At 70.2% G+C, this 54,164-nt stretch carries 51 protein-coding genes (1 of these 51 cut by a window edge); 33 read left to right on the top strand and 18 right to left on the bottom strand.

Features of this window, described 5'->3' with window-relative positions; translation table 11 throughout:
- Both ABD658_RS08445 and ABD658_RS08450 read left to right on the top strand, forming a co-directional pair.
- Positions 1–641, top strand: partial view of a type II secretion system F family protein gene (locus tag ABD658_RS08445; RefSeq protein ID WP_344685792.1) — the 3' portion only. Its footprint begins 295 nt before the window's first position; the window shows 641 of its 936 coding nt (coding positions 296–936); the start codon falls outside the window, past its left edge; it ends in the stop codon at positions 639–641.
- On the top strand, positions 634–1,230 hold the full coding sequence (locus tag ABD658_RS08450) for a type II secretion system F family protein (protein WP_344685790.1): 597 nt from the start codon (positions 634–636) through the stop codon (positions 1,228–1,230). Before ABD658_RS08445 ends, ABD658_RS08450 begins: the two co-directional genes overlap by 8 nt.
- Positions 1,231–1,284: 54 nt before the next feature.
- Here the strand turns inward: ABD658_RS08450 and thpR are convergent, their stop codons facing one another.
- Positions 1,285–1,932, bottom strand: coding sequence for an RNA 2',3'-cyclic phosphodiesterase (gene thpR / locus ABD658_RS08455; protein ID WP_344685788.1), 648 nt, complete (start codon positions 1,930–1,932; stop codon positions 1,285–1,287).
- A 60-nt stretch (positions 1,933–1,992) separates the two neighbouring features.
- Positions 1,993–2,844, bottom strand: a complete 852-nt coding sequence (locus ABD658_RS08460; RefSeq protein ID WP_344744281.1) for an NAD(P)H-dependent oxidoreductase — start codon at positions 2,842–2,844, stop codon at positions 1,993–1,995.
- A gap of 55 nt (positions 2,845–2,899) precedes the next feature.
- On the opposite strand from ABD658_RS08460, the gene ABD658_RS08465 reads away from it, so the two are divergent.
- Positions 2,900–3,271, top strand: a complete 372-nt coding sequence (locus ABD658_RS08465; protein ID WP_344685783.1) for a winged helix-turn-helix transcriptional regulator — start codon at positions 2,900–2,902, stop codon at positions 3,269–3,271.
- Between the two features lie 37 nt (positions 3,272–3,308).
- On the opposite strand, the gene ABD658_RS08470 is transcribed toward ABD658_RS08465, so the two are convergent.
- The 3 genes from ABD658_RS08470 to ABD658_RS08480 all read right to left on the bottom strand — a co-directional run bounded on the left by ABD658_RS08470 (position 3,309) and on the right by ABD658_RS08480 (position 5,644).
- Complete coding sequence (locus ABD658_RS08470) at positions 3,309–3,980, bottom strand: YqeB family protein (RefSeq protein WP_344685782.1); 672 nt, start codon at positions 3,978–3,980, stop codon at positions 3,309–3,311.
- Positions 3,981–4,105: 125 nt separating this feature from the next.
- Positions 4,106–4,951, bottom strand: a complete 846-nt coding sequence (locus tag ABD658_RS08475) for a phosphotransferase (RefSeq protein ID WP_344685781.1) — start codon at positions 4,949–4,951, stop codon at positions 4,106–4,108.
- A 108-nt stretch (positions 4,952–5,059) separates the two neighbouring features.
- Positions 5,060–5,644, bottom strand: a complete 585-nt coding sequence (locus ABD658_RS08480) for a TetR/AcrR family transcriptional regulator (protein WP_344685779.1) — start codon at positions 5,642–5,644, stop codon at positions 5,060–5,062.
- Between the two features lie 88 nt (positions 5,645–5,732).
- On the opposite strand from ABD658_RS08480, the gene ABD658_RS08485 reads away from it, so the two are divergent.
- A complete protein-coding gene (locus ABD658_RS08485) occupies positions 5,733–6,353 on the top strand; it encodes a hypothetical protein (RefSeq protein WP_344685777.1) in 621 nt (206 codons plus the stop codon).
- Here ABD658_RS08485 and ABD658_RS08490 read toward each other — a convergent pair.
- Positions 6,331–7,077, bottom strand: coding sequence for a PIG-L deacetylase family protein (locus tag ABD658_RS08490; protein ID WP_344685775.1), 747 nt, complete (start codon positions 7,075–7,077; stop codon positions 6,331–6,333). The genes ABD658_RS08485 and ABD658_RS08490 overlap by 23 nt on opposite strands.
- Before the next feature lie 95 nt (positions 7,078–7,172).
- A complete protein-coding gene (locus tag ABD658_RS08495) occupies positions 7,173–7,583 on the bottom strand; it encodes a hypothetical protein (RefSeq protein WP_344685773.1) in 411 nt (136 codons plus the stop codon).
- 111 nt (positions 7,584–7,694) lie between these two features.
- Between ABD658_RS08495 and ABD658_RS08500 the strand changes: the two genes are divergently transcribed.
- The gene (locus tag ABD658_RS08500) at positions 7,695–8,306 is read left to right on the top strand and encodes a TetR/AcrR family transcriptional regulator (protein WP_344685771.1); all 612 of its coding nucleotides are present in this window, start codon (positions 7,695–7,697) and stop codon (positions 8,304–8,306) included.
- Here ABD658_RS08500 and ABD658_RS08505 read toward each other — a convergent pair.
- Genes ABD658_RS08505 through ABD658_RS08515 form a run of 3 tightly spaced genes read right to left on the bottom strand, consistent with a single transcriptional unit; the run spans position 8,261 to position 10,614 of the window.
- A complete protein-coding gene (locus ABD658_RS08505) occupies positions 8,261–8,722 on the bottom strand; it encodes a DUF6069 family protein (RefSeq protein ID WP_344685769.1) in 462 nt (153 codons plus the stop codon). The two genes, ABD658_RS08500 and ABD658_RS08505, sit on opposite strands and share 46 nt — an antisense overlap.
- A gap of 43 nt (positions 8,723–8,765) precedes the next feature.
- Positions 8,766–9,767 (bottom strand): RNA polymerase sigma-70 factor, encoded by a 1,002-nt coding sequence (locus tag ABD658_RS08510; protein WP_344685767.1) that lies wholly within the window; start codon positions 9,765–9,767, stop codon positions 8,766–8,768.
- 25 nt (positions 9,768–9,792) lie between these two features.
- Positions 9,793–10,614, bottom strand: a complete 822-nt coding sequence (locus ABD658_RS08515) for a class I SAM-dependent methyltransferase (protein ID WP_344685764.1) — start codon at positions 10,612–10,614, stop codon at positions 9,793–9,795.
- Between the two features lie 195 nt (positions 10,615–10,809).
- On the opposite strand from ABD658_RS08515, the gene ABD658_RS08520 reads away from it, so the two are divergent.
- Both ABD658_RS08520 and ABD658_RS08525 read left to right on the top strand, forming a co-directional pair.
- The gene (locus tag ABD658_RS08520; protein ID WP_344685762.1) at positions 10,810–11,460 is read left to right on the top strand and encodes an NADPH-dependent FMN reductase; all 651 of its coding nucleotides are present in this window, start codon (positions 10,810–10,812) and stop codon (positions 11,458–11,460) included.
- Positions 11,457–13,109 (top strand): MFS transporter, encoded by a 1,653-nt coding sequence (locus ABD658_RS08525; RefSeq protein WP_344685760.1) that lies wholly within the window; start codon positions 11,457–11,459, stop codon positions 13,107–13,109. Before ABD658_RS08520 ends, ABD658_RS08525 begins: the two co-directional genes overlap by 4 nt.
- Here ABD658_RS08525 and ABD658_RS08530 read toward each other — a convergent pair.
- From ABD658_RS08530 to ABD658_RS08545, 4 genes are read right to left on the bottom strand one after another with little or no spacing between them, the layout of a single operon-like run.
- A complete protein-coding gene (locus ABD658_RS08530) occupies positions 13,044–16,025 on the bottom strand; it encodes an AfsR/SARP family transcriptional regulator (protein ID WP_344685758.1) in 2,982 nt (993 codons plus the stop codon). The genes ABD658_RS08525 and ABD658_RS08530 overlap by 66 nt on opposite strands.
- Before the next feature lie 58 nt (positions 16,026–16,083).
- Positions 16,084–16,494 (bottom strand): Rv3654c family TadE-like protein, encoded by a 411-nt coding sequence (locus ABD658_RS08535; protein WP_344685756.1) that lies wholly within the window; start codon positions 16,492–16,494, stop codon positions 16,084–16,086.
- Positions 16,491–16,925 (bottom strand): TadE family type IV pilus minor pilin, encoded by a 435-nt coding sequence (locus ABD658_RS08540; protein WP_344685754.1) that lies wholly within the window; start codon positions 16,923–16,925, stop codon positions 16,491–16,493. The genes ABD658_RS08535 and ABD658_RS08540 overlap by 4 nt, the downstream gene beginning before the upstream one ends.
- Positions 16,926–16,948: 23 nt before the next feature.
- The gene (locus ABD658_RS08545) at positions 16,949–17,185 is read right to left on the bottom strand and encodes a DUF4244 domain-containing protein (protein ID WP_083277212.1); all 237 of its coding nucleotides are present in this window, start codon (positions 17,183–17,185) and stop codon (positions 16,949–16,951) included.
- A gap of 635 nt (positions 17,186–17,820) precedes the next feature.
- On the opposite strand from ABD658_RS08545, the gene ABD658_RS08550 reads away from it, so the two are divergent.
- The 7 genes from ABD658_RS08550 (at position 17,821) to ABD658_RS08580 (ending at position 26,312) form a co-directional block, all read left to right on the top strand.
- Positions 17,821–18,876 (top strand): methionine ABC transporter ATP-binding protein, encoded by a 1,056-nt coding sequence (locus ABD658_RS08550; protein WP_344685751.1) that lies wholly within the window; start codon positions 17,821–17,823, stop codon positions 18,874–18,876.
- Positions 18,877–18,878: 2 nt separating this feature from the next.
- The gene (locus tag ABD658_RS08555; protein ID WP_425574499.1) at positions 18,879–19,586 is read left to right on the top strand and encodes a methionine ABC transporter permease; all 708 of its coding nucleotides are present in this window, start codon (positions 18,879–18,881) and stop codon (positions 19,584–19,586) included.
- 41 nt (positions 19,587–19,627) lie between these two features.
- Positions 19,628–20,488 carry a MetQ/NlpA family ABC transporter substrate-binding protein gene (locus ABD658_RS08560; protein ID WP_070158485.1) on the top strand — a complete coding sequence of 287 codons (861 nt, stop codon included), beginning with the start codon at positions 19,628–19,630 and terminating at the stop codon, positions 20,486–20,488.
- A 569-nt stretch (positions 20,489–21,057) separates the two neighbouring features.
- Positions 21,058–22,026, top strand: a complete 969-nt coding sequence (locus ABD658_RS08565) for a MetQ/NlpA family ABC transporter substrate-binding protein (RefSeq protein WP_344685722.1) — start codon at positions 21,058–21,060, stop codon at positions 22,024–22,026.
- Positions 22,023–23,066: a methionine ABC transporter ATP-binding protein gene (locus ABD658_RS08570; protein WP_344685720.1), complete on the top strand. Its 1,044-nt coding sequence runs from the start codon at positions 22,023–22,025 to the stop codon at positions 23,064–23,066. Before ABD658_RS08565 ends, ABD658_RS08570 begins: the two co-directional genes overlap by 4 nt.
- Positions 23,067–23,140: 74 nt before the next feature.
- A complete protein-coding gene (locus tag ABD658_RS08575) occupies positions 23,141–23,740 on the top strand; it encodes a methionine ABC transporter permease (RefSeq protein WP_083277214.1) in 600 nt (199 codons plus the stop codon).
- A gap of 328 nt (positions 23,741–24,068) precedes the next feature.
- On the top strand, positions 24,069–26,312 hold the full coding sequence (locus ABD658_RS08580; RefSeq protein ID WP_344685717.1) for a fibronectin type III domain-containing protein: 2,244 nt from the start codon (positions 24,069–24,071) through the stop codon (positions 26,310–26,312).
- 125 nt (positions 26,313–26,437) lie between these two features.
- Here ABD658_RS08580 and ABD658_RS08585 read toward each other — a convergent pair whose 3' ends face one another.
- The 3 genes from ABD658_RS08585 to ABD658_RS08595 all read right to left on the bottom strand — a co-directional run bounded on the left by ABD658_RS08585 (position 26,438) and on the right by ABD658_RS08595 (position 30,959).
- Positions 26,438–28,837: a DEAD/DEAH box helicase gene (locus ABD658_RS08585; protein ID WP_344685715.1), complete on the bottom strand. Its 2,400-nt coding sequence runs from the start codon at positions 28,835–28,837 to the stop codon at positions 26,438–26,440.
- Between the two features lie 78 nt (positions 28,838–28,915).
- Positions 28,916–29,965, bottom strand: a complete 1,050-nt coding sequence (locus tag ABD658_RS08590) for a homocysteine S-methyltransferase family protein (protein ID WP_070162220.1) — start codon at positions 29,963–29,965, stop codon at positions 28,916–28,918.
- A 289-nt stretch (positions 29,966–30,254) separates the two neighbouring features.
- On the bottom strand, positions 30,255–30,959 hold the full coding sequence (locus ABD658_RS08595) for a GNAT family N-acetyltransferase (protein ID WP_344685713.1): 705 nt from the start codon (positions 30,957–30,959) through the stop codon (positions 30,255–30,257).
- Positions 30,960–31,122: 163 nt separating this feature from the next.
- On the opposite strand from ABD658_RS08595, the gene trhO reads away from it, so the two are divergent.
- The 14 genes from trhO to ABD658_RS08665 all read left to right on the top strand — a co-directional run bounded on the left by trhO (position 31,123) and on the right by ABD658_RS08665 (position 46,746).
- The gene (gene trhO, locus ABD658_RS08600; protein ID WP_344685711.1) at positions 31,123–32,073 is read left to right on the top strand and encodes an oxygen-dependent tRNA uridine(34) hydroxylase TrhO; all 951 of its coding nucleotides are present in this window, start codon (positions 31,123–31,125) and stop codon (positions 32,071–32,073) included.
- The gene (locus ABD658_RS08605; RefSeq protein ID WP_344685709.1) at positions 32,070–33,692 is read left to right on the top strand and encodes a DUF7059 domain-containing protein; all 1,623 of its coding nucleotides are present in this window, start codon (positions 32,070–32,072) and stop codon (positions 33,690–33,692) included. Before trhO ends, ABD658_RS08605 begins: the two co-directional genes overlap by 4 nt.
- 71 nt (positions 33,693–33,763) lie before the next feature.
- Positions 33,764–34,498 carry a helix-turn-helix domain-containing protein gene (locus ABD658_RS08610; RefSeq protein WP_344685707.1) on the top strand — a complete coding sequence of 245 codons (735 nt, stop codon included), beginning with the start codon at positions 33,764–33,766 and terminating at the stop codon, positions 34,496–34,498.
- 54 nt (positions 34,499–34,552) lie between these two features.
- A complete protein-coding gene (topA, locus tag ABD658_RS08615) occupies positions 34,553–37,399 on the top strand; it encodes a type I DNA topoisomerase (protein ID WP_344685705.1) in 2,847 nt (948 codons plus the stop codon).
- Between the two features lie 7 nt (positions 37,400–37,406).
- A complete protein-coding gene (locus tag ABD658_RS08620; protein ID WP_311023432.1) occupies positions 37,407–38,459 on the top strand; it encodes a Ppx/GppA family phosphatase in 1,053 nt (350 codons plus the stop codon).
- Positions 38,446–39,330 (top strand): sugar phosphate isomerase/epimerase family protein, encoded by an 885-nt coding sequence (locus tag ABD658_RS08625; protein WP_344685701.1) that lies wholly within the window; start codon positions 38,446–38,448, stop codon positions 39,328–39,330. The genes ABD658_RS08620 and ABD658_RS08625 overlap by 14 nt, the downstream gene beginning before the upstream one ends.
- Entirely contained in the window at positions 39,330–40,175 is an 846-nt protein-coding gene (gene proC / locus ABD658_RS08630; protein ID WP_344685698.1) for a pyrroline-5-carboxylate reductase, read from the top strand. Before ABD658_RS08625 ends, proC begins: the two co-directional genes overlap by 1 nt.
- Before the next feature lie 10 nt (positions 40,176–40,185).
- Positions 40,186–41,577, top strand: a complete 1,392-nt coding sequence (locus ABD658_RS08635; protein WP_344685696.1) for a TrkH family potassium uptake protein — start codon at positions 40,186–40,188, stop codon at positions 41,575–41,577.
- Complete coding sequence (locus tag ABD658_RS08640; RefSeq protein ID WP_083277765.1) at positions 41,570–42,241, top strand: potassium channel family protein; 672 nt, start codon at positions 41,570–41,572, stop codon at positions 42,239–42,241. Before ABD658_RS08635 ends, ABD658_RS08640 begins: the two co-directional genes overlap by 8 nt.
- 94 nt (positions 42,242–42,335) lie before the next feature.
- A complete protein-coding gene (locus tag ABD658_RS08645) occupies positions 42,336–43,496 on the top strand; it encodes an acetoin utilization protein AcuC (protein WP_425574500.1) in 1,161 nt (386 codons plus the stop codon).
- Between the two features lie 502 nt (positions 43,497–43,998).
- A complete protein-coding gene (gene mgtE / locus ABD658_RS08650) occupies positions 43,999–45,366 on the top strand; it encodes a magnesium transporter (protein ID WP_344685692.1) in 1,368 nt (455 codons plus the stop codon).
- A 6-nt stretch (positions 45,367–45,372) separates the two neighbouring features.
- The gene (locus ABD658_RS08655) at positions 45,373–46,107 is read left to right on the top strand and encodes an MgtC/SapB family protein (RefSeq protein WP_344685690.1); all 735 of its coding nucleotides are present in this window, start codon (positions 45,373–45,375) and stop codon (positions 46,105–46,107) included.
- Positions 46,108–46,233: 126 nt separating this feature from the next.
- On the top strand, positions 46,234–46,332 hold the full coding sequence (locus tag ABD658_RS08660; protein ID WP_081652675.1) for a 30S ribosomal protein bS22: 99 nt from the start codon (positions 46,234–46,236) through the stop codon (positions 46,330–46,332).
- A 111-nt stretch (positions 46,333–46,443) separates the two neighbouring features.
- Positions 46,444–46,746, top strand: coding sequence for a glutaredoxin family protein (locus ABD658_RS08665; protein WP_344685687.1), 303 nt, complete (start codon positions 46,444–46,446; stop codon positions 46,744–46,746).
- 118 nt (positions 46,747–46,864) lie between these two features.
- On the opposite strand, the gene ABD658_RS08670 is transcribed toward ABD658_RS08665, so the two are convergent.
- On the bottom strand, positions 46,865–47,425 hold the full coding sequence (locus tag ABD658_RS08670) for a hypothetical protein (RefSeq protein ID WP_344685685.1): 561 nt from the start codon (positions 47,423–47,425) through the stop codon (positions 46,865–46,867).
- Between the two features lie 319 nt (positions 47,426–47,744).
- Between ABD658_RS08670 and ABD658_RS08675 the strand changes: the two genes are divergently transcribed.
- From ABD658_RS08675 to ABD658_RS08695, 5 genes are all read left to right on the top strand, one after another.
- Positions 47,745–48,269, top strand: a complete 525-nt coding sequence (locus ABD658_RS08675) for a CarD family transcriptional regulator (RefSeq protein ID WP_070162238.1) — start codon at positions 47,745–47,747, stop codon at positions 48,267–48,269.
- Between the two features lie 47 nt (positions 48,270–48,316).
- Complete coding sequence (ispF, locus tag ABD658_RS08680) at positions 48,317–49,711, top strand: 2-C-methyl-D-erythritol 2,4-cyclodiphosphate synthase (RefSeq protein ID WP_344744295.1); 1,395 nt, start codon at positions 48,317–48,319, stop codon at positions 49,709–49,711.
- A gap of 9 nt (positions 49,712–49,720) precedes the next feature.
- Positions 49,721–51,187, top strand: a complete 1,467-nt coding sequence (cysS, locus tag ABD658_RS08685) for a cysteine--tRNA ligase (RefSeq protein ID WP_344685682.1) — start codon at positions 49,721–49,723, stop codon at positions 51,185–51,187.
- Positions 51,180–52,175 carry a 23S rRNA (guanosine(2251)-2'-O)-methyltransferase RlmB gene (gene rlmB, locus ABD658_RS08690; RefSeq protein ID WP_344685680.1) on the top strand — a complete coding sequence of 332 codons (996 nt, stop codon included), beginning with the start codon at positions 51,180–51,182 and terminating at the stop codon, positions 52,173–52,175. Before cysS ends, rlmB begins: the two co-directional genes overlap by 8 nt.
- Before the next feature lie 94 nt (positions 52,176–52,269).
- Positions 52,270–53,745 carry a maltokinase N-terminal cap-like domain-containing protein gene (locus ABD658_RS08695; protein ID WP_344685678.1) on the top strand — a complete coding sequence of 492 codons (1,476 nt, stop codon included), beginning with the start codon at positions 52,270–52,272 and terminating at the stop codon, positions 53,743–53,745.
- The last annotated feature ends 419 nt before the right edge of the window (positions 53,746–54,164 follow it).

Raw genomic sequence — 54,164 nt, forward strand, 5'->3', positions numbered from 1 at the left:
TGGCCGATCGGGGAAGTTCCTCGGGACCGGCGGCCGGGGTGGCGACCCGCGGCGCGCACCCCCTGGCTCAGGTGTGCGCCCGGGCCGCGGCCGCCGACCGCATGGGCAGGGGTGCCGCAGACGGACTCGAACGATTCGCCGGCGAACTGCAGGCCCGGCTCACGCACGGGAGGGCCGCCGGGACGGGGTCTGCGCGAGGTTCCCATTCAGCGGGGCCCCGCCGGTGGGGACGGACAGGCGGGCGGCGAGGTCCGGTCCGATCCTGGGTCACCGGCTCGCGGCGTGAAGACCAGAGGCTGCTCGACGTCGTCGGCCGTCTTGCCGGGCTGCTGAGGCTCTCCGAGGAGACCGGAGCTCCACTGTCCCGCCTGGTGGAGGAGCTGGCCGCCACTCTCGACGACGACGGCGAGGCCGCCGCGGCGATAGCCTCCGCCGCGGCCGGGCCGCGTCTGACCCAGCGGGTCCTCGCGGGGCTGCCGCTGGGCGGCGTCCTGGTCGGCCAGCTCATCGGTGCGGATGCGGTCGCGGTGCTGGTGGGCAGCGCCCTGGGGATCGCCTGCCTCGTGGCGGGGGCTGTTCTGATGGTGCTCGGGATGCTGTGGAGCCGACGGATGATCCAGGCGGTGGAGAGCCATGCATGAGCTGCTGACGACGGCCCCGAGCATCCTCCTGGCAGCGGCTGCGGCGTTGTTGATGGTCCCTCCGGCCCCGCGCCTGCCCGATGCGGGTCCGGGGCGGGAGCCGGGACCGTCGCGGATCGCTGCCGGCATCACCGCTGAAGGCCCAGCGGTGGAGGAGCTGCGGACTGCCCCGGATGCCGCGATGCTGCTGGATCTGACCGCCGCGCTGCTGACCTCTGGGGTCGGTGTCGAGGCCGCCCTGGACCGGCTGGCCCGGACAGTTCCCGGGGCGGAGCCGCTCGCGACGGTCCACCGCGCCCTGGTGGCGGGTGCCGGATGGGAGGAGGCATGGTCCGGACAGGGCCGGGAGCTGGCGGAGCTCGGTGCGCAGCTCTCCTTCGCCCACGCCACCGGAGCTCCCACGGCTGAGCTGCTGCAGGCCGGGGCGCAGCAGCTGCGGCGGCGACGTCGTCATGAGGCCCAGCGACGCGCCGAGGAGCTCGGAGTGAAGATGGTGATGCCGCTGGGGGCCTGCTTTCTGCCCGCGTTCATTCTGCTCGGCGTGGTGCCGGTGCTGCTCGGGCTGCTGCCGCAGGTGTTCAGCCTGTGAGTGCCCAGATCCGGCCGGTGGGCGAACCGGGGCGGGCGGCCCCGGGGCGAGCGGTCAGCCGCCCCTCGGCAGCCGGGCGAGCGTCTCATGCCGCGGTCCGCCGCCCGGGCCAGCCCCGAGCTCGGAGAGCATCAGCTGTGCCTCGTCCACGCTCCAGGGCGGACCCTCATAGACGGCCAGGGCCTCGGCCAGCCGATGCAGCTGCTCGGCGGCGTCGGCTCCCGGTCCGCGGTGCCGCCCTCTGCCGTTCCCCGCACGACCCCGGGCTCGGGCCAGGGTGAGGTGCGCTCGTCGCCGCTCCGGGCGCTCCACGGTGGAACCTGCCGCTCGACCGGCGCGCTCGCAGGCCGCCATGAGGTCCGTCAGGGGGCCGTTGCGGCGGCTGTGGGCGGCAGGCGCCAGGTCCTGGACGCCGGCCCACAGCGTCCGGGAGGAGAACACGCCTGCCCCGCGCAGCCGAAGCTCCAGGGGAGGACACTCCTCCATCACGACGCCGAGCGCGTCCCGGAGCTCCTCCACCGCACCAGCCGGGCGCTCTCCGAAGAAGGCCACGGTGATGTGGCGCAGCTCCTCCGGCACCCAGCGCAGCGCGGGGGGACCGTGTCCGGTCTCCAGGGGAACCAGGGCCCGCACCGATTCCAGGGCGTTGTCCAGATGGTCCAGCACCTCCGGCGGCGGGGTCAGCGACACGAAGAGCCTCATGAGGTCAGCATGCCCTGGCGTGCCGTCCGAGGAAAGGCCAGGGGGACGCCACCAGAGGATTCAGCGCAGATGCACGGAGAGCCCGGTCTCGCCGGGACGTACGTCGGGCTGGAGCTCCCACTGGTCGGTGTAGTCACCGGTGAACTGCTCCCGGTAGGGCAGCGGGGCCTCGTCGAAGATCCCCTCGAGGCGACGTGCCAGCGACTGCGCCGCCGCAGCGTAGGACTCGGAGTCCGTGAAGTCAGCACTGGGCAGTGCCCATGGAGACAGAGGTGCCATGCCCGTGTAGGCGAAGGTGCCGTGGAGCAGACCGAACAGCAGCTCGTGGAGCTCGCCGCTCTTCCCCCGCGGGCCGATCGAGGCCGGACGGTCCCCCAGCGTGGTCACCACCAAGGCGCGGGTGCCCCGGAAGGGGCCCTGCTCGAAGCGGAGTCGGCGCCCGGTGACGGGGTCGGTCCCGAAGGCGAATCCTGAGACGAAGACCCGGTCGAACCAACCCTTCAGCATGGCTGGCATTCCGTACCACCAGAGGGGGAACTGCACGATGACGGCATCGGCGCCGCGCAGCTTCTCCTGCTCTGCGGCCACATCGTCGCACTGTGCGCCCTCGAGCTGGGCGCGCCGCCCCGCCGCTGTGACGCGCACCGGGGCGTCGGTGCCTCGCCGGTCCAGGTTCTCCGCGCGCACCACAGGATCCCAGCCCATGGCGTAGAGATCGGATTGGGTCACGGTGTGTCCGTGCCGATGGAGCGCCGCGATGCCGTCACGCCGGAGCCGTCCGGTCAGCGACTCCGGCTCAGGATGGGCGCTGACCCACAACACAGTGCGACCAGACACGGAGGAGGACGAAGGCGACGGATCTGACATAGGAGCAGTCTGCTCCGCTAGGGTGAGAAGCACCAGTACGGACATTCTTGTCCCTAACGGGAACCACGGTGCCGTGTCCTTCTGCCGATCGGAGCCTGTGATGCGCCTCCCCGTCCGACGCGCCGCCGAGGTCTGCCCCGTGGAGGTGGCGGTCTCGATCCTCGGCGGCACCTGGAAGCTCACGCTGGTCAAACACCTGACCGCCGGCCCGCTGCGCTTCGGTCAGCTGGGCCGGCGCGTTCCGGCGGCGAACCGCAAGACGCTCACCCGTGCCCTGCGCGAGTTGGAGGAGGACGGAGTCGTCCACCGCGACGTCCATGCAGAAGTGCCGCCTCGAGTGGAGTACTCCCTGACGGCCCTGGGCGGAACTCTCGCCCCGATCGTCGAGGCCATGGACAGCTGGGGCGCGGACTATGCCGCTCGACTCGCCGCCGACCCGCTCCAGGGGCGCGGCAGCAGCCGCTCGGCATGAGCACATCGCGCCGACCAGGAGAACGAACCCGCCGGCCTCACGCCGGCAGGATCCGGATCTGCTGCTGGCCCCCCGCTCGGTCTCGGACCATCACCCCGTGGGCGGCCAGCTGATCGCGTAGGACCTCAGCCTGGGCGGCATCCCCGGTCTCGAGTGCGCGCCGTCGGTCCCGCAGCATCGCGTGCAGTTCGGCGTCAAGCTCCTGGCTGTGGTCGACCCACGGGTGGAACTCCACATCGCGGGGATCGGTGGTGCCGGACCAGGGTAGGCCGAACATGGTGAAGGCCTCCTTCAGCTCGGAGGCCAGCCCGTCCTCCGCCGGGGTGCGGGCGAGCTCGTGCCCGGCGCGGCCCAGCAGCACCAGGTCTGCGTCGTCCAGGAAGGCCTCGGTGATGTCCCGGTGCTGGAACGCCGCCGGCCCTTCCGGGCGGTCCACGGTCACGGTCTGGGAGTCGATCGTCAGCCGTCCTACCCGCCGGTCCCGAGCCGAGGAGACCCACAGACCGATCACGGCACCCAGGACCATGAGAACTGGGACCGACCAGATCAGGCGCACCTGGTCCATCATCTCCACCAGGGCCGCCGGAGAGTCCATCCGGGTCATGAGCCAGGCCGCCGTCGGGCCGATCGCCATCGCGACCAGGCCTCCCATGGCGGCCCCGGCCACGGTGAAGGCCAGGACCAGGCGGGACCGCAGGCGCACGGTCACGGGTGCTTCCGGCGTCGTCGGGGATGGTGTCGTCGGGCACATCGTCGGCCTCCTCTCCCGTGGGGACAGCTCGTGGGTCCATTGTCCTCCTGGCGTCCACGGGTCTCCAAGGGTCGACGGTTCCCTCAGCCCTCCCAGAGCGAACGGTAGAACCTGATCCGCTCCGCATTCGGCTCCACCCCGTAGGCGTCGAAGAACAGGTCGTCGTGGCCGGGGCCGAAGTTGACGTCCCAGCTGATGCTCATCGAGGCGATCGCCAGGTCGGCCCACCGGTCGGCCACGCCCAGCGCGCCGAGGTCCACATGGGCGATCGCCTGGCCGTCGGAGTCCAGCAGTGTGTTCGGCACGCACGGGTCACCGTGGCAGACCACCAGCCGCTCCGGCTCAGGGGCGTCGGCCAGCCGCCCGTCCAGCCACCGGCAGGTGAACGGGCAGTCCTCCACGGGAAGGGCCTCGTGAAGTCGCCGCAGGCCCCGTGCGATGGCCGGCACGGCCCTGGCCGGGTCCGCCGTCCAGCCGCCAGCCAGCGGGTTCTCTCCCGGCAGGCCCGCGGTGAGCAGCCAGGCTCCGAAGGTGCCAGCATCCTGGGAGGCGCCGTCATCGACCTCGGGAGACTCCGGCACGGCCTCGACGTCCGGCACGGCCTCGACGTCCGGCACGGCCTCGACGTCCGGCACGGCCTCGACGTCCGGCACCGTCCCGACATCCAGCACCTGCGGCACGGTGAGGAATCGGCCGGCCCAGTCCAGCCGGCGTGCCTCCTCGGGCAGGTCGACGTCGGCCAGCAGCGCGGAGGAGAGCCCGTCATGCGGCTGCCACTTCAGGTACCGTGCCCCGCCGTCGAGCCGGAACGTCCGTCCGCCGAGCTCATTGGTCCACACCAGCTCGGCGGAGCGGCCGAGCCGCTCGAGGACCGCAGGGGGAAGTCCGGCGACGTCGTGCGCCTCCCTCAGGTGCGGGGTGTCCGTCATGGGTCCGTCCGTTCGTCGTCAGGCGCAGGCACGCGCCACGTCAGGTCAGTGCCGCATCGGTCAGTGCGGCATCGAGTCAGCGCCGCCTCAGGTCGGCCTCGCATGAGGTCAGAGCCGCAGCGCCGAGACGAGGCGCGCGGCAGTGGCCCGGGGGTCGTCGAGCGGTCGGTCCTCGTAGGCGGCGAGGAAGGCCTCGTGGAACGCCGCGCCGACCAGCAGCTGGGCGGCTGCGTCCGGGTCCACTTCGGGGGAGACGCCCCCTCGGGAGATCTCGGTGGTCAGCAGGTCGGCCACCGCTGCAGACGGCGCCCGGGGTCCGGCGCCCCGGGCAGCCAGGGCATCCCGGTGGAGCGTGAGGAGGCCCCGATCGCCGAAGAGCGCGGCCGCCATCGGGAAGTTCTGCGCGTAGAACTCCAGAAGTCGGGAGGTGATCGCGCAGAGGCGCTCGCGGGCGTCGCCGTCGTCGGGCCCTGCCGGGGTGAGCCGGGGGGAGCGTTCCTGGAGCACGGCCAGGAAGAGGTCTCGTTTGTCGGGGAAGTGCTTGTACAGCAGCGCTTCGGAGCACCCCGCAGTGCGGGCTATGAGCTTCGTGGTGGCGCGCACCAGGCCGTCCTCGCGCATCACCTGGGCGGCGGCGTCGAGGATGCGCTCGCGGGCGGGTCGAGGGTGCCCCTGCTCTGGACTTCTCACCATGGGGCCAGCATACTGGTCGACCGAAGGGGTGAGTGAATACTTACTCACTGCCTCGTGGTGTGTGGTGTCGACACGAAGGGAGATCCCCATGGACGGGTCGGAGGTGGGTGTCGGACCTCGCCGCCACCGGGTCGAGCGGCGTCGAGAGGGCGGCGGTGCTCTGCTGAGGCGTCGACTCATTCCCCTCGCGGCGGTGGCGGTGGTCCTCGTCGAAGTGCTGGCGTTCCTCGGCGACCTCGGCAGTGATCCCGTCGCCTTCGGTCAGGGTTGGGGGCCGACGCGTTCGGGGGGACTCGCCGCCTGGTTCCTGCTCGCCGCGGTCTGCCTGCCGATGCTCGGGCTGTCTCGATGGCCCACCACGGCCGCATGGATCAGCACCACGGCGTACGGGGTCGCTGTCGTCACCGACTACGCGTTCGGTCTCACGCTTCCGCCCATGCTGGCGATCCTCGTGCTGGCCGCTCGACGTCGGCGGGCTCCGGCCTGGCTGCTGGCCATGGCTGCCCTGGCCGCTACGCTCCTCTGGGTCCACCGTCGCGCCGTCGGCATCATCGATCCTGAGGTCGGTGTGCTCGTCTGGATCTCCTTCGGCGTGGTGAGTGCCGTGTTCTTCCTGGGGTCCGCTCTGGTCGGCGAGCTGATCGCCGCGCACAGCTCGCGTCCGACTGTGGGTCCTTCTCGCGCCCTCAGCCCATCGGATGGACCGTGACGCCCAGGGCGTGGGTGACGCCGTCGATGCCGGAGGCTGCCCCGAGGTCGGCGGTGAACCCCTCCAGCATGCCGCGCACGTCGAACTCTCCGCCCAGTGCGGCGAGGTACTGCTCATGGGCCTCCAGGGAGGCGATGCCCTTCTCCAGGGGTTCCCCGGTGACGTCCACCAGGTGCGTGGGCTCCCCGCCGACGACGATCAGCTCCTTCGCGCCCCAGGGCTCCAGGCGTTCCTGCTCCAGCAGCTCACGGAACACCCAGGGGTTGTCGGCGTCACGCACGGCGTCCACCGTCGCGATGCCGGCGGCCCGGTGGTCGGCATGATTCAGTCCCCAGCCGACCTCAAGCTCCCAGGGCTGGGTGACGACGACGTCGGGCCGCACCTGCCGGATCCGGCGGGCGATCTGCCTCCGGGTCTCCAGGTCCGCCTGCAGCATGCCGTCGGGCAGGTCCAGGATCACCAGGTCCTCGACTCCCACGATGGCGCAGGCCCGCCGCTGCTCCTCGGCCCGCAGTTCGGCGACCTCCTCCGGGTCCCGGTCCCGCATCCCGGCCTCTCCAGCGGTGAGCAGCAGATAGGAGACCTTCACCCCGCGGGCCGTCCAGCGGGCGACAGCAGCCGAGGCCCCGTACTCGAGGTCGTCCGGGTGGGCGACCACGCACAGCACATGGCTCAGTGAGGCGTCGTCGTAGAACGGCAGGGTCTGGTCCGCGGTGGTGTCCATGCGGGCCAGGGTAGTCAGCGACGCCGGCCGGGTCACCGGTGCGCGGCCGAGGCGCGCCCGCCCCTGTCGGGCCGGAGCCGTTCCGGGACGCGTGATCAGGTGGCCAGCAGTCCGATCCCGAGAGTGGCCAGGCCGGCGACGAGGAAGCCCGCACCGATCCACAGCAGCACGATCAGCCGGTTCGGCTCGGTGCGGCCCGGGCCCAGGGCCGAGAGGAAGAATCCGGCCGGCATCAGGATCGCGGAGATGAGCACGCCGGTCCGGGCCAGCCACTGCCAGGCGCCCGTGAGTCCGGTGGCCTCCGCGAGCAGCAGGCAGATCAGCCCCAGCATGATCAGGCTGGCGGCATGGGCGTGCCCGGCTCGGAAGAAGGAGACCTGCAGGTCGGTGGCGGGGACCTGCCCGCGGACCACCTTGGTGAGGAAATGGCCGCCGGTGGTCACGGTGATCGCCGCGAGGATGACGATGCCGGCGGTGGTCTGGGCGGCGGGGGAGAGCTCGAGCATGGTCGTCTCCGATCGGGAGGCTGGGCTGGGTCGGGCGTGAAGGCCCGTCAGTTTCATGACACTGTTATATAACGATGTGAGAAAACCTGGTGTCAAGGGTAGACTCCTGCCATGGCCCGGCCCCGCACCCACGATGAGACCGTCAGGACCCGCCTGCTGGAGGAAGCATCGCAGGTCATCGCCGATTCCGGAGCCCAGGGGCTCTCGCTGCGATCCGTGGCCCGGTCGTCCCACACCACCACCGCCGCGGTCTATTCACTCTTCGGCGGACGCGAGGCGCTCATCCAGGCCGTGGTGGAGGAAGGCTTCCGCCGCTTCGGCGCCGTGCTCGCCGCCGTCGAGCGCACCGACGACCCCGGGATGGACCTGCTGGCCCTGGGCGTGGCCTACCGGGAGTTCGCCCTGGCTGACCCGCACTTCTACCGGGTCATGTTCGAGTCCCTCGGCGAAGGCCTCTCCCGCCCGGAGACGCCGGCCTCCCCGACGTTCCAGGTGCTGCGCGCCGCCGTCGCCCGCGCCATGGGCCTGCCGCAGGACGAGTCCGGTGAGCCGGGTTCCAGCCCAGATCTGGACCCTGCCGGGCGCGCTGCCCTGCGGCTTTGGGCGCTGGCCCACGGGCTGGTCAGCCTGGAGCTCACCGGCCTCGTGCCCGGGGACGCGGACGCCCGCGGTCGCGATTATGTGGCCACGCTGCGCGCCGCCCGCGGTCTGGTGGCCGGCTGAGCCGAGCGCACGCGCAGCGCCACCACGGTGAACGCCGCCAGCGGGATCAGGTGCAGCAGCGCCAGCGCGGCCGCCGTGATCCCGTCATGGGCGACCGACGGCGGCACGGCGCTGGTGGGTCCGAAGACGATCAGCACGGCGACCAGCAGCACGAGCAGACCCCTGCGCGAGCGGCGCAGCAGGGCCACCAGGCCGATGCCGATCGCCAGCGGCAGGGCGGTCTTCCACGCGACGTCGACCCACCGGAGCAGGTGGCCCGGCTCCTGCCCCAGCGGATCCAGCCGCAGGGAGGCGCCCAGGGCGTGGGCGGTGAAGAACACGCCGAGGTTCAGCAGTGTGGCGACCAGCACGACGACGGCGCCGAGGGTGGGCAGCGGGCGCCGGAGCTCTGAGCTTCGGCCGGACGAGGTGCTCATGACGTCCTCCTCGAGAGTGCGGCGGCAGGCGGGTCCTGCCTCCTCACCCTTCAGGACGATCGGGGCGCGGTCGCTGTGACATCGGCGCCCCGCGCTGTGGCATCGACGCCTCACGCTGGGACGCCCGAGCCTGCTGGAACTCCTCCTTGAGTCGCCAGATGTCGCTGATCGGACCCAGGTGGCGGAGCTTGTCCGGATTGCTCACCGCACGGATCATCTCCACGCCGTCCTCCGAGATCTCCAGGATGACCGCGTTGACGATCTCGCCGTGCTCGGTGCGGGTCAGCAGGCCGGCGGACCCGTTGATCTCCCGAGGCTCCAGGTGAACCCCGATCGCGGTCATCGGCGCGCCGACCGAGGCCAGCAGGCGGGCCACCTTGTCCCGGCCGGACACCGGATGCGGCACGGACGGAGCCTTGCCGCCGCCGTCGCCGACCATGATGACCTCCGCGGTGAGGAGCTCCCGCAGCTCGTCCAGATCACCGTGCTGGAAGGCGGCGATGAACCGACGGGTGAGCTCCTGCCGGGTCCGAGGGTCGGCGGCGTAGCGGGGGCGGGGCAGGGCCATGTGCTTCCTGGCGCGGGCGGCCAGCTGCCGACACGCCGCCTCGGAGCGCTCCACGGTCTCGGCGATGTCGGCGTAGTCGAGAGAGAACACCTCCCGCAGCACGTAGACCGCGCGCTCCAGGGGACTCAGCCGCTCCAGCAGGAGCAGCGACGCCATGGAGATCGACTCGTCCCGCTCGGCCGCCGCGGCGGGGTCGGCGTCGTGATCGGTCAGGACAGGCTCCGGCAGCCAATGCCCCACATAGTGTTCGCGCTGGATCCGGGAGGACCGCAGCACGTCCACGGCGAGCCGGGTGACCACAGTGGTCAGGAAGGCGCGCGGCGTCTCTACGACGGCGTCGGTGCGCGCATAGCGCAGCCAGGCGTCCTGGAGCACGTCCTCCGCCTCGGCGGCGCTGCCCAAGATCCGGTAGGCCAGGGAGAACAGCAGTGGACGGAGCTCGGTGAACTCCTCGGTGCGCTGGTGCTGCGTCCCCATGGGTCCTCCTCGTGCTGACGTGCCCTCAGGGGGCCCGGGTGGTCTGCGCGGCGGGGTCAGGGCTCTCCGCAGCCCCGAGGGGGAGGCGCCAGACGGAGATGTGCTGCTCCGAGTCTGCGGTGAACTCCGCGCCGTGCCAGTCGGCGGTGCGTCGTTCCAATTCCATCCCGGCCATCTGGGCCATCAGGTCCAGCTCGGCGGGCCAGGCGTAGCGCTGCTCGCTGCGCCCCTGCTCGCCGCGCCGAGGCCAGTGGTGGTAGGAGGTCAGCCGCTGGGTGACCGGGTCGATGACGTCGAAGCCCAGGTGCTCCTCAGAGACGTCGAAAGGGCAGGTCAGCTGACCGGGAGGCAGCCGACGCAGCGGTGGGACGCCCAGCTCCACCACGAAGCGGCCGCCCGGCATCAGGTGGCGGGCCGCGTTGCGGAAGCAGGCGACCTGCTCCTGCTGGGTGAGCAGGTTCGAGATCGTGTTGTACACCAGGTACACCAGGCTGAACCGGCCCGGGACATGTGCGGTGGCCATGTCGCCCACGGTCACCGGGATCCTCTCGGCGTCGGCCTTGGCGCGCAGCTGCTCCACCATCGGCTCCGAGAGCTCGATGCCGTGGACGGGGACCCCACGGGCGGCCAGGGGAACGGCGATCCGCCCGCTCCCCACGGCGAACTCGAGAGCGGTGCCGCCGTCCGCCAACTGTTCCAGCAGGTCGACGGCGGGCTCCACAGCCTCCGGCGTGCCCATCCACCCGAGCGTGTCGTCATAGCGTACGGCCGTGTGCGCATCCCACAGCTGGCTGCTGGGACCACGAGTGGCCTCGTCGGCTGACAGGGGAGGATGCGATGACGTCATGGACCGGAGCCTAGCCGGGCGCCCCCGGACGCGGAACGTCTGACGGCTCAGTCGGGCGCTGAAGGTGCGGGGCGGAGAGCGCCCCGGAGCGCCCCGGAGCACCCCGGAGCAGAACCGGAGCAGAACCGGAGCGGAGTCGGAGCGGGGGCGCTCCAGGATCGGTGGCACAGGCACACCACTGATCAGGAGGAGATCATGACCGTCACCGACCAGAGCACCGCGACCACCGGCCGTATCACGGACCAGGACGCCCCCGGGCTGCCGCGGCTGGCGGTGATCATCGGCAGCACCCGGCCGGACAGGTTCGCCCCCACGCCGGCCGGGTGGTTCGCGGCCGAAGCAGGGACCCACGGCCAATTCGACGTCGACCTCATCGACCTGGCCGAGTTCGATCTGCCCGCCCAGCTGGGCGGCAACGATCCCGACGCCGCGGCTCCCGAGGACGTCAGGCGGCTGGGCGAACGACTGGCCCGCGCTGACGCCTTCGTGGTGGTCACCCCGACCTACAACCGCAGCTATCCGCCGGCCCTGAAGGCCGCCATCGACTGGTTCTACAGCGAATGGAGCCTCAAGCCAGTCGGCTTCGTCGCCTATGGAGGTCATTTCGGGGCGTTCCCGCCCATCGAACACCTGCGCGGCGTGTTCGTGGAGTTCCATGCGGTGCCGCTGCGCGATGCCGTGGTGCTGCAGGACTTCTGGGAGCGCTTCGACCATGACGGCCGCGCCGTCGACGCTGAACGGATGGGCCGCTGGGCGCACCGGATGCTGGACCAGCTGGGCTGGTGGGCGCTCTCCCTGGCGGAGTCGCGCCAGCGGCGGCCCTACCCGGAGGGGATCGCAGAATGAGCACCGCGGAGACGACAGCGGCTCGCGACGGCGGCGAGGCACCGGTCAGGGCCACGGCCCGCCAATGGGTGGGGCTCATCGTCATGGTCATCCCCCTGTTCATGCTCGCCACCGATGTGACCGCCCTGTACTTGGCGATGCCGGCGATCACCGCCGATCTTGCCCCGGCGGGGTCCCAGTCCCTGTGGATCCTGCACATCGGCGAGTTCCTGACGGCGGCCACGATGATCACCTTCGGCCTGCTCACCCAGCGTGTGGGCCCCCGGCGGCTGCTGCTGGGGGCTGTGGCGGCCTACGGACTCGCCTCCCTGGTGGCGGCCTTCGCCGGAGAGGCAGAGACGCTGATCGGCGCCCGAGCGGCGCTCGGGATCGCGGCGGCCGCCTTCACCCCGGCGGGCCTGGTGCTCATCCGCACCACGTTCCGGGACGAGCGGCAGTACGGGGTGGCCTTCGCCCTGTTCATGGCCGCATTCGCCGGCGGTATGGCCGCAGGACCCGCGGTCGGAGGGTTCATCCTGGAGCACTTCTGGTGGGGTGCGGTCTTTCTGATCAATGTGCCCATCGCGGGAGTGCTCGTGCTCTCTGGGCCGTTCTTGCTGCCCCGGAACCATGCTGACCCGACGGTGCGCCTCGACGTCGCCAGCGTCGCCCTCTCCGTGGCCGCCGTGCTGGCGCTGGTGTACGGGATGCAGGAGATGGCCGACGCCGGCCCGGCACCGGCGCCGATGCTCTCGGCCGCAGCCGGCCTGGTGCTGCTGGCGCTGTTCATCCGACGGCAACGGCGGGCCGCGCATCCGCTGCTGGACCTGGCCCTGTTCCGCAGCCGGACGTTCCGCACGCTGATCCTGGTGCTGTTCCTGCTCTGCCTGGGGGCCGGGTTCGTCGACATGCTCATGGCTCAGCATCTGCAGGTGGTCCGTGGGCTCAGCCCGTGGGACGCGGGGCTGGTGCTGCTGGGGCCCGCCGTGGCCGGCACGGTCGGCACGGCGGCGACTCCGCTGGTGGCCCGCCGCGGGCCCGGGCTCGCTGTGGTCCTCCTGCTCGTGGCCGGCCTGGTCGGTGTGGTGCTGGCCGTCCGTCTGCCGGCGGCCTCCGCACCGGAGGTGGCGGTCCTGCTGACAGTCATCGCCCTGCTGGTCTCCCCGCTGATGACGCTGCTCTCCCAGCGGATCATCGGGGCCGCACCCCTGGAGAAGACAGGTCCGGCCACGGCGGTGCAGGAGATCTCCGCGAGCCTCGGCGGCGCGAGCTCGATCGCGGTGTTGGGCTCCGGCGCGCTGTGGGTGCATCGCGGAGTGCTCCGTCAGGAGGTCTCCTCGGACGTGGAGCCCTCCGCGGTCGACGCCGCGGCGGAGACCTTCGGTGCGGGCCCCGCGGTGGCCGCCACGTTGCCTGCGGCAGAGGCTGAGGCGCTCACCCAGGCGGCGGACGTCGGCCTGACCGTCGCGACCCAGGCGGGGTATGTGGTCTTCGGAGCGGTCCTCCTGCTCGGTGCGGCAGGTGTGCTGCTCTGGGGGCGACTGATGCGTGGCGACCACGTCGACAGGAGAGTGGACGACGGTCTGGGCGCCGGGGCGGAGGCCTCACGACCGGCTCAGGACGGACGGCTCGCTGAGGATGCGCCGGAGCCACCGTTCCGCGGTGGGTGAGACCGCGCTGTCCCGCAGCGCCGCCGCGCGAGCCTGGTCACCTTCGCGGGCCGCGAGCTCGGCCAGCCCGAGTGTGGCGAACCCGGCCTCGATGTCGGACCCGATGGTGCGCCCCAGCGCCAGGGAGCGGTCCAGGTGGCCGTGCGCTCCGGTGTGGTCGCCGGCGTCGAGGGCGTGGAGTCCTTGGATGGCCTCCCAGAAGCACTCCTCGCCGCGGGCGCCCAGCCGGCGTGACAGGTCCGTGGCTTCTCGGGCTGCGGCCGCGCTGACCTCCCGATCCCCGTCGCGCTCCGCCTGGATGTGACGCATCCCGAGGACCTGCGTGAGCCCGTAGTCGTCCCCGTGCTCCCGCAGGATCTGCTCGGCATCATGCCCGTCCGGCATGCCGACGGCCGGTTCGCCGGCGTCGAGGAGGAACCAGTCCCGCTGGGTGGAGGCGAAGGCGGCCGCGGGCAGGTCGCCGAGCGCGACGAGCCCCTCCACCGCTTCTCCCGCCACCTGCCGCCCCCGGGCACGGGACTCGGGCACGACCAGCAGCGGGGTGGCCGCGAACCATTGGACCTGCAGCCGGGATCGCTGCGCTCTGTGGCTCGGGCCCCCCGGAGAGCTCTCGGTGCGGTCACGGAGACGGTCCAGGGCCTCGAGGATGTCCGCGGTGCTCTCGCCGGGGCTGCCGGACAGCACCGCGATGAGGACCTGCACCTGGGCGTGGGCCCCGTCGTGAGGTCCTGGGCAGGCCGCCGCCTGCCGCAGCTCGTCGAGCAGGCCTGCGGTCTCCCCGGTGATCCATCGGTGCCAGAACCAGGCGAGGATGAGGTCGACGGCGGCGGCTCCGTCCTGGACGGCCACGGCCTCCGCGAAGGCGTGGCGCAGATGGGCCCGTTCGGCGCGTATCCGGCGGACCCAGTCGCGGGCGTGGGCGGAGAACAGATGGTCCTGCGCGCAGGAGATCTCGGTGCGCCAGTGCTCCCGATGGAGGCGGGCGATGTGCTCGCGCTCGCCGGCCAGGCGCAGCTGCTCCGCCGCGTAAGCGCCCACCGACTCCAGCAGCCGGTAGCGCGTGCCGTGTTCGGTCGGTTCCGCCACCACCAGGCTGCGGTCCACCAGGCTCACCAGTGCGGGGACGACGGCCGCGCATCGCAGGGGTCCGTCCTGGCTGTCCGCGCAGACCGACTCGATGGTCTCCACCGTCCAGCTGACCGGATGGACCGCCAGCCTGCGCAGCAGGACCCGCTCCGGCTCGTCCAGCAGGGACCAGCTCCAGTCCAGCATGCCGCGCAGGGTCTGCTGGCGCCGTGGTGCCCCGCGTTCGGGGCGGCTCAGCAGGTCCAGCCTGTCGGTGAGACGGTCCAGCAGCCTCGTCGGGTCCAGTGCGGCGGTCTGGGCCGCGGCGAGCTCGAGGGCCAGGGGCAGACCGTCGAGGCGTCGGCACAGCTCGGCGACGACAGCCAGAGTGTGCGGGTCCTCCGGAAGGTCAGGGGTGACGGCCCGGGCCCGGTCGAGGAAGAACGTGACCGCGTCGTCGTCGGGTGCCTGTGCTGACAGCGGGGTCAGCGCCAGGCGCTGCTCACCGGGAAGCCCGAGCGGCTCTCGACTGGTGGCCAGGATCGTCAGCGCGTTCCCTGCGGAGAGCACGGCGTGGGCGAAGCGGGCGGCCTCATCGGCGACGTGTTCGCAGTTGTCGAGCAGCAGCAGGCCTCCGGTGGCCTGCAGGGCCGCCGTCAGCCGGTCGAGGAGGTCCCGGCTCTCCTCGCGCAGCTGGGTGAGCCCGATGCTCTCGGCAACCAGCCGAGCGACCCGAGCAGGACCCGTGTCAGGGGGCGGGCAGGCGTCGAGCGAGCTGAGGTCGACGAACCACGCCGCGTCCCCCGACTTCTCCGTCAGCAGCTCGGCGGCACGCACCGCCAGGCGGGTCTTCCCCACGCCGCCGATCCCCAGGACGGTCACCAGCGGACCGCGGGTGAGTCGCAGCTCCACCTCGCGGAGCTCGGGCGTGCGGCCCAGGAAGGACGAGGCGAACACCGGCAGCCGTGGCGTCGGCGCGGCCGCCGGGCGGTGCGCCGCAGCGTGGGGTCGGGGCAGCGCAGAGTCACGATCCTGCGGACGGTCCTGCAGCTGGGGGTCCTGCTGAAGGATGCGCACGTGCAGGTGGGAGGTCTCCGGATCCGGGTCCGCTCCGAGCTCCTCGGCCAGGTGACGTCGATGCCGTTCGTAGACGCCCAGCGCGTCCGGGTGGCGATGCGCCCGATGCAGGGCCAGCATCAGGGCACGGGTCAGGCGGGCGCGCAGGGGATGGTGCGCGGCCAGGGGCTCCAGCACGGTGACGGACTCCTGTGCCTGACCGGCCTCGAGCAGCGCCTCTGCCAGCGATTCGGCGGCCTCCAGCCGCAGCTCGTGCAGCTGTCCGATCTCCGGGGCGAGCCAGGTGGCGTCCCGGAGCTCCGCATAGGGCTCACCGCGCCACAGCTGCAGGGCCGCACGCAGCAGCTCGGTCCGCTCGGCGAGGGCCTCCGATCCGCGGGCGCGGACGATCAGCTGCCGGAACTCCTCGGCATCGACCGCCACGTTGAGCCCTCTGTCGGTCTCCCGGGTGGCTCCCGGTCCTCCTGCTGCGGGTGCCGGGGCGCTGGTGGAGAGCCGATGGCCGCCCGGCCCGCTGCTCAGCAGGGCTCGGCCCCCGGGCTCGGTCTCGTCCAGAGCCGACCGCAGCTGAGACAGCTTGGCCTGCAGCACACGGGTCGGGTGGGCCGGGAGGTCCCCGCCCCAGACGCGATCGATCAGGGTGTCAGCAGGCACGGCGTCACCCAGGTCCACGGCGAGAGCGGCCAGGACGGCGCGGACCTTGCGCTCGCGGACCTCCACCGCCTGACCTGTGGAGGTCCGCAGCCGGATGGGGCCCAGGACCTCGATCTTCATGAGCCCCAGTCTAGGTCCGCCCCGGGTTCCAGCTGCTGCATTCCGTGGACGCATCACCTCAGCCCCAGGCATCCGCCGGTGGGCCGGCTCGTGCGCTGCCGACAGCCTCCCACCCGCGGCCCGCAGAGCCCGGGGGCTCCGCGCCCGGCCCGAGCAGCGTCGGCAGGACCGGGACCACCACCTCCACCACGGCCTCGGTGTCGTGGTCTCCGGTGATCACGCAGTGCCGCAGCATCACGCCATTCCGGGTGGCGACGTCGTCAGCCACGGTGCACGGGTCGCCGGCGGTGAGGCCTCGGGCGGCGTCAGCCGCCGCGAGCGCCGCGAGATCCGCCCCGCGGGCGGCCTGGGCGGCCGCCACAGCCGCAGAGCCGACCACATGGACCACCCCGATGAGCATCATCAGGGCAGCGATCGCCGCCAGGGTCAGCACCGTCCCGGAGCCACGCTCCTCCTGGTGGGCGATCATGGCGGCCCACCCGGGATCCCGCCGCCCAGGGAGGGCTGCTCCACGCGGGCCGAGGCGTCAGCGGTCTGCTCAGCGGAGAGCTCCACGAGTCCGAGGAGCCGCACCGGGCGGACGAGCCTCACCCGGGCATGCTCGCCGTCGCGGGAGATGCTGACCTGCACGGACTCGCCCGCCACCCGCTGGACGGCCTCCCGTGCCGAGGCTTCGGTCTCACCCCGGGCCAGTTCCCGAGCGGCCGCGCGGGCGCCCTCTTCGAGGGTCACCTGCGCGGCCGCGTGCATGCCCAGCCCGAGGAGCAGCGTGAGGATCAGGACGGCGCCTGGGAGCGCGGCCGCGAACTCCCCGCTCACCGCACCGCCGTCGTCGTGGATCCCCGGGGCTCGGCCCCTGGGTCGGCTCCTGGGCCGGCCCACGTCGTCCTCCACTCTCATCGGCTGCACCTCTGGCTGCCTGATCAGAGGGTGAGGGCCCGCTGGACGATGCCGGCGAGCATCTCCCGAACCTCGCCGGAGGACAGCACCGCCACCAGCAGCCCGGCGAAGCCGACGGCGGCCAGCATGACGATGCCGTATTCGGCAGTGGCGAGACCGTCCTCCTCCTGATGGAGCTCTCGGAGAAGCTCCTCCATGCCGGAGTCTCGGCGGCCCGCCGGCGGGCGGTCCTGTGAGGGGAGCATCGTGAGTGACGCCATGGTGATCAGTCCTTCCAGATCCTGCGGTTCGATGGCTCCGCCCGGGGCCGGGCGGTCCTTCGATCCTGGTCCCCGGGGGACGGGGGCAGAAGGGCGAGCCCGTGCCCTGTGGACAGCCCCGCGTGTCCCACGTCTCGTCGTGCAGCTGTGGAGGAGCTCCGGACCCCGCCGACGGTGCGAGCCAGAGCCCGGCCGGGGGCTGTGACCCACACGCCATCTGTGACGCCGCGCGACGACGGCGCACCCGCCCACATGACGGAATCCTTCAGCCTCCGCTAGGCTGAAGGATGCTTCACGAGCAGTGACCCGGGGCCCGCGCCCCGACCGATCCACCGAAGGTCACTCACCAACCCCATGTTCACGGGTGGTCAGGATCGACAGAAGCGGCCCGTTCTCGCTGGTCCCCAGCACTGGATGGAACGGGCAAGAGCAGCGACGAAAGGATCGATGAGGCCGGCACAGCCAGGTGCCCTGCCCCACTGACACTCCATCTCACCCCGCGCCGCCGAGGGCCCACGACCTGCGCCCCGCGACGCTCCCATGCCCAGACCTGTGCCCGGCCCCGCGCCGGGCCGCCGTGCAGGAGCCACGCCTCACAAGGGCGCCTGCCCACACCCAGAATCCATGGAGTCCGCATGATCGAACTGACAGACGTCAGCAAGGTCTACCCCGGCGGGGTGACCGCGCTCGACTCGGTGAACCTCACCATCCCCGACGGGGAGATCCACGGCATCGTCGGCCGCTCCGGCGCCGGCAAGTCCACCCTCATCCGCTGTCTGACCGGGCTTGACCCGGCGACCTCGGGCAGCATCAGCGTGGACGGCGTGGATCTCGGCCAGGCCCGCGGCGGCGCTCTTATGAAGGCGCGCCGCAGCATCGGCATGGTCTTCCAGCATCACAACCTGCTCGACTCCCGCACCGCGGAGAAGAACATCTCCCACCCGTTGGAGATCGCCGGGGTGCCGGCCAAGGAGCGGAAGCGCCGCGTCGAGGAGCTGCTGGAGCTGGTCGGCCTGACCGACCGTCGTCGCAACCACCCCTCCCAGCTCTCCGGCGGGCAGCGCCAGCGCGTCGGCATCGCCCGCGCGCTGGCGGCCGAGCCGCGGGTGCTGCTGTGCGACGAGCCCACCTCCGCCCTGGACTCCGGCACCACCCGGCAGATCCTGGAGCTGATCCGCCGGCTGCGGGACCGGCTGGGCATCACCGTCATCATCATCACCCATGAGATGTCCGTGGTCCGCGAGATCTGCGACTCCGTCTCCCTGCTCTCCGAGGGTCGCATCGAGCGCTCCGGCGCCCTGCTGGACGTCATCCAGGACACCGGCTCCCCGCTGTCGAAGGAGCTCATCTCTCTTCCTCCGACGGCGGCGCTGCGGCCCGGCGACACCCTGGTGGAGGCGCTGATGGCCGAGAGCAGCCAGTTGGCCGACGTCGGCCAGCTGTTCTCCCTGCTGTCCTCCCATGGGCTCGACGCCCGTGTCGAAGCCGGCACCATCGAGACCATCCAGGGCCGTCAGGTCGGCCGTCTGCACATCAAGCCGACCACCCGCGCCGAGGCCGAGCAGATCGCGGCGATGCTGCGTGACCACGGCATCCACGCCGAGCTGACCACCGGCGCCGAGGTGGAGGCTGAGCGGGCTGCGCATGAAGAGGACGACGCCCGCGCCGAGCAGCAGGAGGAGAACCAGTGAGCATCACCGCATCCGGTCTCGCCGCCGCGACCCCGCTGGCCTCGGGGCGTTTCCTGGACAACCCCGTCTTCCACAACCAACTGCCGGACGCCGTCCTGGAGACGATCTTCATGACGGCGGCCACGGCCGTCATCGTGGCGATCTTCGGTCTGCCGCTGGGCATCCTGCTGCACAACCTGGGCCCCAAGGGGCTCTCTCCGAACGCCCCTGTCTACCGAGTGGTCTCCCTGGTCGTGGACATCGGCCGGTCCATCCCGTTCATCGTGCTGATGATCTCGCTCATCCCCTTCACCCGGTTCATGGTGGGCACGGCGCTGGGCTGGCAGGCCGCCGTCGTGCCGCTGTCCATCGGGGCGATCCCGTTCTTCGCGCGCCTGGTGGAGAACGCGCTGCGCGAGGTCTCCTCCGGGAAGGTGGAGGCCGTGAAGATGATGGGCGCCTCCTCGGGGCACATCATGCGCCAGGTGCAGGTCCGTGAGGGCCTGCCGGGCATCGTGGGCGGCTTCACCGTCACCGTGGTGGCGCTGATCAGCTACACGGCCATGGCCGGCGCGATCGGCGGCGGCGGACTCGGAGCGCTGGCCTACAACTACGGCTATCAGCGGTACCAGGGCGACACGATGCTCGCCTGCGTGATCCTGCTGGTGATCATCGTCGCCGTCGTCCAATGGGCCGGCGACCGTGTCGCCCGCGGGATCGACCACCGCTGACCAGCTTCGTCATCACTGCTCGCACACAGAAAGGCACACACATGGCATCTCTGCACACCTCCCGCGCGGTGCGGCTGTCGGCCGTCGTCGGCGTCTCCGCACTGGCCCTGACCGGCTGCGGCCTGTTCGCCGACGACGAGGTCGCCGTCGGCACCGAGAACGAGGACGGCACCATCACCCTCACCGTGGGGGCGACCCCCGTTCCGCAGGGCGACATCCTGCGCTTCATCGACGAGGAGCTGGCCGCCGACGCCGGTCTGGACCTCGAGGTCGTCGAGTACCAGGACTACACCGAGCCCAACCCGGCGCTGGTCGCCGGGGAGCTGGACGCGAACTACTTCCAGCACCAGCCGTGGCTGGAGTCCGAGGTGGAGGGCCAGGGCTATGAGCTGGCACACTACGACGGCGTACACGTGGAGCCCTTCGCGCTGTTCTCCGAGCGTCACGACAGCATCGAGGACCTGCCTGAGGGCGGTCAGATCGGCGTGAACAACGACCCCTCCAACCAGGGCCGGGCCCTGGCGATGCTGGCCGATGCCGGGCTGATCGGCCTCGCCGACGGCGTGGACCCGGCCGAGGCCACCATCAACGACATCGCGGACAACCCGTCCGAGTTCGAGTTCATCGAGGCCGACGCCGCCTCCCTGGCGCGCACCCTGGACGACGTCGACGCCTCCGTGATCAACGGCAACAACGCCCTGGAGATCGGGCTCTCCCCGACCCAGGACAGCCTGCTGGTGGAGGACCCCGAGGGCAGCCCGTACGCCAACTTCCTGGCCGTGCGTGAGGGCACCGAGGAGGATGAGAACCTGCTGAAGCTCGACGAGCTGCTGCACTCCGACGAGGTCCGTGAGTTCATCGAGGAGACCTGGCCCGACGGCGAGGTCGCCCCGGCGTTCTGATCGGCTGAGCCGCACTGAGCTGAACGGTTCAGCGTTGAGTGGATCAGCGCTGCGCTGAGCCGACGTCGCATCTCGGAGGCCCCCGCACCAGCCGGTGCGGGGGCCTCCGTGCGTCCATCCGCCGTCTACGGGGCTGGCCTGCACTGGGCTCGACCGGCGGCCCGATCCGGGCCCGTGACCTTCTGCGGCAGACCTCCACTCACTCCAGGGCCGGTCGGTTACAGTGGAGATGCTTCACGAGCAGCGACCGGAGGGCGCCCGCCCTCCATGATCCGCCAGCGGTCGCTCGCCAACCCCATGTTCACGGGTGGTCTCGGATCACGAAGCGGCCCCTCTCAGCGCCGCGGCCTCACAGTGGCCGTCGCAGACCGGATGGGGCAAGAGCAGCATGAAAGGAACTCTCCCGGGCTCGATGCTCGCCGCGACGACGGCGCCTTCCGTCCCGCTGACGATCCGTCACGGACTTCGCCTGCCAAGACCTCGCCCTGCCCCGGCCAGGTCCGACGGGCCCGGCTCCTTGGAGGAGCCACGCAAGATTCCACCCCGGCTCATCGAAGGAGCACACGCTCATGATCCCGTTCACCACACCTGTCGGCTCCACCGTCCCCGGCCCCCGTCGGACCGCCTTCTCTCTGACCGCGCTGGGCCTCACCATCGCCCTGACGGCCACCGGCTGCACCGTCTTCGGCGGAGGTGACGACGCAGCCGACGACGAGACCTTCCGCATCGGTGTGACCGCCCAGGACGAGACCAACCAGCTCCTGGCCGACATCGCCGCCGAGGAACTCGGCTATGACGTGGAGATCGTCAACTTCGACGACTACAACGTCCCCAACACGGCATTGAGCAACGGAGACCTCGACGCCAACTGGTTCCAGCACATCGCCTACCTGGCCAACTACAACGTCAACAACGATGACGATCTCACCATGATCGGCGGCACGGAGATCGTCCCACTGTCCCTGTACTCCGAGACGTATGACTCGGTGGAGGACTTCCAGGACGGGGACACCGTGGCCATCGCCAATGACGAGATCAACCAGGCTCGAGGCATCAACGTGCTGGTGGCCGCCGGGCTCGTCGTCCTGGAGAACGACGTGCCCGAGCCCCGTCCCGCGGACATCGACGAGGACGCCTCCACCGTCTCCGTGCACCCGGTCGACGCCGCGCAGACCGTCAACGCCCTGCAGTCGGTGGAGGGTTCGGTGATCAACAACAGCTTCATCAACGACGCCGGCATCGACCCCAACACCGCCCTGTTCGCTGATGATCCGGAGGACCCGGAGGCGTTCCCCTACATCAACGGGTTCGTGGTCCGGGACGAAGACCGTGACAACGAGGCCCTCCGGGAGATCGCTGCCCTCTATCACGACCAGCGTGTCCTGGACTCGGCGGCCGAGATTTCCGAGGACACTTCGGTGCCTGCCGACCCGAGCATCGAGGAGCTCGAAGCTGGTCTGCAGGAGTACGAGGACTTCCTCCGCGGTGACGCGACCGACGCCGAGGACGCAGAGACCGACGAGGACGAGGACGAATGAGCGGCAGCGCCGCGGGCGCCGACCCGCTGATCGAGTTTCGCCACGTCACCCGGAGGTTCGGGAAGGGGGAGAAGGCCGTCACGGCGGTCGACGACGTCTCTCTGCATGTGGACCGTGGCGAGGTGTATGGCGTCATCGGATTCTCTGGGGCGGGGAAGTCCACGCTCATCCGGATGATCAACGGACTGGAGAAGCCCACATCCGGTTCGGTGCACGTCCTCGGAGAGGAGATCTCTGCACTGTCCGAAGGCCGGCTCAGCAAGGTGCGGTCCCGGATCGGCATGGTCTTCCAGCAGTTCAACCTCTTCCATTCCCGCACGGTGGCCGGCAACGTCGGCTACCCGTTGAAGGTGGCTCGATGGAAGAAGGCCGATCGGCAGGCTCGGGTGTTCGAGCTGCTGGAGTTCGTCGGCCTGGCCGACAAGGCTGACCAACATCCGGAGGAACTCTCCGGCGGCCAGAAGCAGCGCGTCGGCATCGCCCGAGCATTGGCCGCCAAGCCGGACATCCTGCTGGCAGACGAATCGACCTCGGCCCTGGATCCGTCCACGACGGCGGAGGTCCTCGCTCTGCTGCGTCGCGCGAACGAGGAGTTGGGGATCACCATCGTCGCGATCACGCATGAGATGGAGGTCATCCGTGCCATTGCGGACCGGGTGGCCGTCATGGATCGCGGCAGAATCGTGGAATCCGGCCACGTCTATGACATCTTCTCCAATCCACGTGACGGGGAGGAGGCCAGCTTCGTCGGGGCCGCATTGAAGGATCGACCGTCGCCGGAGGACGTGCTGCGCATCCGGCAGCACACCTCGGGGCGGCTCGTCACCGTCTCATTGAAGGACTCGGTGGCCGTCGGGAGTGTGCTCGGCCAGGCCGGTCAGCATGGGGTGGGCTTCGAGATCGTCCACGGGGGAATGAACACCACCAAGGACGCCGCCTACGGGCTGCTCACGTTGGCCCTGACCGGTGAGTCCGACGCAGTGGAGCAGTTCGTCGGGGCGCTGTCTGCGGCCGGCGCCGTCCAGGAGGTGGTGGCGTGATCGAGACGTACCGCGACCTGGACTGGTCCTATTACGGGCCGACGCTGCTGGAGGCCATCGGGGACACCATCTACATGGTGGCGTGGAGCTTCGTCTTCGCCGGTCTCATCGGCCTCGCCATCGGCGTGACGCTGTACACCACCCGTGACGGCGGCCTGCTCGCCAACCGACCGGTGTGGCTGCTGACGAACTTCGTCGTCAACCTCATCCGCCCGATCCCGTTCGTGATCCTCATCGCGGCGCTCCAGCCGGTCACGATCTCCGTGGTGGGCAAGGGTATCGGTAATGATGCCGTGATCTTCGTGATGATCTGGGCCTCCACGTTCGCGATCGCGCGCATCGTGGAGCAGAACCTGGTCTCCATCGACCCGGGTGTCATCGAGGCGGCCCGCGCCATGGGAGCCTCGCGGACACGCATCATCATGACGGTCATGCTGCCCGAAGCACTGGGACCGCTGATCCTGGGCTACACCTTCGTGATCATCGCCCTGACCGACATGTCGGCCCTCGCCGGCATCATCGGCGGCGGCGGGATCGGCAATTTCGCGATCGTCGAGGGGTACAACAGGTTCCGTCCGGAGGTGACCTGGTTGGCCGTCATCGTGGTCATCATCTTCGTGCAGTCGCTGCAGATCATCGGCAACTGGGCGGCCCGGAAGGTCATGCGCCGCTGATGGGCCAGGCGCGCCCCTGCGGCATGTGCCGCAGGGGTGCTGCTGTGTCGGGGGCTCCGCCGTCGTCTGGTGCTGTCGCCCCGTTCTGATCGCAGAACCCCGAGAATCTTGAGGAGGATCTGTGATCAGGACGGGGCGTGACGGCGCCGGCCCCTCTGCCCGCTCCACCTCACTCGTGCGCTTCAGCGATGACTCTGACGTGCACGGACTATCTCAGTGATACCCATTGCGCATCTGCGTTGTACCTGGCGAGCGCTTTCCATAGGCTCATTGCAACGTTTCAATACGTGACGTGAATCACCCGACCGCTTCACTGAGGGAGTTGAGCATGTCGAGCGCATCGACACCGAGGCCCCGGCCTCTGGGAAGAATCTGGACCCATGGAGGGCTCCGAAGCACGTGGGCGACGGCGGCCGCGCTGGCCCTGCTGGCCCCGCTGGGGGTCGCCTCGAGCACCGCCACCAGCACCTCGTCCACGATCCAGCCGGAAGACGGCATCCCGCCGGGCGAGGTGCTGGCCTTCGACTTCGGCTGCGCCGGCGGGCCGGTCGCCGAAGGCCATCACGAGGTCACCGAGTCCACGCTCTACGACGCCGAGTCCGGCTTCGGGCTCAGCGCCCCGGTCGCCTGCCGGGATCGTGGCGCGCCGGATGACATGCGCCGCGACTTCGTCCTGGCCGGAGGCGAGCAGTTCCAGGTGGATCTCCCCGACGGGGAGTATCACGTCACCGTCATCTCGGGTGATGAGATCGCCTCGAACAACACCCAGCTCACGGTCCAGGGGGAGTTTCAGGGCAGCCTGAGCCCACGCGGCAGCGGGGAATACGCTGAGCACAGTGTCTACACGGAGGTCGCGGACGGCTCCCTGGTGCTGGAGGTCTCTGGGGATGGGCGTTTCAACGGCGTCGAGATCTCCCAGGTGGCCCCGCCCACCGGGCTGGAGGCCGCCGAGGTGAGCACCGAACCGCCGTCGGCCACCCTGGCCTGGGACGAGTCGGTCGGCGCCGCCGAGTACACCCTCTATCGCTCCGCCCACGGCGAGCAGGACTTCCAGGCGGTGGGCAGCACCACGGACGCCAGTCTCACCGATGCGGACGTGGAGCTGGGCTATTCCTATGACTATGCCGTCACCCAGACCAGCGCCGCCGGCATCGAATCAGGGCACAGCGAGGTCCACACGGTCCCGATCGTGGACCCCGAGGTCGCCGCTCCGGCCGCGCCGCAGGATCTCACCCTGGAGAAGGCCAACCCGTCCCGCACCACCATCTCCTGGACCGGTGACGACGCGGCGGACGAGTACCACGTCTATCGCTCGCTGAACGCGGACCGAGGCTTCGAACGGATCGCGGAGACCGCGGAGACCACCTACACCGCGCAGGGCGAGGCCGAGCACAACTGGTACTACATGGTCCTCGCGGTCAACCCCGGCGGCGTCTCGGAGCGGTCGGAGCCCCTGTTGGCTCCGGTCACGGCCCGCGGGGGCAACGGCAATCCCTTCGAGGAGTGCACCACTGACGACGCCGACGCCGTCGTGACCCGCCACGGGGACACCTGGCGCGCCGCCAACGACGGAGAGACCGTGCTGGAGACCTACGCGATGGTCGAGGCCATGCAGGCCGCCGTCGACAGCCTCACTGAGGGCCGCACGGAGCAGGAGTCCGTGGTGGTCCGCGGCTCCGGCACCATGACGGCCGACGCCGCGGTCGACCTTCCGAGCCACACCTCCTTCTCGGTGTGCGGCACCATCCACGTGGCCGGCAATGAGTCGAACTTCAGCTATGAGGACCACACCGGCGTGGTGCGGATCCGTCACGCCGAGGATGTCGCCGTGCCGTTCCTGTCCCTCACCGGCAGCCCGAACTTCGGTGTGTACCTGCGCACCTCCTCGGACGTGCACTTCGGGCAGATGGACCTGCGGCTCTCCGGCGGGCACGGGATGCGGATCGACAGCCGCGACGACGACTCGGTGCGTGAGGCCCGTGACATCACCATCGACGACGTCTATGTCTCCGGCACGCAGACCCACGGCGTGGAGACCTACGGGGTGGACGGGCTGACCATCGGCACCGTCACCGCGGTGGACACCGGGCATGCCGGCCTGCTGCTCAATGACACGGTCAACGCCGACATCGAGCGGATCGTCGGCGACGGCGCGGCGGCCGGCACCGGCTACGCCACCTTCCGGACGGCGAACCGCAACGGGCAGATAGACGGCGAGTACCCCACCAACATCCGTGTCGGGGAGCTGATCGCCGACGGTGGCGGCCGCGGATTCTTCTGCGTCTCCGAGTCCGGCGGCGTGGAGATCGAGACCCTGGAGATCCGCGACACCGGGTCCAACGCCATGCTGATCGAGAACTGCCACAACATCACAGTGGCCAGTGAGGAGGGCTACGTCTCGGGGCCGGGCGACCTGCGCATCTCGGCGCGCAGCGAGTTCGCCAACACCTCGGACATCCGGTTCGCGAACCTCACTCTAGAAGACACGGCCATCAACGAGAGCCCGTGCGGAGAGAACATCACCGCGGAGAACATCACGCTGATCGACTCGGAGCTCAACCTCTGCGAGTGAGCTGAGCCCCCTCCGACGCGCGGTCTGTCCCCGTCGTCTTCGTCAGTCCCGTGAAACCCGGTGGGGAAAGACGATGACGACGGGGACAGACGTGTCTGCCGGAGCCGACCCGGGTCGCGCAGCCTCTACGGAGCCGCCTCCAGCAGCGCCTCCAGGAGATGCAGCGCGGCGATCTTCTCCAGCGGCGCGTTCCGGTTCCCGCATTTGGGGGACTGCACGCAGGAAGGACACCCGGTCTCGCAGCCGCAGCCGCGGATGGTCTGCGCGGTCGCGGCGATCCACTCCCGCACTGCCGTATGCCCGCGCTCGGCGAACCCGGCGCCGCCGGGGTGCCCGTCGTAGACGAAGATCGTGGGCTGCTCGGTGTCGGCGTGCAGCGCGGTGGAGACCCCGCCGATGTCCCAGCGGTCGGAGGAGGCGATGAGCGGCAGCAGCCCGATCATCGCGTGCTCGGCGGCGTGCAGCGCCCCGGGGACCTGCTCGGGCACCACCCCGGCGGCCGCCAGCGCGGTCTCGGGCGCGGTGATCCACACCGCCTGGGTCTGCAGGCGCGACGGCGGCAGGTCCAGCGGCTCGTCGGAGAGCACCTCGGAGGTGCCCAGCGCCTTGCGCTGGAATCCGACGACGGCGGAGGTCACCTCCACCTGTCCGAGATGCAGGCCGAACCGGTCCCACGCCTGAGAGGCGGAGGTCTCGAGCACCTCGATCGACGTCGTCTCTCGGGCCTGGGTGTAGTACGGCGGGTTCGCCCGGGAGACCAGCACCACGCCGTCGTCGGCGGCCAGGTCCTCCACGATGAACGTCCGGCCCTGGTGCACGTACACGGCTCCGGGGTGCGCCTGAGGCTGAGCCTGGGCGGCTCCCATGTCACCGATCACCGAACCGTCCTCGGCGTCGACGATCGTGTACGGCCCGCCGCCGTCGGAGCGCAGGCGCACCCAGTCGGCGGCGGAGGCGTCGTCGTGGGCGAAGAACCAGCCGCGCGGTCGGCGTCGCAGATGTCCCTGCTCTGTGAGCGTGTCGATCAGCCATCGGCCGGGTTCGAACAGCTCGACATCGTCCAGGGTCAGCGGCAGCTCCTGCGCGGCGGCCAGCAGGTGCGGGGCGGCCACATGCGGGTTGGAGGGGTCGATGACGGCGTCCTCCACCTTCGCGGAGAAGATCGCCTCCGGGTGCTCCAACAGGTAGGAGTCCAGCGGATCGTCCCCGGCGATGAAGAATGCGGCCCCGCGCTGCCCGGAGCGCCCGGCGCGTCCCAGCTGCTGGAAGAAGGAGGCTCGCGTGCCGGGCCAGCCCGCGATGATCACCGCGTCCAGACCTGAGATGTCGATGCCCAGCTCCAATGCAGGGGTGGAGGCGACGCCGAGGAGCCGGCCGTCGCGCAGCGCGTCCTCCAGGGTGCGCCGCTCCTCCTTCAGGTACCCGGATCGGTAGGCGGCCACGCGTCCCAGCAGGTCGGTGTCGATCTCGGCCAGGTTGTCGGCGGCGATCCGGGCGATGGTCTCGGCGCCGCGCCGGGACTTGATGAACGCCAGCGTCCGGTGCCCGGCCACCATGAGGTCGGTGAGGATGTCGGCGGCCTCCACGGTGAGGCTGCGTTTCAGCGGGGCGCCGCCGTCGCCGGTGTGTTCGGAGAGCGTGGACTCCCACAGGTAGACGTCCACGGCTCCGTGGGGCGAGCCGTCCTCGGTGACAGCGGTGACCTCCTCGGCGGGAACCCCGATGAGGCGGGAGAACGACGACGCCGGATCGCCGCTGGTCGCCGACGCTGCGGCGAAGACGGGCTCGGCGCCCCGGCGGTAGTGGGCCACCACGCGGCGCAGCCGGCGCAGCAGCAGGGCCACGTGGGAGCCGAAGATGCCGCGACAGCTGTGCGCCTCATCGATGATGACCAGTCGCAGGCGGGCCAGGAAGCGGGCCCAGGCCCGGTGGTTGGGCAGGATGCCCACGTTGAGCATGTCCGGGTTGGTGAGCACCACGTTGGCGTGCTGACGCACCCAGCGGCGCTCCTCGGGGTCGGTGTCGCCGTCATAGGAGGCGGCGCGGATCCCGCCGTCGGCGGTGTGCGTCTCGCTGTCGGCCAGGGCGTGGTCCACCTGGCGGGCGAGCTCGGTGAGCGCGTCGAGCTGGTCGGCGGCCAGGGCCTTGGTGGGGGAGAGGTAGAGGACGGTGCCGCCCTCGGCGAGCACGGCGGCCAGACCGGGCAGCTGGGTGCCCAGGGACTTGCCGGAGGCGGTGCCGGTGGCCAGGATCGTGTGCCGTCCGGCCCGCAGGGCCTCGGCGGCGTCGACCTGATGCGTGTAGAGCTGTCCGATGCCGACGCCGGCGTAGCCCTGCGCCAGCGGCTCCGGAACCCACTCGGGCCAGGGCGCGGTGCGGGCGGTGCGGGCCTCCAGGGTGCGGACGTGGCGCAGCGGGCCCTCGTCGCTGACCGTGGCGGGCAGTCCGGCGCGGCGCAGCAGCGTGAGTGCGGCGGAGGGGTCCTCGGCGACGTCGTCAGCGGGGTCGGAGGCGGGGCGGGTCATCCCGTCCAGGGTACTCGCCCCGCCGCCGCAGTCGCCGCCTGAGGCCCGGCCGCCCGGGCCCGTCGTCGGCCCCTGTCGTCAGGCCCTGGAGCCGAGCTCCGCGATGTGCTCGGGCAGCCGGTCATGGGAGCCGTACATGAAGTGGTTCTCCATGCGCTCCGAGTAGCGGCTGGCCTCGGTGGTGCGGCCCACCGCCTCGGCCACCTGGCGGATGTGCATCGGGGACGCTCCGCAGCACACGCCGAGGTAGTTGATCCCCAGGGCGTGCGCCTCGGCGGCGAAGGCACCGATCTCATAGCGGTTGGTGAAGAGCGGGTCCAGCGCGGTGGGGAAGGTACGGCCATGCGGGGAGGGAACGGCGGCGCCGTCGTCGGAGAGGTTGAAGAAGGTGGGCTCCGCCTCGGTGGTGCGGTAGGGGATCGGCAGCGCGCCCACGTGGCAGGACACGGCCTCGCGGATCTGTCGCAGCCAGGACATCATGGTGGCCGGGCCGCGGAAGCAGTTCAGGCCGACGACGTCGGCCCCGGCCTGCTCCAGGCGCTGGCAGGTCTCCACCACGCCCAGGCCGTCGGCCATCTCCTCGAAGGCCATCGGCGCCAGCGTGAGCACCACCGGCAGCTCGGCGGAGCGGGCGATCTCCAGGGCGGCGAGCGCTTCGCCGGCGTAGTAGAAGGTCTCCCCGATGATCAGGTCGGCGCCCTCCTCGACGGCCCAGCCGACCATCTCCTCGAACATTCCGCGCACCTCGGCCTGCTTGGCGGGGTCGGCGGGGTCCCAGATGTTGGAGTTGGAGATGTTGCCGGCCATGAGGTCGCCGGGGCGCGCGTCGGCCACCTCGCGGGCGATCTGCAGGGCTGCGCGGTTCAGCGGCTCGAGCAGCTCCTCCTTGCCGATGACGCGCATCTTCTCGCGGTGTCCGTTGTACGTGAAGGCCTCGACGACGTCGGAGCCGGCGCGCTGGAAGTCCACGTGCAGCGCGCGCAGCGCGTCGGGGTGCTCGAGGGCCACCTCGGGGACGAACTCCCCGGCGGTGAGGTATCCACGGCGTTCCAGCTCGAAGAGGAACCCTTCGGCGCAGATCACCGGTCCGGCGTCGAGTCGGTCTGTGAACGATGGCTGGGCGGTCATCACCGCTCCTCTCAGTCATGGGATGTGACGTGCCACGGGTGGGAGCGGCCGATGCGAGGCCTCGCGTCTCCGGCCGGGTGGGTCGATCTGTCGTGGCGGTGACGCCGACTCTACAAGAATGATCACGTCGATGGGAATTATGTTCATAGAGTGACACGGAGGATCGGGAGGACGCGGCTCCAGACGACGACGGGCCGCCCCCTACGGAGCTCCGCCGGGAAGGGCGGAGCCGCAGGAGACGGCCCTCAGGTCGGCGCGGCGGTGCCGCCGCGCAGGAACGCTCGGAGGCTCAGGCCTCGCTCTTGAGGTCGTCGAACTGGGAGTGCGAGGGGCGGATACGTTCGCTGCCCGGGGCGCCGTAGACGTAGACGTCGCCCAGCAGCGTCCAGCCCAGATACTCGTAGAGCTCCAGGCCCTCGGCGTTGGCCACCAGCAGGCCCTCCTCGACATCGCTCTCCAGGGCGATGGCCACCAGGGCGCGGGTCACGAACGTGCCCAGGCCCTGACGGCGGAAGTCGGGATTGGTGTAGATGCGGTCCAGGACGGCGTACTCGTCGACGACGGCGACGCGCCCGCGGGCGGCCACGGTGTCGCCGGAGCAGACGGTGAACAGGGTCCAGCCGTCGAAGTCCTCCCGGGTGGTGGTGTAGCCCTCCGGGGTGATGGGGTCCTCGACGTCCTGGGTGCCCATGTCGACGACCATCAGCTTCTCTTCGTCGCTGATGCGCTCGAGGCCGTTGATGGAGTCCTTCAGAGACTCGTCGCCGGGCTCGGCGATCAGCGTCAGCAGTCGCCCCGGGCTCTTCGTGACCGCCGAGATGACTTGGCGCAGAGCGGTCTCGTCCGGGGCGTGGAGGACGTATTCCCAGTCGTCCGAATCGCCGGAGCGCAGGGCGGAGTGGACGGCTCCGTCGTGGTCGACGTCGTAGTCGTGGGTCCGGGCCCAGCCGGTCACCCAGGTGCGGACGAGTGCGTCGTTCAGCTCGGAAGTCATGAGACGACTATATGAGTTCAGACCGGGGGTGTGGGAGGGGCCACGGCAACGAGTTCATAAAGATCGATGCGCTGAACCCCGTGGTCAGCACGATCTGCGGGCGACTGACCAGGGGCGGAGGATCTGTCCGGATCGTCGGTGTGCGCCGGTATCCTGGTGCCCCGTGAGCATCTCGCGGATCGTCCTCTACTACGCCTTCACCCCGCTGTCCGACCCGGAGGCCGTACGCCTGTGGCAGCACACGTTGTGCCGGGAGCTGGGGCTGAAGGGTCGCATCATCGTCTCCCCCCACGGCATCAACGGCACCGTCGGCGGAGAGCTCTCAGCGGTGAAGCAGTACGTGAAGCAGACGCGTTCCTACGGCCCGTTCCGCGGCATGGAGTTCAAGTGGTCCGACGGCGGTGCCGAGGACTTTCCGCGACTCTCGGTCAAGGTCCGCCCCGAGCTGGTGGCCTTCGGGGTCCCGGAGGAGATCGAGGTCGACGAGCAGGGGGTGGTCGGCGGCGGCGAGCACTTGACTCCGCAGCAGGTCCACGAGCTGGTGGAGGCCAAGCGAGCCGACGGTGCGGAGGTGACCTTCTTCGACGGCCGCAACGCCATGGAGGCCCAGATCGGCCGGTTCAAGGACGCCGTCGTCCCGGAGACCGAGACCACTCGGGACTTCATCGCGGAGCTGGACTCCGGGAAGTATGACCACCTGAAGGACCAGCCGGTGGTCACCTACTGCACCGGCGGCATCCGCTGCGAGGTCCTCTCCGCGCTGATGAGGCGGCGAGGCTTCGAGGAGGTCTATCAGATCGACGGCGGCATCGTCCGCTACGGGGAGGCCTACGGTGATTCCGGCTACTGGGAGGGTGAGCTCTACGTCTTCGACGGGCGCATGAACACCCGGTTCAGCCAGGAGGCCGCCACCCTGGGCGAATGCACCGCCTGCGGAGGGCCGACCAGCTCCTTCCACAACTGTCGGGACCGTGGATGCTCCACGCTCATGCTCTACTGCGAGGACTGCCGCCACATCCCTGAGACCACCCGGTGCGCGGACTGCGAGGCCCGACTGGCCGCGCACCCGCAGGACCCCAACTCCGGACACCTCGAGAGGCCCCGACGCCGATGACCCGCCTGTCCCGCGAGGCTGCGGCCGCGCTGCCCGCCCCCCGTTCCGAGAGCGACGCCGCGGTTGCCGCCGTCGCTGTGCTGCGTGCCGAGCTTCAGGCCGCCCGGTTCACCAACGCACGGGTCTCCGAGCTGCTGGGTCCCGAGGCCGTGGCCGCCCTGGACCGGGAGCAGATCGCCCCGGGCCAGCTGGTGGTGTCCCGGCTGCTCCAGCAGGAGCGACCGGACCCCTGCGCGGTGTTCACCGCCCTGTGGCTGCTGGACATGGAGGTCGATGCCGACGTCGTCTCCGCCGCGCTGCCGCGGCTGGGAGCAGAGGGCCTGGAGACGCTGGGCCTGGCCCACCGCGACGGCGGGACCTGCCGTCCGTCGGTGGATCTGCGCCCCTATCAGGTCCAGGGCCGCGAGGGAGAGTCGGACCTGTGGGTCACCTCCGACCTCTCCGCTCATCAGGTGGACGGTCCTCTGCCTGCGGAGCATGTGCTCGGCGTCGGTCAGGCCAGTCTGACCCTGGCGTCGATCACCCACCGTCGCCCGGTGCGCCGGGCGCTGGACATCGGCACCGGCTGCGGCATCCAGCTGTTCCACCTGCTGGACCATGCTGAGCATGTGGTGGCCACCGACCTCTCGGACCGTGCGCTGGCCTTCACCCGCTTCAACCTGCTGCTCAATGCGCCTGCGCTGCGCCTGGACCCGCGCCGGCTGGCCGATCGGGTCGAGCTGCGTCGCGGGAGCCTGCTGGACCCGGTGGCCGGCGAGACCTTCGATCTGGTGGTCTCCAATCCGCCGTTCGTCATCACCCCGCGCGTCACCGAGGCCCGCGTGGGGGAGCGGTACACGTACCGCGACGGCGGCCGCACCGGCGATGAGCTCATGGCCGAGCTGATCGGGGGTCTGCCGGCGGTGCTCGCACCCGGTGGGACCGCCCAGATGCTGGGCAACTGGGAGGTCCATGGGGCCTCGGACTGGCAGGAGCGTCCCCGCGGCTGGGCTCAGGAGGCCGGTCTCGACGCGTGGTTCGTTCAGCGCGACCTCCAGGACGGGCCCGGCTATGCGGAGACCTGGCTGCGCGACGCGGCCGAGGAGCGTGACCTGGACGACTACCGGCGCCGTTACGCCGAGTATGTCGAGGACTTTGCGACCCGTGGCGTCACCGCCGTCGGATTCGGCCTGATCTGGTTGCACCGGCCCCGCGCCGGCGCGGGGCCGTCCTGGGTGCGGCTGGAGGAGATCACCCACCCCGTGGATCAGCCGCTCGGCCCGATCCTGGGGCGTGCCGCTGAGCGGGCGCTCGCGGCGGCCGCCGACCGCGCAGCGGTGCTGGATCAGCGGCTTGTCGTCGCCGGGGACGTCACCGAGGAGCGGCACCAGCGGTTCGGCGCCGCGGACCCGGAGGTCATCCTGGCGCGTCAGGGCGGCGGTCTGCGCCGGGCGCGTCCCGTGTCCTCGGGGGCCGCGGGCGTGCTGGGCGCGGCGGACGGGGACTTCGCGGCCGGGCAGCTCATCACCGCGGTCGGGGCGCTGCTGGACGACGGGACGGTCGACGTCGAGCAGCTGACCTCCGCCCTGCGCGAGGAGGTCCTGGAGCTCTACGTGGACGGGTTCCTCACCGAGGCGTGAGGCGGCTGCGGGCGTCCTCGGATGACGCGCGATGATGTCTGCGTCACATCCGCTCGTCTAGACTTCCCACCATGTCACCTCGCGCCGCACTCGCAGACCACGATGACGTCGCGACAGGTCCGGCGGCCCCGAGGAGCGGGCACGACCATGAGGACCTGCCGCCGTCGGTCGTCATCGAGGATGTCCAGGCCATCCGTGCGCTCGCCCATGAGGCGCGGCTCACCGCCCTGGACGAGCTCTTCGGGACCCATCGGGTCTACACCGCCACGGAACTGGCGGCCCAGTGCGACATCTCGCCCTCGGCGATGAGCTACCACCTGCGGGCATTGGAGAAGTACGGATACATCCGGCGGGTGGAGCATGCCGGGGACGGACGCAACCGGTACTGGCAGGCCGCCGCCCGGCGGCTGAGGATCTCCGGGTTCGACTCTTCGGCGCACGCCAAGAACGCCTACGCCAACGCGCAGATCAAGTCGCTGCAGCGACGCATCGGGGACGAGATCCTGCGGCGTGAGCAGCGCGGTCCCAGCTCGGTGGAGCTGCACCCCATCCTGTCTTCGGGCATCCTGTCGCTGGATGAGGATCGTGCTCAGGAGTTCAAGGATCGGCTCTACGCCCTGGTCGCCGAGTACGAGCAGGCCTGCTCGGAGCACCCTGAGGAGGACCCGGCCAGTCGGCTGCACTACTTCGTCTCGGCCATCGAGGAGCCGGTCCGCCGGGCTGCTCCGGAGGGGCCGGAAGAGCCCGCGGATTCCGGGGACGGGGCCGATGAGACGGGGTCGGAGACCGGCGACGGCGCCGTCTGACGGCACTGATATATTGAGCACCGCCGCCCACCCAACCCGACGTCGAGGAGTGCAGTGCCCCCCAAGGCCGCAGCAGGCAAGAAGCTGGTGATCGTCGAGTCGCCGGCCAAGAGCAGGTCGATCGCCAAGTATCTGGGCGACGACTTCATCGTGGACGCCTCGGCCGGGCATATCCGTGATCTGCCGCAGCCCTCGGACCTGCCGGCGGAGATGAAGAAGGGCCCGTTCGGGAAGTTCGCGGTCAACCCGGAGGACGGCTTCGAGCCGTACTACGTGATCTCCGAGTCCAAGAAGAAGAAGGTCTCGGAGCTCAAACGGGCGCTCAAGGAGGCCAGCGAACTCTACCTGGCCACTGACGCCGACCGCGAGGGTGAGGCCATCGCGTGGCATCTGCTCGAGGTGCTCAAGCCGAAGGTGCCGGTCTATCGGATGACCTTCACCGAGATCACCCGGGAGGGGATCACCCGCGCCCTGGACAACGTGCGCCAGATCGACGAGGACCTGGTCGACGCGCAGGAGACCCGGCGCATCCTGGACCGCCTCTACGGCTATGAGATCTCCCCGGTGCTGTGGCGCAAGATCGGCCGCGGCCTGTCCGCAGGCCGGGTGCAGTCCGTGGCGACCCGCCTGGTGGTCGAACGGGAGCGGGAGCGCATGGCATTCATCCCCGCCTCGTACTGGGACCTGGCGGGGACCTTCACCACCGACGCCGGCGAGTCCTTCGCCGCGAAGCTCCACGCCGTCGACGGCGCCCGGGTGGCCACCGGGGCGGACTTCGACGACCGCGGGACGCTGAAGTCCACCCGGTCGAAGTCCGAGGTCACCGTCCTGGATCGGGTGGCCGCCGAGTCGCTCGCCGAGGGGCTGACCCAGGCTCGCTTCGAGGTTGACTCCCTCGAGGAGAAGCCCTACAGCCGCCGGCCGTCCCCGGCCTTCACCACCTCCACGCTGCAGCAGGAGGCCTCCCGGCGTCTGCGGTTCTCCTCCCGCGTGACCATGCAGGTCGCCCAGCGTCTCTATGAGAACGGCTACATCACCTATATGCGCACCGACTCGGTGACGCTGTCGAATGAGGCGATCACCGCGGCGCGCCGTCAGGCCTCCGAGCTCTACGGCCCCGAGTCCGTGCCGGAGAAGCCTCGGCACTACGCCAAGAAGAACGACTCCGCCCAGGAGGCCCACGAGGCCATCCGTCCGGCGGGAGACCACTTCCGCACCCCGGGCCAGGTGGCCGGGGAGCTCTCCAAGGAGGAGTTCCGCCTCTACGAGCTGATCTGGAAGCGCACCATCGCCTCGCAGATGGCCGACGCCAAGGGCTTCACCGCCTCGGTGAGGCTGACCGGTCAGTCCTCTGACGGGAGGCGCGCCACGTTCGGTGCCTCCGGAACCGTCATCACCTTCCCCGGCTTCCTGGCCGCCTATGAGGAGGTCAAGGAGAAGACCGCCGCCGAGGGCGAGGAGCAGGGGGAGAAGGACGACGCCGCATCCTCGGACCGGCGGCTGCCCAAACTGGAGCAGGGACAGAACCTCACCGGCGAGGACGTCCGGGCCAAGGGGCACGAGACCACGCCGCCGGCCCGCTACACGGAGGCGAGCATCGTCGCCGAGCTGGAGAAGCGGGAGATCGGTCGCCCGTCCACCTATGCACCGACGATCTCCACGATCATGGATCGCGGCTACGTGACCAAACGCGGGGCGGCCCTGGTGCCCTCCTGGACCGCCTTCTCCGTGATCCGGCTGCTGGAGGAGCACTTCGGCCGCTACGTGGACTATGACTTCACCGCACGCATGGAGGACGACCTCGACCAGATCGCCCGCGGCGAGATCGAGCGGGAGGCGTGGCTGCAGGGCTTCTACTTCGGAGCCGACAGCGGCGCCGAAGGGCTGCGTCACGTCGTCGACAACCTCGGAGAGATCGACGCCCGGGCCATCAACTCCATGGAGATCGCGGAGGGCGTCACCCTGCGTGTGGGGCGGTACGGGCCCTACCTGGAGCGTCCGAACCCCGAGGGCGGGGAGGGCGCAGAGCCGCTGCGCGCCAACATCCCCGAGGACCTTGCTCCGGACGAGCTGACCGCCGAGCGTGCGGAGGCGCTCTTCGAGAAGGCCCAGCACTCCGGCCGGGTGCTCGGACATGACCCGGAGACCGGCCGGGAGATCGTCGCCAAGGACGGCCGCTACGGCCCCTATGTCACCGAGGTCATCGAGGAGATGACCGAGGACCAGGTGCAGGCGTATCTGGACGCCCAGCCCACCGAGTACTACAAGAACGGCAAGCCCAAGCCGAAGAAGAAGCCCAAGAAGGAGAAGCCCCGCACGGGCTCCCTGCTGAAGTCGATGTCGCTGGAGACGGTGACGCTCGAGGACGCGCTGAAGCTGCTCTCCCTGCCGCGGGTGGTCGGCGTCGACGCCGACGGCGAGGAGATCACCGCTCAGAACGGGCGCTTCGGTCCCTACCTGAAGAAGGGCACCGACTCCCGTTCGCTGGAGTCGGAGGAGCAGCTGTTCACGATCACGCTGCAGGAGGCCCAGGCGATCTACGCCCAGCCCAAGCAGCGGGGTCGGCGTCAGGCGGCCGCACCCCTGGCCGAGTTCGGGCAGGATCCCACCTCGGAGAAGCCCGTGGTGGTCAAGGACGGCCGTTTCGGTCCGTACGTCACCGATGGGGAGACGAACGTGACGGTGCCGAGGGGGACCTCGGTGGAGTCGCTCACGAAGGAACGGGCCTTCGAGCTGTTGGCCGAGAAGCGCGCCAAGGCGCCGGCGAAGAAGGGCGCACGGAAGTCCGGCACCTCCACGAAGTCCGGTTCGTCGAAGTCCTCGAAGTCCTCCGGGGCGAAGTCCACGACGACGAAGAAGTCCTCCAGTGCCAAGCCCGCCACCGCAGGGTCGGGGAAGTAGGGGTCTCATGCGACTGGGCGTGCTCGACATCGGCTCCAACACCGTCCACCTGCTCCTGGTGGACGCGCACGTCGGAGCCAAGCCCGAAGCCTTCGCCTCGCATAAGCGGCCGCTGTCCCTGGTCCGTCATTTGGACCCCGAGGGCGCCATCACGCGGGCGGGGCAGGACGAGCTGATCGGGTTCATCGACGAGGCCGCCCGCTTCGCCGCCCGGCACCGGGCCGAGGATCTGCTGTCCTTCTGCACCTCGGCGATCCGCGAAGCCACCAACGGGGACGAGGTCCTGGCTCGCGTGGCCGCCGAGACCGATGTGGAGCTCATGGAGCTCACCGGGGCCCAGGAGTCGGCCATGACGTTCTTCGCCGCCCGTCGGTGGCGCGGATGGAGCGCGGGCCACATCCTGAACTTCGACATCGGCGGGGGCTCCTTCGAAATGGCCTACGGGCAGGACGAGCTGCCCAGCACGGCGATGTCGGTGCCGCTGGGCGCGGGTCGGCTGACCCGGGACTGGCTGACCGAGGATCCCCCCACCAAGGAGCAGATCAAGGCGCTGAAGACCTATGTGCGGGAGGAGATCGCGGCCGCCCGCCTGGAGTTCCCGATGCTGAACTCCCATACCGAGGTGCTGGCCACCTCCAAGACGTTTCGTTCTCTGGCCCGGATGACCGGTGCGGCGCCGTCGGCCTCCGGCCCCTATGTGCGTCGTACGCTGGCGCATAAGGACCTCAAGCCGCTGGTCAAGCGGCTGGGCCAGATGAGCGCCACCGAGCGGGCGGAGCTGCCCGGCGTCTCCGTCGTGCGCGCGCGGCAGGTCTTCGCCGGTGCGCTGGTGGCGGAGGCGGCCATGAAGACCTTCGGCATCGACGAGCTGCAGATCTGCCCCTGGGCGCTGAGGGAGGGGCTGATCCTGCGTCGGCTGGACGCCCTGGTGCGGGAGCACGGCGTGGAGGTCGCCCACGCGCCCGGGGTGGGCCATGTGGACCTCGCCCGCGAGCTGAGGCGGCCGACGCGCCGCGACGTCGCGGCGACTCGAGCGGCGGTCGAACATGCCCACCGCTGAGCCGCGCATCCCGGTGGCGCTGTCCACGTCCTCGGTCTACCCCCTCGGGGCGGCTGAGGGCTTCTCCATGGCGGCCGATCTCGGCTACGACGGCATGGAGGTCATGGTCACCCACCGGGCCGAGACGCAGCAGGCCGACGTGCTCAACGAGCTGTCCTGGCGCTTCGGGCTGCCGGTGATGGCCATCCACGCGCCCACGCTGCTGCTGACCCAGCAGGTGTGGGGCTCCGCCTGGGAGAAGCTGCGGCGCAGCGCCAAGCTGGCCGCCGCCGTCGGGTGCGCCACGGTGGTGGCGCACCCCCCGTTCCGCTGGCAGGCCGGCTACGCGGAGGGCTTCGCGGACGGCATCGCCAAGCTGGAGCAGGACACCGGGGTCCACTTCGCAGTGGAGAACATGTACCCGTGGAAGGCCGGAGCGCGCACCGCGGCCATGTACCTGCCGCACTGGGACCCGGTGGGTCAGGCTTACCCCTACGTGACCTGGGACTTCTCCCATGCGGCCACCGCGGAGGCCGACTCGCTGGACTCCTGCCGCAGGTTGGGCGGCCGGCTGCGGCATGTGCACCTGACGGACGGCTGGTCCAACGGCTTCAAGGACGACCACCTCATCCCCGGCCACGGCGAGCAGCCTGTCGCGGAGACTCTGGAGCTCATCGCCTCTCCCGACTTCGCCGACGGGCAGGGGTTCCGAGGCGTGGTGGCGGTGGAGGTAGCCACCCGTGCGGCCAAGCAGGTGGGTGAGAAGGAGCGTTGGCTGGCAGAATCACTGGAGTTCGCCCGCCGCCACCTGGCGCGCGGCGCGGCCTCGGCCGAGGGGGCCGGGGTCGATGACACGGCTGACGCAGCTGACACGGAGGAGGAGAGGTCCTGATGCGCATCGCGATGCTGGGGCTCGGGTCCATGAACGGCGCCATCCTGTCCGGTTTTCTCGCCTCGGGGGTCTCGGCCGACGACGTCGTCGCCACCTCGCGTTCGGCGGCCTCCGCCCGGGCGCGGGCCGCCGAGCATGGCGTGACCGTGCTGGCGGAGGAGGACGACGCCGAGGCCAACCGTCGCGCGGCCGCCGAGGCCGACGTCGTCTTCCTGGGCGTGAAGCCGCATGGGATCGTCGCCCTGTGCACGGAGATCCGGGACGCGCTGAGGCCCGAGGCGGTGGTGGTCTCGGTGGCCGCCGCGGTGGACCTGCAGATGATGCAGGACGCCCTGCGTGCGGGCCAGCCGGTGATCCGCTCCATGCCCAACACGCCGCTCTCCGTGGGCCTCGGTGTGGTCGGCCTGGTGCCGGGCGCCCACGTCACCGCGGACCAGACTGACCGGGTGAAGGGCCTGCTGGGGGCCTGCGGGGCGGTCCATGTCATCGACGAGGCCCAGATCGATGCCCTGACCGGCATCTCCGGCTCCGGGCCGGCCTACGCCTTCCACCTGGCGGAGCACATGGCCGCCGCCGGCGTGGAGCTGGGGCTGGATCCTGCGTTGGCCGCCGACCTCGCCGCTCGGACCGTGCAGGGCGCGGGGACGATGCTGGTGGAGAACCACATCTCGGGCGCCGCCGATGCGGCCGCCCTGCGGCGAGCGGTGTGCTCGCCCAACGGGACCACCGAGAGGGCCATCGGCCAGTTGGACTCCCATGGCGTCCCGGAGGCCGTGGTCGCCGCCGTGAAGGCCAGCGCGGACCGGGCCGCGGAGATGACCGCACAGCTGCGAGAACAGGTCTAGGCTCTCTTCCATGGTGAGGGACCGACAGCCGCAGGCCCGAGGGGGCCTGTGGTCAGACTTCATGGGGTGGATGAAGGCCCTGGCCGGGGCGTCCCCGGCCCGCGCGGCGCTGCTCATCTTCGCCTTCGCGATCGCCTTCTTCACGTCGCTGCTCATGATGCCGTGGGCCACGGCCAGCGGGCGTCCGGCCTCTCTGCCGGACGCCCTGTTCGTGGCCACCTCGGCCGTGTCGGTGACGGGGCTGACCCCGGTGAACACCGCGGAGCACTGGTCGTTGGCGGGGGAGATCACCATCATCGTGGCCATCCAGCTGGGCGGCCTCGGCATCCTCACGGTGGCCTCTGTGCTGGCCGCCAGCGTCTCCCGCAGCCTGGGCGTGCGCACCAAGCAGCTCGCTCAGGAGGGTTGGAAGACAGATCAGCTGGGGGAGGTCGCCAGTCTGATCCGCATCGTCATCATCATCTCGCTGGCCATCGAAGCCGCGTTGGCGGCCGTGCTGGTGCCGCGGCTGATCGCGATCGAGGGCGACGTCGTCACCGGCTTCTGGCATGGGATCTTCTATGCGATCTCGGCGTTCAACAATGCCGGGTTCGTGATCCATGCCGACGGGCTGGAGGCCGTAGGCCATGACCCGATCGTGCTCTGGGCCATCATGATCGGTGTGGTGCTGGGAAGTCTGGGCTTCCCGGTGCTCTACGTGCTGTGGCGGTTCCGCTGGCATTACCGCAGCTGGAACATCCACGCCAAGCTCACCGTGGAGGTCACGACGCTGCTGATGGTCGTCGGAGCGGCGATCTACGCGTTCCTCGAGTGGAACAACAATGCCACCATCGGGGAGATGCCGATGTGGGAGAAGCTGCAGAGCTCGCTGTTCGCGTCGGTGAACATGCGCTCGGGAGGTTTCTCCGTGGTGGAGTCCAACCATGAGAACTCCACCACCATGCTGATCTCGGACGCCCTGATGTTCGCCGGGGGCGGTTCGGTGTCCACGGCGGGCGGCATCAAGGTCACCACGATCGCGGTGATCTGGCTGGCGTTCCTGGCCGAGGCACGCGGTGACAAGGAGTCGGTCGCCCATCAGCGGACCATCCCGGCCTCGGCGGTCCGTGTGGCGGTCTCCGTGGTGGCCATGGGGGCCACACTGGTGCTGATCTCCACGCTGGCGCTGATGCACATCACCGGCCTGGACATGGAGCGGCCGCTGTACGAGTCGATCTCGGCCTTCGCGACGGTGGGGCTGACCTCGGGGCTCACCGAGGAGCTGCCGCCGTCGGGGCTGTATGTCCTGGCCGCCTTGATGTTCGCCGGCCGGGTGGGCATCATTACCTTCGCGGCCGCGCTGGCCGTGCGTCAGCGCACCACGCGCTACCGCTATCCGGAGGGGAGGCCGATCCTTGGGTGATCGCCGTCAACAACGCAACCGTCCCGTGCTGGTCGTGGGGCTGGGACGGTTCGGCATCGCGCTGGCCGAGCAGCTCATGGCCCAGGGCAAGGAGGTGCTCGCCGTCGAGCGGCACAGGGGTCTGGTCCAGAAGTACTCGGACACGCTCACCCATGTGCTCGAGGCCGACGCCACCGACATCGAGGCGCTGCGCCAGATCGGCGCCGACGAGTTCGACTCGGCGGTCGTCGGCGTGGGCACCTCCATCGAGTCGTCGGTGCTGATCGCGGTGAACCTGGTGGACCTGGGGGTCCGGCACGTCTGGGCGAAGGCCATCAACCCCACCCACGGGAAGATCCTCAAGCGCATCGGGTGCCATCACGTGATCTATCCGGAGCACGACGCCGGCGTGCGCGCCGCGCACCTGGTCTCCGGGCAGATGATGGACTTCATCAAGTTCGACGACGACTTCGCCATCGTCAAGATGCGGCCGCCGAAGGACCTGCAGGGCAAGACGATCGACCAGTGCCAGCCGCGGCGTCGACACGGCGTCAATGTGGTCGGCGTGAAGTCCCCCGGCAAGGAGTTCGTCTACGCCCAGCCGGACACCCTGGTGTCGCCGGGGGACACGATCATCGTCTCCGGAGACGTGACGAAGCTCGAGCACTTCGCCGAGAGCGCCTGATCGCCTATCCGGGTCGTCCTGTCGTAGGCTCGGGCGTGTGACACAGCCCTCGTTCCACGCCGCCGTGCCCACCACCGTGATCTGGGATCCGGCGCTGCTGGAGTACCGCTTCAACGCCACCCACCCGATGGATCCGGTGCGCCTGGACCTGACCCACAGGCTCTGCCGCGAGTTCGGGATCCTCGACGACCCTCTGGTGCGTCTCGTCGCGCCCGGCATCGCCGACGACGCCACCCTGCTGACGGTCCACGACGCCGACTATGTGGAGGCCGTCAAAGCCGCTTCGGCGGACGGTCTCCCCGCCCTGCAGCACGGGTTGGGCACCGAGGACACCCCGGTGTTCCCCCAGCTGCATGCCGGGGCAGCGCGGATCGCTGAAGGCGGCCGGTTGTGCGCGGAGGCCGTGCTGACCGGGGAGGCCGTCCATGCGGTGAACTTCGCCGGGGGCCTGCACCATGCCGGCCGGGCGCGGGCGGGCGGCTTCTGCGTGTACAACGACGCGGCCGTGGCCGTCCAGCGGCTGCTGGACGGCGGGCTGTCCCGGGTGGTCTACCTCGACGTGGACGCCCACCACGGCGACGGCACCCAGGACATCTTCTACGACGACCCCCGGGTCATGACGATCTCTCTGCACCAGACCGGGGTCTCGCTGTATCCGGGCACCGGGTTCCCCGATGAGATCGGCGGTACCGCGCCGGACGGCACGAGCGCCGCCGGCACCGTGGTCAACGTGGCGCTTCCGCCCCACACCGGCGACGCCGGCTGGCTGCGCGCCTTCCATGCGGTGGTGCCGCCGCTGGTGCAGGCCTTCGCCCCGGAGGCGGTGGTGTCCCAGCATGGCTGCGACACCCACGAGGAGGACCCGCTGACGGACTGTCGGCTCAGCATCGACGGGCAGCGTCAGCTGGCCCTGGACATCGCGCATCTGGCCGAGGAACACTGCCGGGACCGCTGGATCGCCACCGGCGGGGGAGGGTATGAGGTCCACCGGGTGGTGCCTCGCAGCTGGACGCATCTGGTGGCGATCGCCGCCGGCGATCCGCTGCCGCTGCGCACCGCGGTGCCCGAGCCCTGGCGGGACTACGTGCGGCGCACTTGCGGCGTGGAGACCCCGGAGCGGATGCACGACGACGCCGAACTGTGGTGGCGCAGCTGGGAGCTCGGCTATGACCCCGCGGACGCGGTGGACCGGGCGGTCATGCAGACGCGCAAAGAGCTGTTTCCGCACTACGGGCTCGACCCCTGGTTCGACTGAGCTCTGTGGTTCTCGGAGTTCGCACAGCGGTTCTGCCCGGAGAGAGCCGCCGTGTACACTGGTCGAGGTCTTCGGGCGCTGCGCCCGAAGACGTCCGGCCACGGACTGAGGAGGTGGAGTCCCCATGGATGGCAGTTGTTCTTGCAGCAGCGTCGTCGATCCAGGTGCCCGCCTCACTGTTCCCTCCGCTCTCTGAGTGCGGAGATGAGGCGCTGTGCGGCGCTGATCCTTTCTCGCTCGTCTTTCGCGGGCACCAGGCACCTCTGACCTGACGTCAATGACCGGCTCCCCTGCGGAGGCGGTCGGTCCTCGTGCGCCTCCGGACGGCACTCCGTCCTGCTCACCGCTCTGCTCACCGATTCATCCGCGTTCCGCCCGACCTCCTCTGCGGCTCAGTCCGTGCCTTCGCAGCACGAAGGGCCGCGCGTCGTCGTGTGCCGGGGGAGCGGCGGGGTGCCGGCCGGATCCGCACGGGACCGCTCCTGACCAGAAGGAGAATCCGATGCATGTGAACACCCCGTTGAAGGACCTGATCGACCGCACCGCCCTGGAGGAGCTGCGGTCCTGGCTGCAGCAGGCCTCCTCGGTCGAGGTCGCGGACGAGCTGGCGCGGCTCGATCCCGGCGACCGCGCTGTCGCCTTCCGCCTGCTGGGCAAGGATGAGGCGATCATCGTCTTCGAAGCCCTGCCCTCCGAACACCAGCGGACCCTCTTGGAGAGCCTGCGGGAAGACCGGGTCCGGGAACTCGTGGAAGAGATGTCGGCCGATGACCGCGCCCGCCTGCTCGATGAGATGCCGGCGAAGGTGGCGGCTCGGCTGCAGCAGGGTCTGTCGCGAGATGAGCGGCAGGCCACTTCGGCGCTGCTGGGCTACCCGTCGGAGTCGGCCGGCCGCGTGATGATCCCGGTGTCTCGGACATTTCGGGGAGACTCCACCCGCGAGCAGGTGCTGGAGAGCCTGAGCGGCGAGTCGGACCGCACGGGAAGACTCTCGGTCCTGCTGGTCACTGACGCGTCCCGCCGCCTGATCGGAATGACCGACCTCACCCAGGTGGTCACCAGCCCTCCGGGGACCACCGTGGGGGAACTGCTGGCCCCGGACACCTACTCGGTGACCGCCGATATTGGTCAGGAGGAGGCCGCCCGCCTCATCCAGGAGGCGGACCTCTTTGCGCTGCCCGTGCTCGACAGCGAGGAGCGGGTGCTGGGACTGATCACGGTGGACGACGCGATGGAGATCCTCGAGTCCGAGGTCACCGAGGACGCCTACCGCTCGGGCGGCGCTGAGCCGATCAAGGTGCCCTACCTCTCCGCGACGGTCTTCAGGCTTGCCCGGACACGGGCCGTCTGGCTGCTCTCGCTCATCGTCGCGGCGATCTTGACGGTCAACGTCCTGGAGTTCTTCGAGGACACATTGGAGTCCGTCGTGGTGCTGGCGCTGTTCATCCCGCTGCTGATCGACACCGGAGGCAACGCCGGTTCACAGGCCGCCAGTGCGGTGATCCGGGCCCTGGCGCTCGATGAGGTCCGGCTGCGCGATCTGCCGCGGGTCGTCTGGCGGGAGGCGCGGGTCGGACTGCTGCTGGGGCTGCTTCTGGCCGCGGTCGGGCTTCCGGTGGCCGCCCTGTTCTATGGCCTCGACATCGGAATCATCATTTCGCTGACGCTGCTGGTGATCTGCACCTGGGCCTGCTTCGTCGGCGGGGCGCTGCCGCTGATCGCCCAGCGGCTGCGGATCGACCCCGCAGTGTTCTCCGCCCCGGTGGTCACCACTCTGGTGGACGCAACCGGGCTGGTCATCTATTTCCTGATCGCCACGGCGGTGCTCTCCGGTGAGCTGAACGCCCTGGGCCTGGTGATGGGTGGGTGAGCCGGCATGTTCTTCCTGGCAGAGGACCAGATGGTCCTGGACGTCGTGCTGCGTATCGGAGCGGCCTTCGGCTGCGGCGTGCTCATCGGCATGGAGCGTCAGTGGAGGGCCCGGTCCGCGGGACTTCGGACGAACACTCTGGTCTGCCTGGGGGCCGCGCTGTTCGTGGTGCTCTCCTCCCTCACCCCGGGGGATGCCAGTCCTTCTCGGGTGGCCGCGCAGGTCGTCTCCGGGGTGGGCTTCCTCGGCGCGGGGGTGATCATCCGCGACGGGGGCAGTCTGCGGGGCATCAACACGGCGGCCACGCTGTGGGGGTCCGCCGCCGTCGGCTGCCTGTGCGGTGCGGGGATGTATATCCCTGCAGTGGTCGGCGTGTTGGCTATCGTGCTGGGCAATGTGGTGCTGCGTCCGGTCGCCCGTGGCGTGGAGCGATCGGTGCCCGCCAACCGTGCGGGCGCCGATGACCCGGTGGATTATGAGTTCACCGTGATCTGCCACGATGCTGAGGAGGCGCATATCCGCGCATTGGTGGTGCAGTCCATCGGCACGGGGGCGTTCAGTCTGCAGGGGCTGCAGTCAGAGGACATCGAGCACACGGGGCGGGTCAAGGTGGTGGCTCGCCTGACCGCGACCAGCCGCGATGACGGCATCTTCGAGACTGCGGTGAACCGGCTCAGCCTGGAGCGCGGAGTGACCGCCGTCCGGTGGCAGGTGGTCCCTCACGAGAGGGTCGAGCTGTAGCGGGCACCCACGCGTTGCGAGCGCAGGATAAGGGGCACCATCGCCGATTCCAGCCATGAGGCTTCGAGCCGCTACACTGTTCCGAGACCTTTCGACCATTCACCGACAGACAAGGATCTGCTCCCTATGGGCTCAGTGATCAAGAAGCGCCGCAAGCGTATGGCGAAGAAGAAGCACCGCAAGCGTCTGCGCAAGACTCGCCACCAGCGGCGCAACAAGAAGTAAGCTCAGCTGAGCTGACACAGACCCCGGAAGCGTCCACGCTCCCGGGGTCTGGTCGTCTCCGGGGAGGTCCGGGGCGGCTGAGTCTCATCGATGACCAGGAGGCTGACTGATATGGATCCGTCCCAGGAGCAGAGTGCGGTGAGCCCGGGCGGCGCGGGGGACCGCGGCGTCCTCGTGGAGGTGCTGACCAAGCCGGGCTGTCATCTCTGCGAGGAGGCGCTGGCGGTCACCGCCGAGGCCTGTGCGGAGTTCGGGCTGGAGCCGGTGGAAGTGGATCTGAGCGCCGACTCGGAGGCTCTGGAGCGCCACGCCGAGGAGATTCCCGTGCTGCGGATCGACGGTCGGGTGCGGGACTTCTGGCGCTTCGATCCGATCCGGCTGCGGCGGATGCTGCGGGAGGCGACCGCTCGCTGAGCGGCAGCCCTGGCCTTCCGGTCGTGGGTGCCCCCGCAGATACGAGGAGGGCCCAGCCGATCTCTCGGCTGGGCCCTCCTCGCAGGAGCCGACCGCACGGGTCGGCCGGAGCGGATGCTCAGTGGCCGTCGTCGTCCGGGTCGTGGTGTGCGGCCCCGGAGCCCCAGGTGTCCGGGCCGTGCTCGAGGTGCTCCACCACGGCCTCGTCGTAGCCGTCCGGGAGCAGGGCCCGGTACTCGGGCAGCACGCCGTCGAGCACGGTGGCGCCGATGTCCTCCGTGTCGCCGTCGACCGTGAGGGTGACGTCGTGGATGCTGCCGGGGGCTCCGCTGAAGTCCTCGACGATGAACTCCTCATCGTTCTCCAGGGAGACGGCCTGGCCGGCCGGCACGGTGAAGGAGTGGGACTGGCCGTCGGTGCTGATCTCGACTTCGACGTCCTCGACTCCGCCGTTGTTGACGGTGCCGATGGCACGGGCGGGTCCGCCCTCCTCGGCGCCGACGAAGGCGATGTGCCGGAACTTCACGTCGTCGATGTCGACGCGCACGCCGTCCGACCCGGAGTACTGGTGCGTGGTCGCCTGGTAGTTGATGGCGCTGCAGCCGGTCACGCCGATGACGGCGACGGCGGCCAGGGATGCCGCGGCCGCGCGGCGGACCTGGGAGGGGGCGAGCTTCACGTCGAGAGTCTCCTCACGATGTCGGTGCGACGATGATCGCCTCCAGACTACGTCATCTGTGTCCGTGCCAGGAGGCGTCACGCCGCAGATGTGGCCGCGCGGAGAAAGGTGCGGACGCCGCCGGGGAAGGCGGCGACCAGGCCCGAGGCCGAGGTCGACCCCAGGTCCGCGCGGAAGGCGGGTGTCAGCCGTGATTCTACAGGTTGTCGAAGAACTGCGGCCGCACACCTTATGCCGTGTGACGGCAAGGGTGGGATCCGACACGCTGTCACGCATGTGATCCGTGATAAACTTGTCCGCGGGAAAGGGGAACAATTACATGATTTTTGAGGTCGGCGAGACAGTCGTATACCCGCATCACGGAGCGGCCACCATCGAAGAGGTCAAGATGCGCACCATCAGGGGCGAGGAGAAGATGTACCTCAAGCTCCGCGTCTCCCAGGGCGACCTGACGATCGAGGTTCCGGCGGAGAACGTCGACCTGGTCGGCGTGCGTGATGTGGTCGGCAAGGAAGGCCTGGAGCATGTCTTCGACGTGCTGCGTGCCGAGTACACCGAGGAGCCGACGAACTGGTCGCGTCGGTACAAGGCGAACCTGGAGAAGCTGGCCTCCGGCGATGTGAACAAGGTCGCCGAGGTGGTCAGGGACCTCTGGCGCCGGGAGAACGACCGAGGCCTCTCCGCGGGGGAGAAGCGGATGCTGGCCAAGGCGCGGCAGATCCTGGTCTCCGAGCTGGCTCTGGCCAAGAAGCTCGAGGAGGACGAGGCGGAGAAGCTGCTGGACGAGGTGCTGGACGAGGCGCCCAAGCCGCAGGACGCCGACGCCGCGTCGGCGAAGAAGTGACCTGAGGCCCGACCACGGAGCGAGGCACACAACAGGTGAATCATCAGGTGGGACCCCAGGTCGCACCGGCTGAGACGAAGCGCCCGGATGCTGAACAGCACCGGGCGCTCGTCATTGTCGCGGCCGGAAGCGGACAGCGTCTGGGGCACGGCATTCCCAAGGCTCTCGTGGAGCTCGGCGGCCGTCCGCTGCTGGCGCATGCGCTGGACTCTCTCGGCCCGCTCCGGGCGCCCGGCCTCGGCATCGACCTCGTGGTCCTCGTGCTGCCGGGGCTGCCGCCGGCCCGGGAGCGGCTCGCGGCGCTCGGCGCCGAGCATGCGCGCCGCGCGGGCATCCCGGTGATCGTCCGCGACGGCGGCCCCTCCCGTCCCGCCTCCGTGGCGCGTGGTGTGGACGCCGTGGCCGAGCAGGCCCGGCACCACGGGTGGGATGAACGCTCCCTGACCGTCCTGGTCCACGACGCCGCCCGGCCGCTGACCCCCGCGGACGTCGCCGAGCGGGTGGCCCGACAGGTGGAGGCCGGTTCGGTCGCCGTCGTGCCAGCGGTCCCCGTGACGGACACGATCAAGCGTGTCGATCCGGCCGGACGCCTCGGCCACCACTCGGAGCAGGCCGAGCAGGTGCGCGACACCCTGCCGCGGGCCGAGTTGCGGGCTGTGCAGACGCCGCAGGGCTTCACCCTGGAGTTCCTGCTGCGGGCCTTCGCCCATCTGGGGGAGCTGAAGGCGGAGGAGGCCGAGGCGCTGACCGATGAGGCCATGGTCGCTGAGGCCCTCGGGGTCGACGTCGCCGTGGTCTCCGGGGACGCCCGTGCGCTGAAGATCACGACTCCGGCGGATCTGCTGGCCGCCGAGGCGCTGCTCGCCGAGCGCGGATCTGAGCCGTCCTCGCCGGGCACGGACCCTGCGGGGAGGCCCCCGGCCGTCGTCGTCCCGCGGGTCGGCATCGGGCATGACGTCCACGCTGTGGCATCGGCGGGGGAGCCTCGGGAGCTCTGGCTGGCGGGCCTGCATTGGCCCGGCGAGCAGGGACTCACCGGGCATTCCGACGGCGACGCGGTCGCCCATGCCGCCTGCGACGCCCTGTTCAGCGCAGCCGGTGTCGGAGACCTCGGCGTGCACTTCGGGGCGGACACCCTGGGCACGGACCGGGAGGACATGGAGGGAGCCTCCGGTGTGCGACTGTTGGAGGAGGCGGCGCGGATCGTGCGTGAGGCAGGATTCGAGATCGGCAGCATCTCGGTGCAGTTCGTGGCGAGGCGCCCCAAGTTCGGTCCGCGGCGCGAGGAAGCGCAGCGAGTGCTCTCGGCGGCGGCTGGGGCCCCGGTGGCGCTCAGCGCGACCACCTCGGACGGGCTGGGCTTCACCGGCCGCGGCGAGGGTGTGCTGGCCACCGCCACTGCCGTGCTGATCCCGCAGTCCCCGGCGCCAGCGGTCAGTTAGGCTTTCCCCGTGGCACTGCGACTCTATGACACCAAGACGGCGACCGTCCGCGACTTCGAGCCCCTCCAGCCGGGACGGGTCTCGCTGTACTACTGCGGGGCCACCGTGCAGGGCCGCCCGCATGTGGGCCACGTCCGCTCGGCGGTGGCCTTCGACATCCTGGTGCGCTGGCTCGAGCACAGTGGATACGACGTCCTGTCCGTCCGCAACGTCACCGACATCGATGACAAGATCCTGGAGAAGTCTGCCGCGTCGTATGCCGCGGACTTCGTGCCGGATGAGGACTACCCGGCGGGGGAGCCCTGGTTCGCCCTGGCCTATCGTTTCGAGCAGGCCTTCCATGAGGCCTATGACGCCCTGGGCGTGCGTCGGCCCCGGTATGAGCCGCGCGCCACGGGCCACATGACAGAGATGTTCACGCTCATCCGCCGGCTGATCGACGCCGGCCACGCCTATCCGGCCACCGACGACTCCGGCGACGTCTATTTCGACGTCCGTTCCTGGCCCGCCTACGGGGAGCTGACCCGCCAGCGGGTGGAGGACTTGCAGGACGCCCCCGATGCTGATCCGCGCGGCAAACGGGATCCGCGCGACTTCGCGCTGTGGAAGGGGCATAAGGACGGGGAGCCGGAGTCTGCCTCCTGGGACTCGCCCTGGGGTCGTGGTCGGCCGGGCTGGCATTTGGAATGCTCCGCGATGTCCACCAAGTACCTGGGTCCGACCTTCGACATCCACGGCGGCGGCCTGGATCTGCGCTTCCCGCACCATGAGAACGAACTGGCCCAGTCGGCCGCGGCCGGCGACGGCTTCGCCCGCTACTGGCTGCACAACGGCATGGTCACCTACGAGGGCGAGAAGATGTCCAAGTCGGTGGGCAACACGATCTCTCCGGAGGAGATGCTGGCGTCGGCCCGACCGGTGGCGGTGCGGTATTTCCTGGGTCAGGCGCAGTACCGCTCCCAGCTGGACTACCGGCCGAGCTCCCTGGCTGAGGCCGAGGCCGCCGTCGACCGCATCGAGACCTTCCTCGCCCGCGCAGGCGAGGATGAGGAGATCGCTCCCGGCGATGCCGTGCCCGAGGGGTTCGCCGCGGCGATGGACGACGACCTCAACGTGCCTGCGGCTCTGGCGGTGCTGCATGACACTGTCAGGGCCGGCAACACCGCTTGGGATGCGGGAGACCGCGGCACGGCCGTCGCCCGTGCTCGGGAGGTGGCGACGATGGCCTCGGTGCTCGGCCTGCTGGACGTCCCGTCCCCGAGCCGCGCTGCGGACGACGCCGGCCACGCCGCCCTCGCTTCCCTGGTGGAGGGTCTGCTTGAGGAACGGGCCGAGGCCAAGGCGGCGAAGGAGTATGCGCGCGCGGACGCCATCCGTGACCGGCTGACGGCGGTCGGGGTGCAGATCGAGGACTCCCGCGACGGCGCCCGCTGGTCGCTGGCCCGTGGAACCGACAAGGAGGCCGCTCATGGCTAAGGACTCTCGACCGAAGTCCGCCGCAGTGCGGAAGAAGCAGAAGAAGGGAGCCGTCGTCGGCTCCGGCGGGCAGGGGCGCCGCAAGCTCGAAGGCAAGGGCCCCACTCCGAAGGCGGAGGACCGGGTCTATCACAAGGCCCACCGGCAGAAGAAGCTGGCGGAGCGCGCCCAGGCCAAGCAGACTCAGCAGCAGTCCCGCGGCCGGCGCGGCTCCGGGCACGGAGCCGATGACGTCGTCGCCGGGCGCAACGCGGTGGTCGAGGCGTTGGCCGAACGGGTGCCGGCCCGCGAGCTGCACATCGCCACCGACATCGACTCGGACGGACGGGTGCGTGACGCACTGCGCCTTGCCGCGGAGCAGGGTGTGCGTGTCAAGGAGGTGGCGCGCCGTCAGCTGGACACCACCACCGGCGACGCCGTCCACCAGGGCGTTGCTCTGGTGCTGGAGCCCTATGACTACGCCGACCCGGTGGAGCTGACCGAGTCCCTCCTGGAGAGCGCGAAGAAGGGCCACATCCCGCATCAGCCGCTGCTGGTGGCCTGCGATTCGATCACGGACCCTCGCAACCTGGGCGCCATCCTCCGTGCCTCGGCTGCCTTCGACGCCGACGCCGTGATGATCCCGGAGCGTCGCAGCGCCGGCGTCACCGCCACGGCGTGGAAGACCTCGGCCGGGGCGGCGGCACGGATCCCCGTGGCCCGTGCCAAGAACTTGACTCAGGCGCTGAAGGAGGCCAAGGATCAGGGATACTTCGTCCTAGGGCTCGACGGCGGCGGAGAGGTCGAGCTGCCCGGGCTGGAGCTGGCGCTCGAACCGATCATCCTGGTGGTGGGCTCGGAGGGCCGCGGGCTGTCGCGTCTGGTGCGCGAGACCTGCGACCAGATCGTCTCGGTGCCGATCGCCTCCTCGACCGAGTCGCTGAACGCCTCCATGGCGGTGGGGATCTCCCTCTACGAGGTGGCGATGCGTCGTCGGCGTGCCGACTGAGCGCGCGGATCGCCACGAGATCGGGGTCACCCTGCGGTAACGTCGGTGAGGGGGCGGGCAGGCCCGTCCGGATCTGAGGTGTGAGGAGGCACGGATGGCGCGAGTGCGTGGTGAGGAGCAGCCTGGCTTCCTGGAAGTCATGGAGAACTGGCTGGTCCACCAGCCGTGGTTCCCTGCGCTCCGAGGTCGTCGCGTCTTCACCCGCGTGGGCGGTCTCCGCCTTCCGACTCCCGCCGGCGATGCCGACCCGGAGCTGTTCCTGGAGGTGCACGTCTTCGACGTGGACCACGTCGCCTCTCGACGGGAGCGTCACCGTGACCAGGTTGCCGTTCCGGTGGCCGTGCGCAGTCGGCCCTCCGCCCTGGCGGGGAAGAACGCCTTCATCGGCCGGCTGGCCCGAGCCGACGGCGCTGAGGTGTGGCTGTACGACGGCGCCCGGGACCGCGCCTTCCTGGCCGCCTGGCTGGAGATGGCGCGACGCCGGCAGGGCAGTCGCAATGGGCGGTCCAGGGGAGAGGCCATGGCCGGGTTCGATCAGTGGTCCCCTTTCACCGTCCAGCTGCGCCGGACGGCGAGCGAGTCGAAGCTCCGCCCGGTGACCCGCACGATGGTCACCCCTGAGGGGCTCTCCGACGACGCCGGTCTGTCCCAGCGCGTCGTGGTGGAGTTCCAGCGACGCCCCCGTTCCGTGCGGGACATCGAGCTCGAGACCGCGATGACGCTGACCGAGTCCGACTCGTCCTCGATCGCGAAGGTGCTCGGCGTGGTGAGCTGTTCGTGGGAGGACCGCACGGCCGCACTGGCAGAAGGGGTGGAGGAGGCCTGGGCCACAGGTGACCTGGCGATCATCCGGGAGGCGATCGGCCAAGCCCCCGATGGACGGACCCTGGCCAGGAAGGCGATGGCAGAGGGGAAGACCTTCAAGCGCCTGGCTCGGCGGATGGGTCGTGCCCTGGGTGACTTCCACGCGGACCTGGCGACGGCGTTCGGCGGGCACCCGCAGAGCCGGGAGCAGCTGAAGGTGATGGCGGACCAGGCACGCACCGATCTGCGGGCCCACTGGGAGCAGGTCCGTGAGGAGTTCGACGACGATGAGCGCACGGACATGGCGGAGGTCGTCGACCTGATGCTCTCCGAGCTGCGAGAGGTCGACGAGCCTCTGCAGGTGCAGCGCATCCATGGAGCCTTGGGCCTGGCGCACACCCACCTGGCGGATCCGGAGTCGGAGCGATGGATCTTCAATGAGGACGGCGGCATGGCAGACCAGGCTCTGCCGCTGCGGGACGTCGTCACGATGCTGATGTCCTTCGCCAACGTGGTGATGGAAGCGGCGAGCGAGGGCCACCAGGGCAAGAAGCCGGCCGAGGTGGACGCGGTGAACTTCGGACAGTGGTACGAGGACGTCTCCGAGGTGTTCCTTGAGGGATACCGGCAGTCTGAGGCAGACACCACCGGAGTGGACTCGGTGTTCTTCCGAGCGGCCATGCTCTCTGAAGCGATGGACCTGTTCTCTCGCTGGCAGGGGCAGTGGGTCTTCCGGCCCTCGATGCTGCTGCAGGCGGAGTCTTGACCTGGGGGATGTCGCGAGCGTGAGCCGTGCGTCGCGAATTGTGACCACGGTCTCATCCACGTGCAGCTCCCGGAGAGGGGTCCTGGCAGGGCTGGATCCCAGTGCTGGCGCGGATTTCGGGGCGCTGTTCACGCCGAGTTTACATTCGCTCAGAGATGGTGCTAGAGTTTCATTCCGCGCCGGGGACGACGGCAAGGCCGACGGGCCTGGCGCAGGCTTCGAAGTATTCGAGGACATCCTGATGAGATCGAGCAGCTCGGATCGAGCGGGTTTGACAAGCAGGATGGATCAGGTAAGATAGAGAAGTTGCTTTCCGGAGGGCGGCTCGGGACCGGGTTTGACAGCCGGAAACGAGATGTTCTAGGATAGAAAAGTTGCTTCGGAGCGATCCGGAAAGCGAAAATTGACAACAGAGAATA

The sequence above is a fragment of the Nesterenkonia aethiopica genome, from assembly GCF_039534665.1.
Classification (GTDB): domain Bacteria; phylum Actinomycetota; class Actinomycetes; order Actinomycetales; family Micrococcaceae; genus Nesterenkonia; species Nesterenkonia aethiopica.

What these genes read in the sequence shown, in the direction of transcription:
- ABD658_RS08510 (WP_344685767.1), bottom strand. Translation starts at nt 9,767, where the DNA reads ATGGGGACGCAGCACCAGCGCACCGAGGAGTTCACCGAGCTCCGTCCA.
- ABD658_RS08620 (WP_311023432.1), top strand. Translation starts at nt 37,407, where the DNA reads ATGCGACTGGGCGTGCTCGACATCGGCTCCAACACCGTCCACCTGCTC.
- ABD658_RS08500 (WP_344685771.1), top strand. Translation starts at nt 7,695, where the DNA reads ATGGCCCGGCCCCGCACCCACGATGAGACCGTCAGGACCCGCCTGCTG.
- ABD658_RS08655 (WP_344685690.1), top strand. Translation starts at nt 45,373, where the DNA reads ATGTTCTTCCTGGCAGAGGACCAGATGGTCCTGGACGTCGTGCTGCGT.
- mgtE (WP_344685692.1), top strand. Translation starts at nt 43,999, where the DNA reads ATGCATGTGAACACCCCGTTGAAGGACCTGATCGACCGCACCGCCCTG.
- ABD658_RS08625 (WP_344685701.1), top strand. Translation starts at nt 38,446, where the DNA reads ATGCCCACCGCTGAGCCGCGCATCCCGGTGGCGCTGTCCACGTCCTCG.
- ABD658_RS08475 (WP_344685781.1), bottom strand. Translation starts at nt 4,951, where the DNA reads ATGACGGACACCCCGCACCTGAGGGAGGCGCACGACGTCGCCGGACTT.
- proC (WP_344685698.1), top strand. Translation starts at nt 39,330, where the DNA reads ATGCGCATCGCGATGCTGGGGCTCGGGTCCATGAACGGCGCCATCCTG.
- ABD658_RS08490 (WP_344685775.1), bottom strand. Translation starts at nt 7,077, where the DNA reads ATGGACACCACCGCGGACCAGACCCTGCCGTTCTACGACGACGCCTCA.
- ABD658_RS08530 (WP_344685758.1), bottom strand. Translation starts at nt 16,025, where the DNA reads ATGAAGATCGAGGTCCTGGGCCCCATCCGGCTGCGGACCTCCACAGGT.
- ABD658_RS08635 (WP_344685696.1), top strand. Translation starts at nt 40,186, where the DNA reads ATGGTGAGGGACCGACAGCCGCAGGCCCGAGGGGGCCTGTGGTCAGAC.
- ABD658_RS08565 (WP_344685722.1), top strand. Translation starts at nt 21,058, where the DNA reads ATGATCCCGTTCACCACACCTGTCGGCTCCACCGTCCCCGGCCCCCGT.
- rlmB (WP_344685680.1), top strand. Translation starts at nt 51,180, where the DNA reads ATGGCTAAGGACTCTCGACCGAAGTCCGCCGCAGTGCGGAAGAAGCAG.
- ABD658_RS08560 (WP_070158485.1), top strand. Translation starts at nt 19,628, where the DNA reads ATGGCATCTCTGCACACCTCCCGCGCGGTGCGGCTGTCGGCCGTCGTC.
- ABD658_RS08495 (WP_344685773.1), bottom strand. Translation starts at nt 7,583, where the DNA reads ATGCTCGAGCTCTCCCCCGCCGCCCAGACCACCGCCGGCATCGTCATC.
- ABD658_RS08460 (WP_344744281.1), bottom strand. Translation starts at nt 2,844, where the DNA reads ATGTCCGTACTGGTGCTTCTCACCCTAGCGGAGCAGACTGCTCCTATG.
- ABD658_RS08550 (WP_344685751.1), top strand. Translation starts at nt 17,821, where the DNA reads ATGATCGAACTGACAGACGTCAGCAAGGTCTACCCCGGCGGGGTGACC.
- ABD658_RS08525 (WP_344685760.1), top strand. Translation starts at nt 11,457, where the DNA reads ATGAGCACCGCGGAGACGACAGCGGCTCGCGACGGCGGCGAGGCACCG.
- ABD658_RS08570 (WP_344685720.1), top strand. Translation starts at nt 22,023, where the DNA reads ATGAGCGGCAGCGCCGCGGGCGCCGACCCGCTGATCGAGTTTCGCCAC.
- ABD658_RS08505 (WP_344685769.1), bottom strand. Translation starts at nt 8,722, where the DNA reads ATGAGCACCTCGTCCGGCCGAAGCTCAGAGCTCCGGCGCCCGCTGCCC.
- ABD658_RS08605 (WP_344685709.1), top strand. Translation starts at nt 32,070, where the DNA reads ATGACCCGCCTGTCCCGCGAGGCTGCGGCCGCGCTGCCCGCCCCCCGT.
- ABD658_RS08575 (WP_083277214.1), top strand. Translation starts at nt 23,141, where the DNA reads ATGGTGGCGTGGAGCTTCGTCTTCGCCGGTCTCATCGGCCTCGCCATC.
- ABD658_RS08535 (WP_344685756.1), bottom strand. Translation starts at nt 16,494, where the DNA reads ATGATCGCCCACCAGGAGGAGCGTGGCTCCGGGACGGTGCTGACCCTG.
- ABD658_RS08450 (WP_344685790.1), top strand. Translation starts at nt 634, where the DNA reads ATGCATGAGCTGCTGACGACGGCCCCGAGCATCCTCCTGGCAGCGGCT.
- ABD658_RS08590 (WP_070162220.1), bottom strand. Translation starts at nt 29,965, where the DNA reads ATGACCGCCCAGCCATCGTTCACAGACCGACTCGACGCCGGACCGGTG.
- ABD658_RS08545 (WP_083277212.1), bottom strand. Translation starts at nt 17,185, where the DNA reads ATGGCGTCACTCACGATGCTCCCCTCACAGGACCGCCCGCCGGCGGGC.
- ABD658_RS08515 (WP_344685764.1), bottom strand. Translation starts at nt 10,614, where the DNA reads ATGACGTCATCGCATCCTCCCCTGTCAGCCGACGAGGCCACTCGTGGT.
- ABD658_RS08595 (WP_344685713.1), bottom strand. Translation starts at nt 30,959, where the DNA reads ATGACTTCCGAGCTGAACGACGCACTCGTCCGCACCTGGGTGACCGGC.
- ABD658_RS08585 (WP_344685715.1), bottom strand. Translation starts at nt 28,837, where the DNA reads ATGACCCGCCCCGCCTCCGACCCCGCTGACGACGTCGCCGAGGACCCC.
- ABD658_RS08695 (WP_344685678.1), top strand. Translation starts at nt 52,270, where the DNA reads ATGGCGCGAGTGCGTGGTGAGGAGCAGCCTGGCTTCCTGGAAGTCATG.
- ABD658_RS08480 (WP_344685779.1), bottom strand. Translation starts at nt 5,644, where the DNA reads ATGGTGAGAAGTCCAGAGCAGGGGCACCCTCGACCCGCCCGCGAGCGC.
- ABD658_RS08660 (WP_081652675.1), top strand. Translation starts at nt 46,234, where the DNA reads ATGGGCTCAGTGATCAAGAAGCGCCGCAAGCGTATGGCGAAGAAGAAG.
- ABD658_RS08520 (WP_344685762.1), top strand. Translation starts at nt 10,810, where the DNA reads ATGACCGTCACCGACCAGAGCACCGCGACCACCGGCCGTATCACGGAC.
- thpR (WP_344685788.1), bottom strand. Translation starts at nt 1,932, where the DNA reads ATGAGGCTCTTCGTGTCGCTGACCCCGCCGCCGGAGGTGCTGGACCAT.
- ABD658_RS08485 (WP_344685777.1), top strand. Translation starts at nt 5,733, where the DNA reads ATGGACGGGTCGGAGGTGGGTGTCGGACCTCGCCGCCACCGGGTCGAG.
- ABD658_RS08580 (WP_344685717.1), top strand. Translation starts at nt 24,069, where the DNA reads ATGTCGAGCGCATCGACACCGAGGCCCCGGCCTCTGGGAAGAATCTGG.
- ABD658_RS08675 (WP_070162238.1), top strand. Translation starts at nt 47,745, where the DNA reads ATGATTTTTGAGGTCGGCGAGACAGTCGTATACCCGCATCACGGAGCG.
- ABD658_RS08610 (WP_344685707.1), top strand. Translation starts at nt 33,764, where the DNA reads ATGTCACCTCGCGCCGCACTCGCAGACCACGATGACGTCGCGACAGGT.
- ABD658_RS08465 (WP_344685783.1), top strand. Translation starts at nt 2,900, where the DNA reads ATGCGCCTCCCCGTCCGACGCGCCGCCGAGGTCTGCCCCGTGGAGGTG.
- ABD658_RS08540 (WP_344685754.1), bottom strand. Translation starts at nt 16,925, where the DNA reads ATGAGAGTGGAGGACGACGTGGGCCGGCCCAGGAGCCGACCCAGGGGC.
- ABD658_RS08665 (WP_344685687.1), top strand. Translation starts at nt 46,444, where the DNA reads ATGGATCCGTCCCAGGAGCAGAGTGCGGTGAGCCCGGGCGGCGCGGGG.